Source organism: Deinococcus metallilatus (assembly GCF_004758605.1).
In the GTDB taxonomy this organism is placed as follows: Bacteria; Deinococcota; Deinococci; order Deinococcales; family Deinococcaceae; genus Deinococcus; species Deinococcus metallilatus.
In genome coordinates, this window is sequence record NZ_CP038512.1 from 947,501 (window position 1) to 992,500 (window position 45,000).

Here is a 45,000-nt window from a genome sequence, read left to right on the forward strand (position 1 = left end):
CGCGCGGGACATCGCCGTGGCCGCCAGCGCCCAGGCCCAGGCTCAGCGCCTCGCCGCGCAGCGCGACCGCGACCGCCTCGCCGCCGAGCGCACCCGCCTGCTCGCGGACCGTGACCGCCTGCGGGGCGAGCGCGACGCGGCCACCCAGGTGCGGGACGCCGCCACCCGTGACCGGGACGCCGCCCTGCACGAGCGCGACCGCGTGCAGGCGGACCTCGCCGCGCTGCGGACCCAGCAGACCGACCTGCGCGCCGCGAACGAGGCGCTGGCCCGCGACCTCGCCAGCACCCGCGCCAGCCTGGGCAAGTTGCAGGACGAATATTCCAGCGCCCGCGACGAACTCAGCGCCAGCCGCAACACCGACCTCGCCTTTCCCAAGAATGACCTGGTGTACGCGGGGGTGGTGCCCAGCGTCCGCAACCTCGACGGCTTCCTGCAAGATGCGTCGGCGGCCGCCAGCAGCCGGGGCGCGAAGGGCGACCCCGCCGCGCGCCTGAGCGCCCCCGCCCGCGCCGTCCTCGAAACCAAGCTGCGCGGTCTGAACGCCAGCACCTTCGTGCAGTGCCGCGCCGCGAGCAACACCGCCGTCGGCTTTCCGGTGGACCTCACCTGCGACGCCCGGCCCAACAGCGTCCTCTACCGGGGCGGCCAGCCGATCCGCCGCGCCACCGTCACGCTGGGCGGCGACACCCGCGCCCTCCAGGCCCAGATCCAGAATCTGGTGCAGGACGCCGTGGTGGACCTCACCACCAGCGGCGTGCCCAGCGAGTACATCACGAATCAGGGCCTCGACGTGAACGAGTTCGTGGACCTGCTGACCCGGCTGAGCAGCCGCAGCGGCTCCAGCGCCACCGTCGCCATCGCTGCTCGCGACGACGTGCGCCCGGGGGGGCGGGTGGACCTCTACCCGGTGCTGCCCTGAGTTCCGGGCGGGCCATCAGACGCGCGGAAGGTGGCCCCGCTATCCTTCCCCTATGCGCCGCCTGCTTCTCCCCCTGTCCCTGCTGCTGGGCACCCTCGCCCAGGCCGAACCGGTCCGCATCGAGTTCTGGCACGCGATGGACGGCGTGCAGGGGACCGTGGCCGGGTACGCCCAGGCCTTCAACCGTTCGCAGTCGCAGTATGAGGTGGTGCCCCGGTCACTGGGAAACTACCGGGACCTGCTGCCGCAACTTCAGGCCGCGCTGAAGGCCGGGAATGCCCCGGCCCTCGTGCAGGTGGAGTTCACCCAGTTTCCCCGGCTGGTCGCGGACGGGCAGCTCACGGACCTCTCCCGCCTCACGGACGCCCTCCCAGCGGACCTGCCACGCGACCTGTACGCCCCGGTCTGGCGCGCGGGCGAGGTTGGGGGCAAGCGCTACGGCCTCCCCTGGAACGTCAGCGTGCCGGTCCTGCTGTACAACGCGGGGGCGCTGCGCCGGGCGGGGGCCAGCGTGCCGCAGACCTGGGCGGAGCTGGAAGCCGTGAGCCGCAGCCTGGCAGTGAACGGCAGGCGTCCGCTGGTCGCCGCCGCCGACGCCTGGACCTTCGAGGCGAACGTCACCTCGCGCGGGGGCAGCCTGGTCGTGAACGGGCGGCCCAACCTGAACGGCCCCGAGGCGGTGGAGGCGCTCACCCAGCTCGCCCGCATGAGCGCCGCCGGGCTCGCACAGCCGCGCCGCCTCTCGGAAGCCACCCGCGCGGCCTTCGACTTCGCGCGGGGCCAGAACCTGTTCGTGCCCGCCAGCGTCGCCAACTGGACCGACGCGCGCAAGCTCCCGTTCTTCCAACTGGGGATCGCGCCTTTCCCCTGCGAGAAGGCCGGAGCCTGCACCGTTCCGCTGGGCGGCGCAAATCTCGCCGTGCCGCGCGGCGCGACGCCCGCCCAGCAGGCCGGGGCAGTCGCCTTCTGGCAATTCCTGATGGACCCGGCCCGCCTGGCCGACTGGGTGAAGACCACCGCCTACGCCCCACCCCGGCGCAGCGTCACGCCCCTGCTGAATGACTGGTACGCCAAGAACCCGCAACTGAAGGCCGCGCACGCGCAACTGGACCGCGCCGTCCCCCGCCCCACTGCGCCCGCTTATGGCGAGTGGACGGCGTACCTGGAAGACGCCATCGCGCAGGCCACCACCGGGAAGCTGAGCGCGAAGGCCGCACTGGACGAGGCGCAGCGCCGGGCCGAGGGACGGTAGGGGAGAAGCTCAGAGAAAAAGGGCCTCCCCAACCGGAGCGGCCCCTTCCCCTATCCGGTGGCGTTCAGCCCTTGACCGCCCCCGCCGTCAGGCCGGAGACGATGTTGCGCTGGAACACCAGCACCAGCACGATCAGCGGAATGGTCACGATCACGCTGGCGGCCATGATCTGCCCGAAGGGATTCTCGTAGATGGTCGCGCCGCTGAAGTTGCCGATGGCGACCGGCACGGTCTTGGCGGTGTTGTCGGACGTGAAGGTCAGCGCGAACAGGTACTCGTTCCAGGCGTTGATAAAGGCCAGCAGACCGGTCGTGACCAGCGCGGGCGTCATCACCGGCAGCAGCACCTGGAAGAGGGTCTGGAGCGGCGAGGCGCCGTCCACATAGGCGGCCTCCTCCAGTTCGGTGGGAATCTCGCGCACGAAGGCCGTCAGGGTCCAGACCGTGAAGGGCAGCGTGAAGATCATGTACGAGAGGATCAGGCCGCCCCAGGTGTTGTACAGCGAAAAGGTCTTGATCATGGTGTACAGGCCCGACAGCACCGCGATCTGCGGGAACACGCTGACCGCCAGGATGATGTACATCAGGACGCTCTTGCCCTGGAAGCGGAACTTGCCCAGCGCGTAGGCCGCCAGCGCCGACAGCAGCAGGCTGAGGAGCACGGTACCGGTCGCGACCACGACGCTGTTGAGCAGGTTGCGGCCAAAGGGCTGTCCGGCGAACACGTCGCGGAAGTTCTGCCAGGTGGGGTTGCTGGGGAACCATTGCAGCGCCTCGGCGGAGAGCTGCGCCGGGCCGGTGAAGCTGGTCTTCAGCGCCCAGTAGAAGGGAAACAGCACGTAGAAGAGGACGATCAGCACGACCAGCCAGAAGACGATCAGGGTGAGGGTGCGGACGGCGGGATTCTTGGAATTCATGGAGCGCCCCTCCTCAGTCGAACTTCACGCGCAGGCTGGTCACGTAGATCGCCGTGAACACCATGATGATGAGGAAGATCATCACGCTGATGGCGCTGCCGAACCCGAACTGCGAGTTCAGGATCAGTTGTTGCCGGGCGTAGATGCTCATGGTGATCGTCTCGGGCGCGTTCCCCTTCACGATGTACGGCATGTCAAAGACGCGCAGCGCGTCCAGCGTGCGGAAGATCAGCGCGACCAGGAGAGCGGGCGTGAGCAGCGGCAGCGTCAGCCGCCAGAACTGCGTCCAGGGCGAGGCCCCGTCCACGTCGGCGGCCTCGTACATGTCGCTGGGGATGGTCTGGAGGCCCGCCAGCAGCAGCAGCGCCATGAAGGGCGTGGTCTTCCACACGTCCACCGCGACCAGCGCGGCCAGAGCCGTGTCGGGGTTGCTGAGAAAGGACTCGCCGGTATGCAGGAAGCCCAGCTTCTGCCCCCACTGCGAGATGACCCCGAAAGAATCGTTGTACATCCAGTTCCACATCTGCGCGCTGACGACCGTGGGAATCGCCCAGGGCACCAGAATGGCCGTCCGCAGGAAGCCCCGGCCCTTGATCTTGGAGTTGATGATCAGCGCGAAGGCCAGGCCCAGCACGGTTTCGAGGATCACGCTGCCGACCGTGAACTTGACCGTGTTCCACACCGACTGCCACCACTCCGGCGTCTGGAGGACGCCCAGGCCCACGCCTTCCGGCGTGGTGAACCAGTAGTTGCCCAGGCCGATCCACTTCGGCGCCGGGTCTTGCAGGATGTTGTAGTCGGTAAAGGACAGGTAGATCGTCCGCAGCAGGGGATACCCGGCGACGGCGGCCAGCACCAGCAGCATCGGCACCAGCAGCAGCAGGGCGACGCGGGTGCGGCTGGCGTGCAGGCCACGTGTCCGGCGGACGGCAGGCCGGGTGGAGGTGGGGGTGGTGGTCATGCTTGGGAGCCTCCGGGGGAGAGAACAAAAAGTGCCCCACGGGTGGGGGCACTCAGGCACGGCGGGAACAGCGCCAGAAGAGCGTGGCAGACCCCGCGTTTACCAGCCGCGTCCCTTGATGCGCGAGAGCTGGCCTTCGAGCGACTTGAGGGCCGGGCCGGGCGCGCTCTTGTTGGTCAGCACGTTGTACACGGCGGTGCTGAAGGCGTTGCTGACTTCGTTGTACTTGCCGCCCGTCACGGTGGCGGGGCGCGCGACGGCGTTGATAAACACGTCGTACAGGCTGCCGAAGAAGGGCACCGCCTTCAGGACCTCCGGGTCCTTGTAGAGCGAGGCGATGGTGGGGTTGTAGCTGGCCTGGATGGCGCGGCGCTTCTGCTCCGGCGCGCTGGTCAGGTACTGCACCAGGCTGGCCGCTTCCTTGGGGTGCTTGCTGTAGGCGTTCACGGCGAGCTGCCAGCCGCCCAGCGTCGCGGCGGGCTTGCCACCGGGGCCAGCGGGCAGCGCGGCCACGCCGACCTTCCCCTTGATCGGGCTGCCGGAGGCTTCCGCCAGCGAGTAGGCGTAGGGCCAGTTCCGCATGAAGGCAGAGTTCCCGGCCTGCCACACGTTGCGCGCTTCCTCCTCGCCGTAGGTGGTCACGGCCTGGGGCGCCACCGGGCCGACCATCGCCTGAATGGCGCGCAGGGCCTCCACGGCCTTGTCGTTATTCACAGTGATCTTGCCGCTGTTGTCGATGATGGTGCCGCCGCCGAAGGAGTTGATCCATTCCAGCGCGTCGCAGGTCAGGCCCTCGTAGTTCTTGCCCTGGAAGACGAAGCCCACGAACTTGGGGTTGGTCTTGCGCTCGCCCGCCTGGATCTTCTGCGCCATCGTGGAGAGTTCGTTCCAGGTCTTGGGTGCCGCGTTGTAGCCGTACTTCTTCAGCAGGTCGGTACGGTAGTACAGCACGCCCGCGTCGGTGAACCAGGGGATGCCCACCAGCTTGCCGTTCACGGTGTTGTTCTGAACGATGGCCGGGAAGTACGAGTTGATCTGGCTCTGCGGGATGGACGACTTGAGGTCGAGGAGGTGCTGGCCGATCAATCCGGGCCACACCACGTCGATCATGTACACGTCCACATCCCCGGACTTGGCCCCGAGTTGCTGCTGGTACAGCGCCAGACGCTGGTCGGTTTCCTTGGGCACCTGAAGCAGCTTCACGGTGTTGCCCGTCTGCTTGGCCCAGGCGTTGGCCCCCTTCTGGCACTCATCGTAGCCCTGGCCCACGCTGTCGCAGGCGAAGGTGAGGGTCACGCCCTGCGCGTGCGCGGCGCTGAGCGAGAAGGCGGCGGTCAGGCTGGCGATGGCAATGGCTTTCTTCATGCATCCCCCTTGTTGGCCCCGGTGGGCCAGCACTCGCGTACTGCGGTCTTACGGAAGCGTTTCCACCACAGGCTAAAAACGGTGAGTGCAGGCTACACCCGGCCTTCGGGACTGTCAATCTGTTCACGTGGGCAGGCTTTTTCCGGAGACGGGCCGGGCAGAACCCGTCGCCCGGAATCCTGCCGCGCAACTTCCGTCAAGGCCTCGCCCTCTGGCACCCTCCGGGGACACCCGGCGCTCGGCCTTCCGCTGGGGGCCTTTTCTGCTGGAGTCCAGAACCTAATGCAGTTCGTAGGCGGCGTCGCGCGTCCCGGTGCCGCGCTTCACCAGGTGCCCCTCCAGCACCAGGCGGCGCAGCACCCGCCACGCCTGCTGCGTGTTCAGGCCGCAGGCTTCCCGCAGCTCGCGGTTGCGCACCCGCCCCTGCTCGCGCGCCAGGGCCAGCGCCACCGCCCGGACCTCGGCGGGGGTGGGGCCGCTGGCGTCCGGGGCAGGGCGGGGAGGCCGGGGTGCGCGGGCGGGAACCTCCGGAGTCCCCTGGGTGGGGGGAGGCGGGGTGACCTGCGGTCCGGGCCTTTCCCGCCCCAGTGCCCGCCGCACCTCGTCCGAGAGGGTGTAGGCGATGCCGCGCCCCACACCGGAGCGCGCGATCAGGCCGTGATCCTCCATGCCGCGCAGCAGTCTCGGCGTGCGGTCCTCGGGGAGTTGCAGGGCGCGGGCCAGATGCGTCCGGGTCGCCTCCCCCTCCCGCGCCAGCAGCGAGAGGACGATCAACATGTCCAGCGATAAGGTCTGCATTTCCTCCTGCTTGCGGGCCACGAAGCGCACGAACTCGGCGTCGAAGCCCGGCGAGTGCAGCGCGAGCGTGACCGCGTCGGGGTAGGTGGTGTATTCCGGCGGTTCCTTGCCGTGGCGCAGCATCAGGCCGTACATCTTGTCCACGCCCACGCCCGCCCGTTCCACCAGGCCCAGCCGCGCCAGCACCTCGGCCAGCAGCGGATTGCGGCGCTTGGGCTGGTGCCGCAGGATATTGCCCGGCGTGATGCCGCCCGGCAGCCCCCCCGGATTCATGATTTCCAGCCGGTCGGGGTAGTGGTGGACATGCACGGCGTCGCGCAGGGTGTAGTCGCGGTGCGTGAGGGCATTGAGCAGCGCCTCGCGGTAGACCGCCTCGTCCTGATCCCACACCTCGATGCGAAAGAGGCCCACCTGCACCGGCGTGAAGCGGTTGCGGGCCTGGATCAGTTCGGCCAGCCGGGTCAGCAGGGCCGGGATGGGCCGCAGCAGGTCCTCGCGGAACTGGAATTCCACGTCGGGCGTCTGGTGGTGGTAGAAGCAGACTTCCGCCTGCGGCACGTGCGCCTTGAGGGCCGCCGGGGTCCCGGCCAGCAGGATGCCCGCCAGCGTGGGCCTCAGCGCACCGCCGCTGGGCAGCAACAGCCCCAGTTCGCGCAGGAAATCGAGGTCGGGGAGGTGACCCAGGCCGCCCTTCTGCCCCAGCCCGCGCAGCCTCGCCACCTCGTGCGGGTCGAGGTCGGCCAGCGAGGCGTCGGGAGGCACCACCGCCGTGTAGTCCTGTTGCGCTATCGGCTCGCTCTCCGCCGGGGTGACCGGGACAAGGTGCGAGCCGTCCCAGGCCAGCACCGCCCCGTCGGGCGCGGCCAGCACGTAGGGGGCCTGCGGCACGAAGACCGCCAGCACCTTGCCGCCGCCCGGCTGACGCCAGTGCTGCACGTTCACGGTCAGCCGCCCGCCTGACAGCTCAAAAATCGCGTGGGTGACCATCAGGGGGTGCAGCTCGCCCGCGTCGCGCTCGCCGGTGCCCTGGGCTTTGGGCGCGTCCGCGCCGACCAGCACCGTGCCGCCCCGCGCGTTCGCCAGGCCCACCGCGTAGCGCGCCAATTCCTGCGGCGTCACGTCCAGCGGCAGATGCACGCACGACGGCCCGGGCGGGGGCAGCACGCCCAGCGGGGAAATCGCGTCAGCAGAGTCCGGCGTCACAAGGGGGCAGTATAAGGGCAGCGGTCAGCGTTGAGCGGTGCGCCTGGGACTGACGCGCAGGGCAAACACAACGTCTGTTTTTGGGTAGGTGCACCCTGGTCAACCCCTCAATCAGTTTCGTTCAAGGGGAGCCAGGGACGCCACTTGCCCTCAAGGCAGGCCCGAGATCGGTCATCCATTGGCCCCTGACGCCAAGCCCGTTCACCCCCTCTCCTGCGGAGCTTTACAAGTCCCAACCTCCCCCCTCAAGGGGGAGGGGTTTTTTATCGCCCCACACGTCGTTTCTTCTCTATGGGGGACTGGCCTGCTTCACTCAGCCCCTTGCGGGGTCTTGCACAGCTCCGCAGGAGGGGGTGGCGGTCGGAGCTCTCCCTCGTGCCAGACGAGAAAAACAGTTCTGCGCGCTCTGCCCGCCCGACCCGTAATGCACATCAAGCGTTTGAGGAGGAGGTTTTTTTGCCGTTCTACACGGTCTTCTCTCTAAATTGCGTCGGTCCTGGCGGTCAGCCCCAAAACCTACCGCCCGCATCCTGCGACTCTCCCCGCCCAGAAGCGTTCCACTCCGCTGACGTTCCCCTCGCCGTCCAGCCAGACCAGCGCGGCCCGCGCGCCCGTGCCCCACAGCACCGCCGCCTGCCCGAAGGTTCCGCCCCAGGCCGCCGCTTGCCCCAGCCGCGCACCGGGGACGATCAGCGCCTCCTCGCGCCACTCGCCCTCGCCGTTGTGGGCGGGGAGGGGGGAGAGGCCACTGGCCCGGACCCGGGCGAGCAACGCGGCTTCGGCCTGGGCGTTGATTTCATGGGGGAGCTGTACAGCACCCGGATTCCAGGCCGTGACGACTGCCCACGTTCTGCGTGCCCATGCGGGGGCCGGTCCCCGCTCCGCCGACAGCCGGAAGCGTTCGTGGGCCGTGCCGTAGGTCGTGCCGAGGAAGGCGGCGCGCAGGTCGCCTTTCAAGGGCGGTTGACGAGCGCGTCCACGTTCAGCACCTGCATGTTCTTGAACCGCAGGGTCAGCTTCACGTGCTGTCCGGGCCGGAACTCCCCGCCGACGGCCACCCGGTAGGGCGTTTCCGCGCTCATCAGCAGGGTGCCGGACACTGGAATGGCCTGGACCGCCTCGCAGCGCGGCGCGCACTTCAGCAGGCGCGCGCGGCCCTGGGCGCTCCAGACCCCCGTCAACTCATCGTCCGCCCCGGCCACGATGCGGCCTTCCAGCACCGCCCCGCCGAACGAGGGGCGCAGGCCCACCTGGGCCGCTGGCACCCGCGTGGCGAGGGCCGCGCCCAGCAGCGTGAGGAGGACCGCTGGCCCCGCCCGCCTCATTCGGTGTCCTCGTCGCCCTCGTCCGGGTCGCCCGCCGCCGTGTCCACGTCGGTCTTCATCACTTCGCGCAGGACGCTGGTGGCAAAACTGCCCTTGGGGAGGGTAAAGGCCACCGTGTAACCGTCCTCCTCGGGGCGGACCTCGGTCTGCTCGGGGAAGACGCGCGTGAGGCGGCGGTCCCCCCGGCGCGAGGCGAAGACCTCGGGCGTCAGGCCGAAGGCCGCCAGAGCCTCGCGTTCCAGTTCGCCCGCGTCCAGCGTCAGCGGCTTGACTTTCTTGCCGAAGAGGGTGCCGGTGGCGCTCACCTCGCCCCGCTCGGCGCGGGGGGACTCGGCCGCCGCGTCCTCCACCAGAAAGACGCCCCCGGTGTCGTGCTTTTTCGCCATGTCTCCCGCCAGGAGCCGGTCGAAGAGGCCGCGCTCCAATCGCAGGCTGAGAAAGCGGTTGAACACCAGACTTTGCACGCTGGTGGTCAGAAAGCGGCGCACGCGGGGGTCGCGCAGGCGGGACTCGCCGCGCAGCACCCGCAACCCCTCCTCGGCGTTCAGGCCCTTCAACCCGAAACGCTGCGGCCCGAAGTAGTTCGGGATGCCGTGCGCCGCGAGCAGGGCCAGCGTGGTCACCGCCCGGTCCGCCGTCCCCGCCGCGTCCCGCACCCGCACCACGAAGCGGTTGCCGCGCAGGTGCCCCAGCCCCAGCTTGTTGCCGTGCCGCCGCGTCTCCAGCACGCGCACGCCCGCCAGATCGAAGGCCGCCAGCCGCTCCTCGTACTTCGCGGGCAGGCTGATCCACTGCGTCGTGACCGCGTGGCGGTCCTTCAGCCCGGCCACCCCCACGTCCCGGTCCCGCACGCCGACCTGCGCGCCCAGTTCGCGCAGCACGTGCGCGGTGGTGTGTCCCGTCTTCTCCAGATGCACAAACAGATGCTCGCCCTCCCCGGAGAGGGGATAGGCGGGCACCTCCTCCACCCGGAAATCCTCCGGTGCCGCCCGCAGACGGCCCCCCGTTCCAGGCGTCTCCGTCAGCGCGGCCAGCGCCGACCACTCAAAAACCAGACTCACGATGCCGCCCACCATACGCCAGGGCACGGAGGGAGGTGTGAGAGGGCAGAGGGGGCATACTCCCTGCTGACCACTCTCTGCTGACCGCTGAAAGCTTAGGACTTACGCGAAACGAGTTCCTCACTGGGAGAGGTAAACAGAGATTCCTTGTGCCGGGACGGCTGCGCCGTCCACCCCCCTCCCAGCCTCCCCCGCAAGGGGGGAGGAGTAAAAAGCCGCTCTACACGCTCTCGTCTTTTGAATCGCATAAGTCCTAAGCTCTCAGTTCAACACCCGCTGATCCGCATACGCCTGCGGGGTCCAGTCCGCCCGGAAGAGGCGGGGCTGGGCCTGGCGGTGGCCCGGCACGTACCAGACGCGCACGCCGCCCATGCGGTCATTCAGCGGGAGAAAGGCGCTCTGCCCGACCTGGAGGGTGTTCAGGGGGGTGCCGCCCTCGGTCCGGACGCGCAGCCAGGCGTTCATGCCGGAAGGGGACCAGCCCGCGAGTCGCAGCGGGCCGTCCGAGACATTGACCAGCCGCGCGCCCCGTTCGGTCAGGGTGACGCTCAGGTCGGGCCACTCGGGGAGCTGCACCCGCGCGAAGCGGACCTCCAGGCCCAGGGTGCGGGACGTGGGGCGCTCGCGGTAGAGGGCCGCCGCCAGCAGGCCGCCCAGTCCGGCGAGCAGCGCGGCCAGGGCCAGCATGACCGACACGTCGGTCCCGCCCCGCGCGGCGATCCGCCCCAGCAGCGCCAGGCCGACCAGCACGCCCACCAGCGGCCAGGCCCAGCCGGGACGCTCCCGCGCGGGCCGGAAGGCGCCCGGCCAGAACTCGGCCAGCAGCAGCAGCGCCGCGCCCAGCCCGAACAGCGCGGGCACGTCGGCCAGGGGGGTCAGCCACAGCAGCATCAACCCCGGCACGGTCCACCACGAGGCGCGCGGCCCCCAGCTCTGCCGGGCCTCGCGCGCCACCCGCCACAGCCAGTACCCGGCGATCAGGGCCAGCGCCAGGGCGTACTGGGGCGTCATGTGGTTGCCGGGGGTCAGCCAGTCCTGCACCTTCAGCCCACCCCGCCCGCCTGCCCCGGTTGCGCTGTCCCCGGCTGGCCGTGCCGCGCCACCTCGAAGGCGAGGTGCCCCAGCTCGTCCCGCAGAAGGCCCTCCCAGGCAGTCCGCACGGCGTTCAGGCTACCGGGCAGGGCGAACAGCAGCGTGTGGCCCGCCAGCCCTCCCACCGCGCGTGACAGCATCGCCGCGCCGCCCACCTCGCGGTAACTCAGCATCCGGAACAGTTCCCCGAAGCCCGGCATCGGCTTGGTCAGGAGCGACTCCACCACCGGAATCGTCACGTCCCGCCCGGTGATGCCGGTGCCGCCGCTGGAAATCACCACCACCGCGTCCCGCATAAAGTCGGTCAGGGTGCTGCGGATGATCAGCGCGTCGTCCTTCACCACGCGGTAGCCCACGACCTCGTGGCCCCCGGCCCGCAGCTCGGCCAGCAGGTACTGGCCACTGGTGTCCGTTTCCTCGCTGCGGGTATCGCTGACGGTCAGGACCGCGGCGCGGACGGACCGGGGCGCGGCGGCGTGGTGCGCGGTGGTGGCAGGGGAGGGGGAGAGGTCCGTCATGTCCGGCACGATACGCCGGGGGAGGCGGGACGGGGCGTGTACGGCGTCACGGTGGGGGCTACGCGCCGGGGGCGTTCTGTGCGGGAGTTCACCGTTCGCCCCTATACTTGCCCTGTGAAGCCCATCGGCCCCTACGTGGCCGCACGTGACCTGACGGGCGACCGGCCCGCTGGCACCGTGCGGACGCTGCGCGCCACCGACCGCCTGACCGGCATCCCGGTGCTGCTGCACGTGCTGCCCCACGCGGTCCCCCTGCCCGATCTGCCCGCCGACCCGGCCCTGCTGCCCTCCAGCGAGGGCGGCATCGACGGCGACACGGCCTATGTGGTCACCGAGTTGCCGCCCCACGCGCTGCCCGCCTCCGACCCGCTGCTCACGGCGCGTGGGGGATTGGCCGGGCTGGCGGCCCTGCACGAGGCGGGGCTGACCCACGGCGGCGTGGATGCGGCGCAGCTCTGGAGTGTGGACGGGCGCGTCGCGCTCGCGGGCGCGGGCCTGCCCTGGGGCGGGGAGGCCACCCCCGCCAGGGACCTGCGTGACCTGCTGCGGGCCCTGGAAACGCTGGGAGGCGTGCCGCCCGCGCTGCGTGAGCTGCCCGGCGGCGCCACCGCCCGCGACCTCCTCGCCCGGCTGGACGCTCCCGCGCCGGTGCGGGAAGCACCCAGACGCGGCGCTCCGCCCATCGTCCCGGCCCAGGAACGGCCGGAGAAAGAGGAACCCCCACCCAGCCCGGCGGCCGCTCCGGCTTCGCCTGTCCCTGCGCCTCCTCCGCTGGAGGTGACGGCCGCCCCGCCCGGACCTGTTCCCCGCGCCTCTGAGAGCGAAGATGCAGCCAGTGTCCCGGCCGAGGTGGAGCCTGGCGGGGACGCCTCTCCGGGGGAGGCCGCGCCCGTCCCTTCCGCCGTCCCCAGGCCCGTGACCGGACGGGTTCCGGCGCGGCGTGTGGCGGACCAGCCGGTGCGGATCACCTGGGATGCCGACGGTACCCGGCGTGTGGTCAAACCCGGCCGCGAGACGCCCCCGGCCAGGCCCCGCTCCCCGGGCTGGCTGCTGCCCGTGCTGGCCCTGCTCCTCCTGCTGCTCCTGTTCGGCGCGTGGTGGGCCTGGCGGTCTGCCGCGGCCTCCGCTCCCGTGCCCATCCCGGCGGCCACGACGCCCCAACCGTGTTGTGACGTGCGCTTCACGGTGCGCGGCGCACAGGGTGTTCCCGTGCGCCTGAGCCTGGTGTCCGCCCCCCCAGGCGTGAAGGTGAATCCCGATCAGGAGGTGGGCCGTGCGCCCGGTGTGGTGCGCCTGCCCCGGCCCGGCACCTACACCCTGCGCGTGGCCGCCGAGGGCTACACGCCCGGCACGGTGACGGTGAAGGCCCCCAGCGCAGTGCCGGTCCAGATTGCCCTGACGCCGTGAGGTGGCGGCGCAGCCGTCTAACGGTCTAGAGGTCCGAGGGATACTCGTTCATCACGCCCTAGACGGTTTGACGGCTGGACGGGCGCGCCAGCGCCCCATGTGAGACAATCCCCTCCGTGAGTGTTGTCATTCTCGACTTCGGCAGCCAGTTCACGCGCCTGATCGCCCGGCGTTTCCGCGAACTCGGCGCGTACAGCGTGATCCTTCCGGGCAGCTCCAGCCTGGAACGCATCGCGCAGGAAAACCCCCAGGGCATCGTGCTGTCGGGTGGCCCCAGCAGCGTATACGACGCGAACGCCCCGCGTCCGGCCCCCGGCGTGCTCGACCTCGACGTGCCCCTCCTGGGCGTGTGTTATGGGATGCAGTTCCTCGCCCACGAGGCGGGCGGCGACGTGAAGCGGGCCGGGAAACGCGAGTACGGCAAGGCGGACCTGACCCGCTACGGCGGCCAGCTTTTCGCCGGGATTCAGGGCGAATTCGTGGCCTGGATGAGCCACAGCGACTCGGTGACGCAGCTCCCCCAGGGCTACGAGGTGATCGCGGAAACCGAGGACACGCCCGTCGCCGCCATCGAGAACCCCGTCACCCACCGCTACGGCGTCCAGTTCCACCCGGAGGTCGTCCACACGCCCAAGGGCGGGCAACTGCTGGCGAACTTCCTCGACATCTGCGGCGTGGCGCGCGACTGGAACGCCGAACACATCGTCGACGAGCTGATTGAAGGCGTGCGGGCGCAGGTCGGCGACGGCCGCGTCCTGCTCGCCATCAGCGGCGGAGTGGACTCCTCCACACTGGGATTGCTGCTCTCCCGCGCCATCGGTGACCGCCTGACCGCCGTCTTTATCGACCACGGCCTGCTCCGATTGGGCGAACGCGAACAGGTGGAGGCAGCGTTGCGGCCCCTGGGCGTGAACCTCGTCACCGTGGATGCCAGCGAGGAATTCCTGGGCGCACTAGAGGGCGTCTCCGACCCCGAGGAGAAGCGCAAGATCATCGGGCGCGAGTTCATCCGGGCCTTCGAGCGCGAGGCACGCAAGTACGGCCCCTTCGACTTCCTCGCGCAGGGCACGCTCTACCCCGACGTGATCGAGTCGGCGGGCGGCGAGGGCGCGGCCAACATCAAGAGCCACCACAACGTCGGCGGCCTGCCCGAAGACCTCCAGTTCAAACTGGTCGAACCCTTCCGCACCCTCTTCAAGGACGAGGTGCGCGAGATCGCCCGTCTGCTGGGCCTCCCCGACGCCATCCGCATGCGCCACCCCTTCCCCGGCCCCGGCCTGGCGATTCGCTGCCTCGGCGCGATCACCCGCCAAAAACTCGACATTCTCAAGCGGGTGGACGACATCTTCATCAGCGGCCTGCGCGAGTTCGGCCTCTATGACGGCTGCTCGCAGGCCCTCGCCGTCCTGACGCCGATCCAGTCCGTCGGCGTGATGGGCGACGAGCGCACCTACTCCTACACCGCCGCCCTGCGCGCCGTCACCACCGACGACTTCATGACCGCCGAGTGGGCACGGCTCCCCTACGACTTCCTGGCGACGATGAGCAACCGCATCGTCAATCAGGTCCACGAGATCAACCGCGTGGTGTACGACATCACCGGGAAGCCGCCCGCCACCATTGAGTGGGAGTGAATCACGGATCAAGGGGCCGGGGAGCGTGATCTTCCTGGCCCTCTCGCTTTCAGGGAAGCGAAGGCACGAAATGCTCGACCGTCGGGAACGGGTCGTAGAAATGGTGCAGCAGCGCCCGCCACTCCTGATATTCCGGGCTGCCGCGAAAGCCGACCGTGTGCGCTTCCAGCGTCTCCCACCAGACCAGCAGGGCGTACCGGTGGTCGTCCTCCAGGCACTTTTGCAATTCGTGGCGGATGTAGCCGGGCATCCCGGAAATGATGCGTTGCGCCTGGGCAAAGGCAGCCTCGAAGGCGGCGGTCTGCCCCGCGCGGATGTTGAGCATGGCGATTTCTAAAACCACTGGCCCTCCAGGAAGGAAGGGGGCCGAGCCGTCCACTCCGCCTCCCCGCTTTGTTTACCCCGTCGCCTGGCCCACCGGCTAACTCCGGGAAGATGCGTCTAGGGTCTGTCTGGCTGAAGAATCAAAGCCAAAGAAGGATGCAAGCGAGGTGGACACCGGCTAAAAACTGGTGTCCACGCTTCTCGTACCGGGTGGCAATCGCCCGAAAATCCTTGAGGCGATTGATCCCCCGTTCGACGACCTGGCGGCCTTTGTAGGCTTCTGCGTCAAATTTTGGGGGGCGTCCCCCCCGCTTGCCCTTCCGCAGCCGGGCCTTGCGCGCATCCTGGCGCTCGGGACAGACACACCTGATCTTGCGTGCCCGCAAAGCACGCCGGTATTTCCTCGCCCCATACGCCCGATCCATCCGAAGGGTCGGGGGACGCTTGCGCGGGCGTCCCGGTCCGGGACGCCCCACCCGCACGGCCTCCAGAAGCGGCACGAGGTAGGTCGGGTCGCTCGCCTGCCCAGCAGAGATCAGCACACTGAGGGGCCGACACTTCCCATCCATCAGGACGTGGATTTTGGTGGTGCGTCCCCCACGACTGATCCCGAGCCACTCGTCTTCGAGCGCCCCCTTTTTTCCAGCTTGGCTGGCTCTTTTCGTGCGCCCACCGCAGCGCGGTGGGCTTTGACGTGCGTGCTGTCCGCCGCCGCGCCTTCCCAATCAATCTTTCCCTCAGCATCCGCTTTCAGGTGCAGGGCGGCCAGAATCTCGGCCCAGACCCCGCTGCGCGACCAGCGGGTGAAGCGGTCATGACACGTCTTCCACGACCCATACCGCTCGGGAATGTCTCGCCACGTTGCCCCGGTCTTCTGACGCCAGATAATGCCGTTCAGCACCGGCTTATGGTCCTTGTAGGCGTGTCCCTTCTTGGGGTTTTTGGGGAGCAGTGGGGCCAGAATGGCCCACTGCTGCTCCGTCAAATCCGTCCGTCCCATCCCCCTATCCTGCCAAATTCAGCCAGACAGACCCTAGGCCGTGAGCCAGGATGAGCTGGCCTGCCGCCCTCTGCTGTCGCAAGGGGCGAAGGCGCGTGTACCCCTCGGACTCGTACCAGGCGCGGGCCTGCTCGGCCGAGGGAAAGGCGATCACCACCACCCGGCCGGGCGCCGCGCCCTCCAGCGCTTCGGGCTGGCCCCCCCGCACGAGAAACTGGCCGCCGTAAGGTTCGAGGGTGGCGGGCACCTGCCCCGAATAGGTGGAGTAGCCCTCGGGGTCGTGGACATCCAGCAGGCCGATCACATAGGCGCTCATGCTTCCTCCTGAACTCCCCGAGCGGGAGCCAACGCTCGTTCCCGCCGGAATGTCGGCTCCAAGAGCAAGAAGGCGGAGTTTCCCCCACCCTCTCTGCGGTTCACCCGATTACACCGTCGTCTGGCTCACCGCCCGGCTCTTGCCCATCCCCGCCACCACCTGGTTCACGATGCGAATCCAGGCGCGGGCAGAAGCTTCAACCACGTCGGTCGCCACGCCGGTCCCGTGCAGCGTCGTCTCGCCGTAGCGGGCGCCGATGCTGACTTCGCCCAGCGCGTCCCCACCGCCCGTGACGGCCTGGATGCGGTAACTCTCCAGCACGGGGGTGATGCCGGTGATCTTGTTGATGGCCTGGAAGGCGGCCTCGACCGGGCCGTCGCCGTGGGCGGTGGCGTCCACCTGGCCGTCGGGGGTGTGCAGGCGCACGAAGGCGACCGGCGTCATGTTCATGCCGGAGGTGATCTGGAAGCCCTCCAGCGTGAAGGTCTGCGGCACGTCGCTGCGGCTCTCCACCAGGGCGCGCAGGTCGTCGCTGTAAATCTGGCCCTTGCGGTCGGCCATGTCCTTGAAGCGGGCGAACAGGTGCTTGATGCGCTCCTCGTCCACCTCGTAGCCCAGGTCGGTCAGCGCCTTGCGGAAGGCGGCGCGGCCCGAGTGCTTGCCCATCACCAGCACGGCGGCCTCACGCCCGACCAGTTCGGCGTTCATGATCTCGTACGTCTCGCGGGCCTTGATAACCCCGTCCTGGTGAATGCCGGACTCGTGCGCGAAGGCGTTGTCGCCCACCACGCCCTTGTTCGGCTGCACGGGCATCCCCGACAGGCGGCTGACCATCCGGCTGGCGCGGTAAATCTCGCGGGTGCGGATGCCTGTCTCGAAGCCATAGTGGTCCTTGCGGGTATGAAAGGCCATCACGATCTCTTCCAGCGCCGCGTTCCCCGCCCGCTCCCCGATGCCGTTGACCGTGCATTCGATCTGCCGCGCGCCCCCCTCCGCCGCCGCGATGGAGTTGGCGACGGCCATCCCCAGGTCGTCGTGGCAGTGGGCGGACAGGATGACGTGGGCGGGCAGTTCGCCGCGCAGGTACGCGAATAGATCGCGGATTTCCTCGGGCGTGGTGTACCCCACCGTATCGGGGACGTTGATGGTCGTCGCGCCCGCCTCCACCGCCGCCTGGAAAATACGGGCCAGGAATTCGCGCTCGCTGCGGGTGGCATCCTCCGCGCTGAATTCCACGTCATCCACGAAGGAGCGGGCCAGGCGCACCGCCTCCACCGCCCGCTCGATCACGGCGTCCGGCTCCAATTGCAGCTTCTTCGCCATGTGAATCGGGCTGGTGGCGATAAAGGTGTGGATGCGAGGCTTCTCGGCCAGCTCCACCCCCTTCGCTGCTGCCTCGATGTCGGCTCGGTTGGCGCGGGCCAGCCCGGCGATGATCGGCCCCCGGACCTCGCGGGCGATGCGGCTCACGCCTTCCAGGTCACCGGGGGAGGCGATGGGAAAGCCCGCCTCGATCACGTCCACGCCCAGGCGGGCCAGTTGGTGCGCGATTTCCAGCTTCTGCGTGTGGTTCAGCGCCACGCCCGGCGACTGCTCGCCGTCGCGCAGGGTGGTGTCGAAGATGCGGATGCGCTGGCCTGCTGCCTGGGGCTGGGTCATGGGGAGTCTCCTGAAGGGTGAGAGGGCGGGGAATCAAAGAAAACCCCGGAGGGGGTTCCTCCGGGGGTAAGGCGGGTCTTCGCCGTTCACTCCACCGGAGGAAGGCTAAGAAGAAGGCCGCCGAACGCTGTCATGGGGTGCATGGTAACGGGAGGGGAGAGCGGGGGGGAGGGAGTCGTCTACACGGGTTACAGCAACCCGGCCTGCCGCAGTTCGTCCCTGAGCGCGGGCAGCCGGGGCTGGCGTTCCACCACGGCGCAGATTTCCCAGTCCGTGGCCTGTTTGCCGATCAAGGCCGGGAGCCTTGCCAGCACCTGCGCAGCCTCGTGGTAGCTGCCCCGTGTCCGCCTGTCGATGTGCCGCTGCGCTGCGCGCAAGATCAGCGGGACGGCCCGCGCGGGGTCGAGTTGTTCGGAGAGGGCGAGCAGTTGCCGGTTCGGGATATTCCTCTCCCGCTCGCCCACCAGCCGCAGCGCCTCTTCCGTCAGCCCCTCGCGCAGCAGCAGGTCCAGCAGGAGGTCTGTTTCGTCGGGCCGCTTCCAGAGCCGCTTCACGATCTCCGCGCGCTCGCCCGGCCAGTCAGGGCTGACCTCCTTCAGCGCGAGGAGCCATTCGCGGCTAGGGGACCGCAAGGCGGCGCGGGCCAGGGCGTGGGCTTAAGAGGGGAGGAGCAAAACCGCCCTCTTTTGCTCAAAGCTCTTCTCTCAGAGTTGACCCCTGACGGCTAAAAGCTGGCCGCTCCTCAGACCTCCAGCTCCTGCTTGCTGATGAAGGGCATCTTGTCCCGCAACTCCTTGCCCACCACCTCAAGCGTGTGGTCGCGCATCTTCTTGCGCTGCTCCTTCATGTACGGGAAGCCGCTCTCAGCGTCACCTATGAAGCTCTGCGCGAACTTCCCGCTCTGGATGTCGCCCAGCACGTCCTTCATGGTGGCCTTTGTCTCGTCGGTGATGATGCGCGGGCCGGTCACGTAGTCGCCGTACTCGGCAGTGTTGGAGATGGAGTGGCGCATGCCCTCGAAGCCCTTCTCGTAGATCAGGTCCACGATCAGCTTGACCTCGTGCAGCGTCTCGAAGTAGGCGATTTCGGGCTGATACCCCGCCTCCACCAGCGTCTCGAAGCCCGCCTGGATCAAGTGCGTGACGCCGCCGCAGAGAACGCTCTGCTCCCCGAAGAGGTCCGTTTCCGTCTCCTCCTTGAAGGTGGTTTCCAGCACGCCCGCGCGGGTGCCGCCGATACCGCGCGCGTAGGCCAGGGCGATGTCACGGGCATTGCCGGTCGCGTCCTGCTGCACGGCGAAGATGCTGGGCATCCCCGCGCCATCCACGTACACGCGGCGCAGCATGTGGCCCGGCCCCTTGGGCGCGACCAGGAACACGTCCACGTCGGCAGGCGGCTTGATGCGCCCGAAGTGGACGTTGAAGCCGTGGCCGAACGCCAGCGCCTTGCCCGCCGTCAGATTGGGGGCGATGCTCTCCTCGTACACCTTCGGCTGGTTCTCGTCGGGGATCAGCAGCATGATGACGTCCGCTTCCTTCACGGCATCCTCGATGCTCGCCACCCGCAGGCCCGCCTGCTCGGCCTTGGCGCGGCTGGGGCTGCCTTCGCGCAGGCCGACCACCACGTTCAGGCCGCTATCCCGCAGATTCTGCGCGTGCGCGTGTGCCTGGCTGCCGTAGCCGATGATGGCGATCAGCTTGTCCTCGATAGGGGCGAGGCTCACGTCGCGGTCGTAATACATTTTTGCAGCCATTGGGGGATTCTCCTACAGAAAGTGAGGTGGGGGGGAATGTGAGCTAGGGGAGGAGGTCTTCTCTTTCGGGAGTAGAGTCCTGGATGTGAATCATGCTGACGCATCGGCAGTCAGGCTGCGTGTCATTCTGGAAGTAGACGAGCCGTCACAGCGCCGTGCTTTTGTGACCTGGGCAGAGAGCAGTGGGGTGGACGTTGCAGCGTTGGAGAACGAAGGCTGTGGATGTTGCGTTGACATCTACACGTTCTCTTCCGCACCTGCCTCCGCGCTCGCACTGGAGGACCAACTCAGAGCGGTGGGTGCCGGAGTCGAATACCTCACCGACCGGGCTTGACGCTCTCTAAAACAGATTCGGCACCCCCCGCGCCCTCTCCTCGCGCGGTTCGATGCCCTCCACGGCGGGCCGGAGCGTCTCGGTTTCGCCCCCGTGGTAGACGTGGCTGGGAATGTCGGCGTTGGAACCGCGTGTGAGGGCGATGCGGCCCGTCCGCATGGTTTCCAGAATTCCGAAGGAGCGCATCTGCTCGATAAAGGCGGTGATCTTGCCCTCGTCGCCGGTGACCTCAAAGGTGAGGGCGTGGCGGCCCACGTCCACGATGCGGGCGCGGAAGTCCTCCGCGATCTGGCGGACCTCGACGCGGCTCTCGGGCGTGATCGCCACCTTGACCAGCACCAGTTCACGGTCCACGTACTTTTCGAGGCTGTGGTCGATGATCTTGATGACATCGTGCAGCTTTTCCAGTTGCCGCATCGCCTGTTCGACCACGCCGCGGTCGCCGGTCACGACAAAGGTCATGCGGCTCACGCCGGGATGCTCCGTGGAGCCGACCGAGAGGCTCCTGATGTTGTACCCGCGCCGCCCGAAGAGGGACGTGATGCGGGTCAGCACGCGCGGCTCGTCGCGGACCAGGGCGGAAACGAGGTGGTCACGTTGGGGGTGATCCTGTGAGGTGGGGGCGGTCATGCGTCCTTCGCCTCCTTCCGTGGGGCGCGGGGGGGTTCGGCCTCGATCATCTCATTGAGCGCCGCCCCGGCGGGGACCATCGGGAAGACGGCGTGTTCGTGCGGCACCACGACTTCCAGCAGGGAGGAGCGGGGGTCGGCCAGCCAGGCGTCGATGGCGGCGGGCAGTTCCTCCGCGCTGCTGGCGCGGTAGCCGGGCACGTCGTAAGCGTCCGCCAGCTTCAGGAAATCTGGGTTGGAGTCGCCCAACCACACTTCCGAGTAGCGGCGCTCGTGGAACATCTCCTGCCACTGGCGCACCATGCCCAGATAGGAGTTGTTGATGATGCAGATCTTGACGTTGCGGATGTCGTACATCTTCAGCGTGGCGAGTTCCTGCGCGGTCATCTGGAAGCCGCCGTCCCCCGCGATCACCACCGAGCGCACGCCCGGCTCGGCCATCCCCGCGCCAATCGCGGCGGGAAAGCCGAAGCCCATCGTGCCCAGCCCGCCCGAGTTGATCCAGCGCCGGGGCCGCTCGAAGCGCGCGAGCTGCGCGGCGAGCATCTGGTGCTGCCCCACGTCCGAAGAGAGGATGTCGTCGGGACCGAGGCGCCCCACGACCGCCTGCACCGCATGGGCCGCGCCCCAGTGGTCGGGCTGCCGGGTGCGCGACTTCCATTCCCCGATCTGCGCCTTCCACTCGGGCAGGTCCAGCTTTTGCGCGCCCTCGGTCAGCAGCCGGGCGGCCACCCGCGCGTCACCGCGCACCGGGACGTGCGTCCGCACGATCTTGCCGATCTCGGCGGCGTCGAGTTCGACGTGGATGATGGCGGCGTTCGGCGCGAAGCCACTCACGCGGCCCGTCACCCGGTCGTCGAATCTCAACCCGATGCCCAGCAGCACGTCCGCCTCGCTGATCGCGCGGTTGGCGGCCACCGAGCCGTGCATGCCCGGCATGCCCAGCCACAGCGGGTCACTCGCCGGAAAGGCCCCCAGCCCCATCAGCGTGGTGATGACCGGGATGTCCCAGGCGCGGGCCAGCGCGGTGATTTCCGCCGCCGCGTCGAGCGAGCCGCCGCCCACCAGGATCACCGGCTTCTTGGCGCCGCGCAGCAGTTCACGGGCGCGTTCAGTGGCTTCCGGCGCAGGTGCGGGCGCTTCCGGGCGCGCGTGCGGTGCAGTGATCTCGCCGTGATAGGGCGCGAGCTGAATATCCTTGGGGATGTCCACCAGCACCGGGCCGGGCCTTCCGCTGCGCGCGATGCGGATCGCCTCCGCGATCACCTGCGGCAGCTCCTCCACGTCGCGCACCACGTAGTTGTGCTTGGTGATCGGCAGCGTGATCCCGGTGATGTCCGCCTCCTGAAAGGCGTCGGTGCCCATCAGGTGCCGCGCCACGTTCCCGGTGATCGCCAGCAGCGGCACCGAGTCCATCATCGCGTCCGCCAGGCCTGTCACCAGATTGGTCGCGCCCGGCCCCGAGGTCGCCAGGCAGACGCCGATCTCGCCGGTCGCCTTGGCCCAGCCTTCCGCCGCGTGAATGGCGCCCTGCTCGTGCCTCGCCAGCACATGCCGCACCTCGGGGTAGAAGGTCAGCGCGTCGTATACGGGCATGATCGCCCCGCCCGGATAGCCGAACACGGTGCTGATGCCGTGCCGGACCAGCGTCGCCCACAGTGCTTTTGCACCCGTCATGTCCTGCTGCGTCATGCGTTCCTCCTGTCGGCCAGATGCTCCAAACGGCGCGCGCCACGCTTACCCGAAGGCGGCGCGGCGCACCCTGCGGCCCGTGGGGTCATCCCCCGACAGGCGGCTTTCCAGTGTTGTTGTCCCCGGCTTCCCATGCTGAACCTCTCCTTCTCCCGCACTGAAAAACCCCCGCCCGGGTGGTGGGCGGGGGTGTGGCACGCGCTCGCGCTTAGCCGCCAGAACCCCCGGTGCTAAGAATTACGATCACGAGAATCGCGTGCGGCGCGTTCATGGCCTCACCCTAAACGCTGGGGAGAGGCCCGGAGGAGAGGGCGTCTAGACGCCCCGGCGGTACGGGCGGGGGAACAAACGGACGTTTGGAAGTCGCCCGCGTAAAAGACCCCTCACCCCCTCGCTGCGCGAGGTCCCTCTCCTGGGAAAGAGGGGGCATAAAAAAGCCCTCTCCCGGGGGAGAGGGTTGGGTGAGGGGTCTCTTACCGCCCACCGGGCACGAACTCGCGGTCCGCGAAGTCCTCGCGGCGGCGCTCGCCGCCCTGCCGGTCGTCGCGGTCACGGCTCCAGCGACCCTGACCGCCCCGGTTGCCGCCGCCCTGGGAGCCGCCCTCGCGGTTGCCGTAGCCGCCGCGTCCGCCCTGGGAGCCGCCGCGATTGCCACGGTAGCCGCCCTCGTCGCGGTAGCTGCTGCCCCGGTTGCCGGAGCCGCCCTGACGGCCCTCGCGGGTGGGGGCTTCGAACAGCTCGGGGAGTTCTTGGGCGACTTCGACGCCCACTTCGCCTTCGAGGGGCGAGGCGGCGAGCAGCTTCTCGACGTACTCGCTGGGCACGTCGGCCACGGTGCCGCCGCGCCACTGGCGCACCTTGCCCAGACGGCGGGTGTCCACGTCGCTGTTGCGGGCCAGCAGCGCGACGGTGCGCGGCACGCTGAGGCGCTCGCCGTGCAGGATGATGGTGGTCAGCCCTTCCTCACCGCTCAGCAGGCTGGCCGCCTTGACGGGTTCGGTCACGCCGCTGATCTTGGCGAGAGCGCGGGAGAGGGCTTCCAGGCCCAGTTCGCTGAAGAGACGCTCGGCTTCCGCCTGGAAGCTCGCGGCCACGCCACTCTCCACCTTGCGGACGGTGTCGGCGCTGGAGCGGGCGCTGGCGGCCTGCACTTCCTTGGGGGTCGGCAGGGCGCGTTCCTTGAACTGCACGCCGGTGCGGTACTCCAGGTTGCGCAGTTCGCGGTTCTCGCGGTCGCCGTACATCACGATGGCGGTGCCGGTGCGTCCGGCGCGGCCCGTGCGGCCCGAACGGTGGATGTAGCTCTCGTGGTCCTGGGGCAGGTGGTACTGCACCACCAGATCCACTTCGGGAATGTCGAGGCCGCGCGCCGCCACGTCGGTGGCGACCAGCACGCCCACCCGCCCGCTGCGGAAGGCCCCCAGCGCACGCTCACGCTGGCTCTGCGCCAGGTCGCCGTGCAGGGCTTCGGACTCGATGCCGCGGTGGATCAGTTCGTTCGCCAGTTCGTCGGCCTCGCGCTTGGTGCGCGTAAAGACGATGGCCTTTTCGGGGTTGTAGACGGTCAGCAGGTCGGCCAGCACGCGGGTGCGGGTGCGGCCCACCTTCACCTTGAGGTGCTCGACGCTCTGGGCGGCCTGGCTCTTGCCCTCGCCGACCATGTCCACCACGACCGGCTCGCGCAGGTACTTGCGCGCGATGCGGCGGATGTCGTCGTTCAGCGTGGCGCTGAAGAGCATGGTCTGCCGCTCCTCGGGCGTCTTCTGGAGGATGGTTTCGATGGCGTCCGCGAAGCCCACGCTGAGCATCTCGTCCGCCTCGTCCAGCACCGCGTACTCGATGTTGCTGAGGTCGAGGTTGCCGCGCTCCAGGTGGTCGATCAGGCGGCCGGGCGTCCCGACCACCACGTCCACACCCCGGCGCAGCGCGTTCTCCTGCGGGCCGTAGGCGGCGCCGCCGTACACCGTGACGGTGCTGAGCTGCGGGGCGCTCTTGCTGAATTCTTCCGCCACCTGCTTGGCGAGTTCGCGGGTCGGCGCGATCACGATGGCGCGCGGCAGGCGGCCCCGTTCACGGCTGGGTTCGAGGTTCTGGATGATGGGCAGCGCGAAGGCCAGCGTCTTGCCCGTGCCGGTGCGGGCGCGGCCGATCAGATCCTTCCCGGCGAGGGTGTGGGGCAGGCTTTCCGCCTGAATGGGGCTGGCTTCGGTGATGCCGCGCTCGGCGAGACGCGCCGCGAGTTCGGGCGCGATCAGTTGATCAAAGTTCATTTGTGGTCCTTTCCGGGAAAGCACGACCCCGTTGACCAGCAAATGCTTGACCTGAAAGTGGGGGCACTTTCCAGCCGCCGGGAACATCCCGGGCAGCGCACGAAGGAAAAGTGTACACCACAGGCGGGAAAAAGGCAAGGGGGACAACGTTTTTCGCGTCGCCCTCAGCGCACGTCGCTTTTCCGCAGGCTGAAGAGCAGACCGAGGGCCGCCAGCGCGACGATGAGGGTCACGAGGCCCCACGCCTGCCCCCGCGTGACCGCGTAGGCGGTGGCACTCAGCCCGCCCTGAAACACCAGGCTGGAAACGACATTGACCAGTGGGCGCGATTCCCGCTTGCGGAAGGCGTCGGCCCGGCGCAGCGGGAGGGGCTGCCACAGCACCATCAGGGCCGCGCCCCCCGTGCCGAGCAGCACCAGCGGAAAGAGCATCAGGCTGGAAGGAACGCCCGGCCCGAGTGCCCCCCGCGCGGCCAGCAGGAGGAGCCCGACCACCCCCAGGAGGGTCGTCGGCAGGACGGCGGCCAGCCACTTCTCGCGCTGGAGGGCGGCGGGACTGCGCGGCGCAGTGATCAGGAGGTCGGGCGCATCCTCGGCATCCAGGGTCAGGCGGGCCAGATTGGAGGCGAGGTTCGCCGTCAGCAGGACCAGCGCCGCGCCCACCGCGCCGCTCACGCTTCCGCGCGCGATGGACAGGAACAGCGGGAGCAGGTACACCAGTTGCAGGAGCGTGCGCGACAGCACTTCCGGGTCGCGCAGGATCAGCCGCCATTCCTTGAGCAGGGTGGCCTGGCCGCCGGACGCGAAGCGCAGGGGCCGCGTTCCCCCTCGCGCCGTGGCCGCCCGCCTGCCGCCCGATTCGCCCGCCTCCTGCACCCCCTGCGTGAAGCGCCGGGTCAGGGCGCTGATCGTCCCCGCCAGAATCAGGGCCGCGCCGACCAGCAGGGCGAGCAGCGGCCCGGGTTCCAGCCACGCCGCCCGCACCGGCCACCACAGGAGGCTCCCCCGGCCCGGCCAGTTCCCGGTCCCCGGACTGATCTGCGCCAGGGCGCTGAACAGGGCGATCCGGTCACGCCCGGCACCGCCCATCATGTTCGGCCACTGGGAAACCAGAAACACGCTGGCCCCAAAGAGGGCGCCGATGACCGAGGCGACCGTGCGGGTGCGGCGCACGCCGATCCAGCCCACCAGCCCCAGCGTCAGCCACAGGCCCAGACTGGCCGCCAGAGCGGACGCGGCCACCCACCAGCCCAGCAGCCCCAGCCCCCGCCACACCCCCAGCACCAGCAGGATCAGCAGCAGCGGGACGAGGAACAACGCCGCCGTCAGCGCGGTGGACAGCATGACGCCCAGCGCCCGCGACGCCAGCACCGTGCGCGGCGGGGTGGGCGAATGCAGCAGCAAATCCAGGTCGCCGCGCGTGAACAGCGCCTCCAGCGCCGCCGTCACCGCCGCCGAAACCATCAGCGTGAAGAAGAAGACCTCGGCGAGCAGGACTGGGCCGAACACCTGATCCGGCAGGGGCGCGTTCAGATTCACGTCCCTGAGCAGGGCGCGCAGGGCCATATACAGGAACAGCGTGATGAGGAGGATGGCGACCAGAAGGGCGATCAATCCGGTGCGTTGCCCCCCCGTCAGGCCGCGCCACTGCCAGCCCAGTTGCTTCCCGACCAGCCACCCCAGGCTGCCGGGCGCGGCCCTCACCGCACCTCCTGAAGCGGTCCGGCGGGGGTGGCTTCCAGCCCGGTGAGGTGCAGAAAGGCGTCCTCCAGGCTGGTCGTCCCGGTGCGGGCCAGGAGTTCCGCCGGAGTCCCCTCCGCGACCAGCCGCCCCGCCGCGATGATGCCGATGCGGTCCGAGAGCCGCTCGGCCACCTCCAGGATGTGCGTGGTCAGCACCACCGCGCCCCCTCCCTCCACAAAGGCCCGCAGCGCGTCCTTGACCTGGCGGGCGGCGGCAGCGTCCAGTCCGGTGAGGGGTTCATCCAGCAGCATCAGGCGCGGCTCGTGGACCAGCGCCCCGGCCAGCGCCAGCTTCTGCTTCATGCCGCGCGAGAAGCCCTCCACGCGCTCGGTGCGGTGCGGCCACAGATTCAGCCAGTGCAGCAGCTCCTCGGCCCTGGGGGCGGCACGGGCGGCATCGATGCCCCACAGGCCCGCGACGAATTCCAGGTACTCGGGCGGCGTGAGCTTGCCGTACAGCAGCGGATCGTCCGGCAGGTATGCCAGGCGCTGCTTGGCCTCTCTGGCCTGCCGCTGCATGTTGAAGCCGTAGATCAGCACCTCCCCCCGGTCCGGCCGGGTCAGGCCCGAGATCATGCGGAGGGTCGTGGTTTTCCCGGCCCCGTTCGGCCCCAGCAGGGCGTACAGCTCGCCCGCCGGAACGCTGAGGCTCACCCCCGCCACCACCTCCCGCCCCCCGAAGTGCTTGCCCAGGTCACGCAGCTCCAGAGCGGGAGGGCCAGGCGGCAGCGCGGTCATGGAATCACTATAGGTGCCGGACAGGAGCGGCGAACCGGCAGATGAGGCGGCGCGCCGGAGGCCAGACTGCGTGCCGCGCACCGCGTACTGCTCCTTTATTCCGGCGCCACTTCCAACTCCGCCGGAACCGTTCCCCCCAGTGCCACCCAGGCGTTCAGCAGGTCGTCCGGCACCGGCGCGTGCAGATGGAGGGGTTCGCCGGTGACGGGGTGGGGGAGGGTCAGGAAGTGCGCGTGCAGGGCGTGGCGCGGCATGACGGCACTCTCGCGCCCATACACCGGGTCGCCGAGAATCGGGCTGCCCAGGTGCGCGAGATGGACCCGGATCTGATGCGTGCGGCCCGTGCGCGGCTGGGCACGCACCAGCGCCAGCGTGCGCCCGTGTCCGTCCGGGTGCGCCTCCAGCGGCGTGAAGAGGGTCTGGGCCTCGCGGGGACTCGCACCGCCGACCGTCATCCGCTGCCGGGCAGTGGGATGGCGGCCGATGGGGGCGTTCACGTGGACGGGGCCGGGCGCCTTCCACGTTCCGGCGGCAATCGCCAGGTACGTCTTGCGCGTGTCGCGGTCCTTGAAGGCGGCGGCGAGGCGGGCGTGGGCCTCCACCGTCTTGGCGACCACGATCACGCCGCTGGTGTCCTTGTCCAGCCGGTGAACGATGCCGGGGCGGTAGCCGTCGGGGCCTTCGGCGCCGGGTTGTTCGGGCAGCGTCATCCGGCCCAGCAGCGCGTTCACCAGCGTGCCGGAGGTGACGCTGGGCGCGGGGTGCGTGACCATGCCCGGGGGCTTGTTCACGGCGATCAGGTGGTCGTCCTCGTACAGCACGTCGAGGGGCACCGCTTCGGGGGCGACGGTGGCATCGGGGGGCGGGGGAACCTGCACCGTCAGCGCCTCGCCGCCCCTGAGCTTCAGGCTGGCCTTCTGCACCACCACGCCGCCGACCTGCACCTGCCCGCCCGCGATCCACCCGGCGACCTGTGAACGGCTCACGCCCGCGAGGTCGGCCAGTACGGCGTCCAGGCGGCCCGGGGTGGCGGTCAGGTCGAGGATGGGGGGCCGGTCGGTCACGGCGGGCAGTGTACCGTTCCCTCCGGTTGCGGTTGAGGCGGCCTTCACCATCCCCCTCCGGTGATCCAATCCGGCGCGGGCGGCATACAGCCAGGTGAGTGCGGGAAGCTTCGGCCCTCACTGCACGGTTTCCGTCCCCTTTCTCGCCTCTCCCTTCCGGCCCCGCCGGTCGTGCTCCCAGGAGGTCCTCCCATGCCCAACATCGGTGCCCCGGAACTCATCGTCATTCTGCTCGTCGCGCTGATCGTGTTCGGACCGCGCAAGCTGCCGGAACTCGGCAAGAGCCTGGGCCAGGGCCTGCGCGAATTCCGCCGCAGCACCAGCGCCGTGACGGACGAACTGCGCCAGGGCCTGGACAGCCCGGCCCCCGCGCCCGCGGACAGCGCGCCCAGCGTGATCGTTGCCGCTCCTGTGCCTGCCACCCAGGTGACCGTTCCGCCTGCGGCCACCTCCCGTCCCGAGGGCCTGCAAGGTTAAGGTGTCCCCAGGCACCCCCACACGCGCCCACCGCGCCCGGCCTGTTAGGCTGCGCGCGACCCATGACGCCCGACGCCCTGCCCCACAATGAGCCGACCGATGAAGCCCTTCTTCAGGCGATGGCGGCCGGGCAGGAGGAGGCGCTCCGGGAACTGCACCGCCGCCACGCCCGGCTGCTGTACGCGCTCGGCCACCGGATGCTGCGCCAGCGCGACGACGTGGAAGCCTGCGTGCAGGACGCCTTCATGAATGCCTGGCGGCACGCCGCCCGGTTCGACCCCTCGCGCGCCAGCGTCAAGACCTGGCTGGTCAGCATCGCGCACCACCGCTTCCTGCAAGAACTGCGCGACCGCCCCCAGCCCGCCCTGGAACTGGAGGAATGGGACGCGCCGACGCAGGCCCCCGACCCCACCGACCGCGCCCTGGCAAACCGCGCCGTCCAGGCTCTGGACGCTGCCCAGCGCCAGTTGGTTGAACTCGCCTACTATCGCGGGTACTCTCACTCGGAGCTGGCGACCCTGACTGGCCTGCCCATCGGTACCGTGAAGTCCCGCCTGCGCGCCGCCCTGGAACGGATGCGGGTCCATCTGACCGGTCCCGCGGCCCGTGGGGAAGGGCGGGACGCTCTGGAAGGAGGTGAGCACGCGTGACCATCGACCCGGATCAACTGACCGCCTATGCCCTGGGCATCCTCCCCCCGGAGGAAGAGGCCCGCGTGCAAGCCGCCCTGGAGAGCAGTCCCGAACTTCGCGCCCAGCTCCGCGCCGACCGCGAAGCCCTAACCGCCCTGGCCGAGTCCCTCCCCGCGGTAGACCCCCCGGCTGGAGCCGAGGACCGCCTGCTGGTCCGTGTGGCCGCCGAGCGGCGGGCCGAGCCCACACCGCTCCCCCCGGCTCGCCCCACCTCCTGGCTGCTTCCAGCCGCCCTGGGTCTGGCCGCCGCGCTGGCCCTCGCCTTTGTGCTGCGGCCTCCCACCGATCCGCTCCAGCGGTATGCGAGCATTCCCGGGGCCACCACACGGGCGGTCACGGTCAGCGGCGGCACCGTCGGGCAGCTCGTGCGGATGCCGGACGGCCGGGCCTACCTGTATCTCAACCGGCCTGCCGAGGCCGGGCGCGTCTATCAGATGTGGCGGATGCAGGCGGGTGTTCCGGTTTCGCTGGGCGTCTTCGACGGGCAGGGCTTCCTGCTGCCCGGTCTGCCGCCCGGAGCCACCATCGCCGTGAGCGTCGAGCCGCCAGGCGGGAGCCCCCAGCCCACGACCGCCCCGATTCTCGTGCAGCAGCTCTGACAGAACTGCTGACCGCCTCACGGAAACGCCAGGCCACCAGAGCCTCCGCGCAGGGCTGTCATGGAACCGGCCCTGCGCGGAGGCTCTGAAGGAAGAAAACGCCTATCGCGACGAGGACTCGGTCTTCAGCGGCGGTACCCGCAGCCCGCCGCGCCCGTCCCAGCCCTTGAAGGCGTAGAAGCGGCCCGGCTCGCCCGTCTTCAGGTAGTCGCTGAGCGGCTCGCGCATCGGGGGCGATTCCAGCAGCTCGACGGCCTCGTCCGGGGGGCAGAAGCGCGCCTCGACGATGAACCCGTCGGGATCGGCGGGATTGAGCAGGCCTTCCCAGGTGGCCTCGAAGGCGACCGCAATCGCGCGCTCGCCCCGGCGTTCGTCCTCGATATGCACCGTGTAGGCCATGTGCTTGATGCCGGTGAGCTTGAGGCCCGTCTCCTCCGCGATCTCGCGGTAGAGGGCTTCCAGCAGCGTCTCACCGGGTTCGACCACGCCGCCGGGCAGGGTGTGGCGCACGCGCCCGAGGCCCTGCCAGTCGTTCCCGACCAGCAGCACCCGCCCGAACCTGTCCCGCAGCACGCCCGCCGCCACCAGCAGGTCACGCCGCGCCATAGGTTCCCCGTCCGCCCTCGTCCCCCTGCATCTCCAGGAGTTGCCGCTCCCGCTCGTCGCGGGCCAGGGCCGCCACAATCGGCGCGAGGCCGCCCGCCATCACGCTGTCGAGCGCGAAGTTCTTGACCTCGCCTTCCAGCCGGTGATCCGTCACGCGGTTTTGCGGATAGTTGTAGGTGCGAATCTTCTCGCTGCGCTCGCCGGTGCCGACCTGCGAGGCCCGCGTCTCGCGTTCGCGTTCCTCCCGCGCGGCCCGTTCCCGCTCGGCCAGGCGCGAGGCCAGCACGACCAGCGCCTTCTCGCGGTTCTTGATCTGCGAGCGGCCGTCCTGGCAGACCACGACAATCTCGTCCGGGGTGCCGGGCCGGTACACCGCGCGCACCGCCGAGTCGGTGGTGTTCACGCCCTGCCCGCCCGCGCCCTGCGAGCGGAACACGTCGATCCGCACCTCCGAGGGGTCGAGCGGCACCTCGCCCTGTTCGGCTTCGGGCAGCACCGCCACCGTCACCGTGCTGGTGTGGATGCGGCCCTGCGACTCGGTGGCGGGCACCCGCTGAACCCGGTGAACACCGCGCTCCCACTTGAAGGCGCGGAAGGCGAAGTCGCCCGTCACCTCCGCCACCACCTTGCTCGCGCCGCCCAGATCGCTCTCGGAGGCGTCCAGCACGTTCAGCTTCAGGCCCGCGCCCTCGGCGTAGCGGGTGTACATGCGCAGCAGGTCCACCGCGAAGAGTGCGGCCTCCGCCCCCCCGGCCCCGGCGCGCAGTTCCAGGATCACGTCCTTCGCGTCGTCGGGGTCGGTGGGGAGCAGCAGCACCTCCAGCTCGGCCTCGATCTGGGCGAGGCGGGCGGTGAGGCTTTCGACCTCGCCCTGCGCCAGGTCGCGCATGTCGGGGTCGGCCAGCAGTTCGCGCGCGCCCTCCAGATCGCCCAGCCGCGCCGCGTGTTCGCGGTACAGCGTCACGAGGGGCGTCAGCTCGCGGTGACGGCGGGTCAGGCGGGCATATTCGCGGGGGTCCGCCAGCATCGCCGGGTCGCCCAGCGCCCGCTCCACCAGGCCGAATTCGGAAGCCAGTTCCTCCAGACGGCCCAATCTCAGACCAGCACCTACCACGGCGGACACAACCCGGAGACGTTCAGGACACTTGACACAGGCATCATGGACCCAGTCTACCGTCCCCCTCCCTAGACGACCGGAAGGCAGGCAACAGGGGCGTGCGCGGGGCCTGGCGCTACAGTCACCCGCATGAGAACCGTCACGGTGGGCCTGCTGGGCTGCGGCACGGTGGGCCAGAACATCCTGCACCTTTTGGAGCGGCGCAAAGCCATTTTCGACAGCCTGGGCGTCCAGATTGAAGTCACCGGCGTCCTCGTCCGTGACGCCAGCAAGCCGCGCGACGTTCCGCCCGGCACGCCGCTGACCCGCGACCCCACCTTCCTCCAGGAAAGCAGTGTGGTGATCGAGGTCCTGGGCGGGATCGAGCAGCCGCTCGCCCTGCTGCTGCCCTACCTCCGCAGCGGGCGGCCCGTGATCACCGCCAACAAGGCGCTGCTGGCCGAATGCTGGGACGAGTTGCGCGAGCATGCCCTGGCCGGGCGCCTCTACTACGAGGCCAGCGTGATGGCCGGGACGCCGGTGATCGGCCCGATGAGTACCGTGCTGCGGGCCAGCACCTTCACCCGCTTGCAAGCCGTGCTGAACGGCACCTGCAACTACATCCTCACCCAGATGGAAGGCGGCAAGACCTACGCGCAGGCCCTCGCGGAAGCGCAGGCCCTCGGGTACGCCGAAGACCCCCCCACCCTGGATGTCGGCGGCTTCGACACCGCGCACAAGCTGACCGTGCTGGCCCGCTTCTGCGCCGACGGGGACTTTCCCTATTCGGCGGTGGAGGTGCAGGGCATCGAGGACGTGACGCTGGAGGACGTGGCGGCGGCGCGGGCGGCGGGCGAACGCATCAAGCTGGTGGCCGAGCTGTGCTGTGCAGGCGAGGGCTGGCGGGCCACCGTCTCCCCGCAGCGCCTCCCCGCCACGCATCCTCTGTGCAACGAGGGAGCCAGCCGCAACGCCCTGCTGTACGAGGGGGAGGAGTGCGGCTCACTGATCTTCGCGGGAGGCGGCGCGGGGGGGATGGTCACGGCCTCCGCGATGGTGGGCGACTTGCTGGACTGGCTGATCGGGTTTCCGGGGCACGTGCCGCTGCATTAGGCAGAAGGGCGGGGAGGGGGATGGCCACCGCCAGGCTGACCTCAAACCAGGCATTCGGGCATCCAGTGGCCTCTCTCCGCCCGGCCCGTTCACCCCCACCCGGCCTCCCCCTCAAGGGGGAGGAGTTTTTTTGTCGCTCCACACGTCGTTTCTTCTTTATGGGAGACTGACATTCATCACTCAGCCTGCAAGGGGAGAGGGAGAAAAAGACCCTCTGGACAACGAGTTTGCTATTGCACATCAAGCGTCTCAAGGGGGAGGAGCTTGTTCGCCTTTCTGCGTGTCGTTGCCCCTACTCCCGCACCAGCACCACCGCGCCGCGCCCCGCGACCTCCACCTCCGCCTCACCGCTCAACTCGTAAACCTGCCCGGTCAGGGCGTCGCGGTACTGGCCGGGTTGCACCTCGCAAAGGGGCAGGCGGGTGGCGTTCTGCGCGGCATTGATGGCGACATACGCATTCCCGCTCGCGTGTTCGCGGGCGTAGACCAGGCCCTCGCCTTCCGCGTGGGTGACGCGGAACTCGCCCCGGCGCAGGGCGGGGGTGGCGTGGCGGACGGCCGTGAGCTTTTGCAGCAGGCTCAACGTCCCTTTGTCCCAGCCCGCCTCGTCGTGCCAGGGGAAGGCGCGGCGGCAGTCGGGGTCGGGGCCGCCGGGGAGGCCGATCTCGTCGCCGTAGTAGATGCAGGGGGCGCCGACGTAGGTCATCTGGAAGACGCTGGCGAGGCGAAAGGCGGTCGCGTCACCCCCTGCCGCCGTCAGGAAGCGGGCCGTATCGTGCGAGTCGAGCAGGTTGAGCTGTGCCCGGACGATCTCGGGGTGATACAGATGTGTCACCTCGGTCATCCGGTGGGCGAAGGCGGCGGCGTCCATCGGCTCCACGCGGCCCAACCCGGTGTACTCGTTCAGCGCCTGCGTGAGGGTCTGCGCGGCGAAAAAGGCCAGGCAGGGCCGGGTGAAGTGGTAATTCATCACCGCGTCGAACTGGTCGCCTTGCAGCCAGCGGTGCGCGTCGCCCCACAGTTCCCCCACGATGTAGGCGTCCGGGTTGACCGCCTTCACGCGGCGGCGGAACTCGCGCCAGAACTCGTCGTCGTCGATCTCATTGGGCACGTCGAGCCGCCAGCCGTCTATTCCGAACTGCATCCAGTAGGTGCCCACCGAGAGCAGGAACTCGCGCACGGCGGGATTGTTCGTGTTGAACTTGGGCAGCGCGCGGATGCCCCACCACGCCTGGTAGTTGGCGGGTCGGGCGTCGTCGTAGGCCTGTAGCGGCCAGCCGTCCACATGGAACCAGTCGCGGTAGGCGCTCGCCTCGCCCTGTTCCAGCAGATCGTTGAACTGAAAGAAGCCCCGGCTGGCGTGGTTGAAGACGCCATCCAACACCACCCGGATGCCGCGCGCATGGGCCGCCTCAATCAGCGCCCGCAGTGCCTCGTTGCCCCCCAGCATCGGGTCCACCTGAAAGTAGTCGTGGGTGTGGTAGCGGTGGTTGCTGGCCGACTGGAACACTGGACAGAAGTAGATGGCGTTCACGCCGAGCGCCTGAAGGTGGTCGAGATGCTGGGTGACGCCCCACAGGTCGCCGCCCATGTACCCGTGAATCTGCGGCGGGCTGCCCCAGGGCTGGAGGTTCAGGCCGGTGATGCGCCCGCTGCGCGCGAAGCGGTCGGGGAAAATCTGGTAGAAGACGGCGTCCTTGACCCATTCGGGGGTGAGGGGGTGCGGTTCGGGCGACATGCGCGGCAAGGATAGCGGAAGCGTTTCACGGCAACCTTACAGGCCACCTTCCTGCCCCAACAAAAAGGCCCGCGCCTCCTCCGCGTCCCGAACCTCCCCCAGGGCCTGCGCCTCCGCGACGGCCCGCAGCGCCTCCCCGATGGCGGGACCGGGCGGCACGCCCAGCAGCGCCATCACGTCCCGCCCGGTCAGCAGCGGGGGAGGGGGCGCAGGCTGCTCCTCCAGCGCGGCCAGCACGCGCTCCAGACCGAGGGCGTAGGCGTGGCGGGTGGCGGGCGTGCTCTGCGGCCCCCGCGCGGCCTCGCGGTCGGCCAGCATCAGCCGGAGGAGATCGGGCAGCAGCTCGCGGCGGCGGTGGACGAAGCGCCGCGCTTCCCGCTCGCTGATCGGCAGGTGCGCCATGTGGGCACGCACCAGGGCTGTCACGCGGTCCACCTCCGCCGCAGGCAGGCGCAGCCGGGTGAGGGCCTGTCTCGCCAGTTCCGCCCCCACCCGCTCGTGACCGTAGAAGGTGGTGCGGTCGGGGCGCATCTCCGTGTCGCGCGTGCGCGGCTTGCCGACGTCGTGCAGCAGCGTGGCCCAGCGCAGCGGCAGGTCCGCGTCCGGAAAGCGGGCCAGGAGCTGATGCAGTGCCTCCAGTTCGTGCCCGAACACGTCCAGATGGTGAAAGCCGCCCTGCTGCACGCCCACCCCCTCACGCAGCTCGGGGAGGGTGAGGGCCAGCAGGCCGAGGTCCTCCAGTCTCCTCACGCCGCGTGCCGCGTCCGGGTGCGCGAGGAGGGCCTGAACTTCATCCCGCACCCGCTCCAGCGCGGGCATCGGCAAGCGGACTGCGGCAAGGTCGGCGGCGACCTGCCGTACCGCCGCCTCCGTGGCCGCGTCCATCCGCAGGCCCAGCGTGACCTCAAAACGCACCGCCCGCCAGGCCCGCAGGGGATCGTCCCGCAGATTGGCCTCCGACACCATCCGCAGGCGCCGCGCACGGAGGTCGGCCTGCCCGCCCGCCGGGTCGAGCAGCTTCCCGCCTGCTGTGAGGGCGAGCGCATTCACGGTGAAGTCCCGCCGCCGCAGGTCATCCGCAACATCGTCCGGCTGCGGCACAAAGTCGTGCTGGACGCCTTCAGGGACGTGAACGCGCCAGTAGTCACGCGCCTCGTCCAGCGGGAAGGCTGAACCGCCCACCTGTGCGGCCAGCTCGCGCGCCGCCTGCGCCGGGTCAGGCACCGCCCAGTCGAAATCCTTGGGGGCTACGCCGCGCAGCCAGTCGCGTACTGCACCGCCGACCAGCAGCGCGCCCACCGGGAAGAGGGGCAGGGGAGGACGGCGGCGGAACATGCGGACATGCTAGCGGCTGGGCGTGGCCCGGCTTGCCAGGAGCCTGGCAAGCCTTGCCTCGGCCCCTTCCCTCTGCTAGCCTGTGCCCGCTGAGGGGGCTTAGCTCAGCGGGAGAGCATCCGCTTTGCAAGCGGAGGGTCAAGAGTTCGAATCTCTTAGCCTCCACCAAGAAAAACCGCGCCTGGTGCGCGGTTTTCTTTTTGCCTGGCGAGGTGCTTTCGGGCCATTTTGGGGGTCGTGACCAACCGCCCGAATTCCTGGAACGCGTCCCGGAGGAGGTTCTCGGGAAAATTCCCCGTCGTCCCAAAGAGTCTTTCTACAGCTGTAGGTGTCCGTGGTCCCTTGGGGCGCTGCCGCGCTGGGGGAACAGCTGTAAGGAGACGTGCCCACGTCGTTGAGGAGCGGGCGGAAGGTCGCCTGGTCCAAATACGGACGACGCGCGAACGCGGCCTGGGATCAGCGGCTGTAGCTGCTAGGAAGGCGAAGGTTGCCGTCGACGAAGACAACCGCGATACGTGTGGGAAACGCCGCTGGTTGATCCTCAAAGCCATGTAGGACGGGTGCCTCAAGCGTGAGGTTACTCATTGCATTGGCTGGGGGCGTTTTCTTCTCAGTCAGGTCAAGGATGCAGAGCACGCCGAGCTGGCCGCCGCCTGCAGATGTGTACTGCGTTGGCTGCCGCACGAACCGCTCAACCAGCTTCCGGCGGTCCTTCACACTCTTCTCGACCTTGAGTTCGACGGTGATGCTGCGGTACTGGATGTCCGTCTCGCCGTTGCCCTGCCAAGGCGCTTCTTTCACGTCCTCGCCGAGGAGCATCCGCAGGTGATTGAGTAGCGTTTCCTGGAACTCGGCCTCCGTGACGGTCTGGCCGCGCTTGTCGTCGTACAGGCCCTGCTGGAGATTGAGCGACTGGAAATTACACACGGCTCCCAGGATCTCTGCGAAGTCGCGCTGATGGGCAAGGTCGACTTTGGGGAGCTCCGACTGGACCTGCCCCATGATGTCCATCATGCGACGATCGACCGATCGGTAGCGGGAGTACAGGGGTGCAAGCCGTTCATCGAGTACGTGGGCGTGCAGCTCGTGGTAGCCAACGATCGTGGCGGGCGTGACGACTGAGGGTTCATCATGCTCGAAGGTCGCACGCAGACGCAGCACCAGCGGCTCCGATGCCATGCTCTGCGCGTACATGAACGTGACGCTGCCTGTTAACTGAGCCTCGGCCGCCTGGCCGGACGGGGGACGCTCCATGGGCGGCAGGTGCAGATGGTACTGCTCGGGCGCGAGTGTCGTAACGTGCTCGAGCCGCAGACATCGCGCACCTGCAGGCCAGTCGGGCACAGTCAAACGCGCGTGAACGGCGTACACGACTTCTTTCTGAAAGACGTGGGGCGAATTCCACGGACGCTGGTCAACGTCGAACAGCGCCTTCACGACGTACGGCCCCACTGGTGTGTGGGTTGTTGCGGAGCGTGAAGGCCAGGGGGCCGGACGACGGGCCGGGCCAGGTCGGTAGTGCGGGATAGGTACGGCCTGCAGGGCGTGGACGGCCTCGGGGACATCCTTGAGCTTCTGCACGTTCTCGATCGCCTGGAACGCGCAGCGCGCCGTGTCTCTGAACAGCGGGAAGGGGCACCCATCGAGTTCCTCCGCTGCGGCATATGCCCGTGCATGCGCAGCGTGTAGCCGCGCCGTGGCAGTCGGATCAGCCTTCTGGAGGGCATCTACCCACTCCATCACGAACGCGGCGCTCTCTGCGAGGGCGCGAACCACAACCGTCGTGACATCCTCCGCACCCTCGGGCACCTCGTCATGCTCAGCGTCAAGGTCGTCGTCCTGCTGGAATCTGGCGGGAAGCAACGTGAGGGTGGCGCGCAGGTCGTACGCACACATCCCGGCGCGACTGACCTTAAAGTTGGTCAGCGCGGTCAAGAATGCTGCCCGCCAGCGCACGTGCGTCGTCATGGTCGAGGTAGTACTCATCGTCCTCCTGTTCAGCGAGTCGGGCTGCGTCGTTCGCCGCGTCCAGCGCGAGACTTGGGCGGTCTTGAAGGGTGAAGGCTTCGGTTTGGCACGTGGCACAGATCATCAGGGCGCGCCGCGCGAGCCACGCGTGACGTCGGGTAGGCGGTTGCGCATGGGCAACGCCGCTGGCGACACGCGCAGCGTCACCGTACAGTTCGAAGTACACAAGCAGATCGGTGACCTCGAGCGCAAAACGGACGTGCTCGAATACCTTCGCGTAGCTCACGGCCAGCTTCTGAATTGCGGCTACATGGGCGGCGATGACATCTCTTGGCAACTGAAAGAACGACCTGAACAACTCGTCATCATGCAGGGATTGTGCGTTGAAGACGTCTGGCGGTTTCCGCTCAAGGTGTGACAGGGCCGTCTTGAGGTACTGAGGTGCCCATGCAGGCGTTACGTGCCAGGCGAAGTCCCGGAGGGCGTCGCGCGCAACGTACTGATCCTTATGCTGGCTGTGCAGCACGAGAATCTGGCCGATCACGTCGTCGGTGTCGTTGCCCAGTTGCCGGGCTATACGGAATAGCGGCTGCCTGAGATCGCGCAGGGTGTACGGGTCCTGCTGGACGAATGCGGTGTTGAGGACCAACAGCCCCTTGAAGATGTCAACCAGTTGCGCCTCGTCACGCGGCTCCAAGACCAGCATCGCGGCGGCCGCTCGCTGACAGACCAGGACATACTGATCGTTCAGATACGTGACAAGGAGGTCTGTCATGTTGGGCGGAACGCTATCGGGATGTTTATGGAGCATCCGGCTGACGCTGGAAATGGCGTTTGCACGAACCAGCACTGAGTCGAAGTCCGTGAGAAGTCGGTACAGCGACGGAATGACTTGAGGCGCCAGATGACGCTGCTCGCCGACAGTGCCGTACAGCGTTGCCAGTTCAGCCTTGACGGCCGACTCGGCAGCATCAAGGCTGCGCAGGTTGGGCGTGATGTCATCGAGCCGTTCGAGTACAGCCCCAGGTGCGAGATGGGTCACCGAGTCCAAAGCGCTGGCCAGGCCCTGCTGGATCAGGCGGCGCGCTGAGGCGTCTGCCTGACGCTGAATACCCTCCAATAGCGTCGCGGGCGCGCCCTGGTCAGTCTTCCGTTCCTGCACACACAGGACGAGGGCAGCAAGCAACGCATCGAGGTGGGGGAGGAGCACGCTGCCCCAGGCCGCGCTGGCGTCGCGGAGCGTCAGCGCGGCCTTCGAGCGCGCCTCCAGCGGCACCTGCGGGTCACCGAGGACGTGCAACAGGAACTGGATAGCGAGCGCGACGGGCGCTTCGGGGGCCGTCTCAGCGTCCTGGTCGCGTGCGGCACGCCGCAAGACACGCTCGTGTACGCCGAGCAGCTCAACGTACGCCTCATCACTAAGCACGGGAATGGCGGCGTCGATCAGGCCCTGCAGGCGCGCGGGATCCTGACAGTACAGGCTCGCGAGCCGCGTACAGGCCATTGCGTCGGCTGGCTCCTCGTACCCGTCGTCGTCAAGCTCGAGCGAGTCGATCATCGCTTGTGCCAGCGTCCAACCCAGTTCGTGCCGTCCGGGCAGCAATTTCGCGAGCGCGTGGAATGTATCCACCCGGACCTGTTTATCGTTGGTACACAGGCGCCGCTCGAAAGCGAGCGCAACGGCATCTGGGGTAACCGCGTAGACCTGCTCGAGCGCGAAGGTGCAGCCCGCGTAGTCGTGGCCTCCATCATGGTTACGCCAGTGGAACCGGTACATCTGCGCTGCAAGGAGCGCGTCGAGGTCATCGTCGACCAGCTGGCCGCCGGTCTGGACGTGCAGGCCAAGCAGACGGGCCGCGGCGTCGGCGTTGCGCTGATTTTGCACACACCATCGTGCTGCCTCCAAGGCGACATCGTGGACGCTTCGCGCTGATGTGTACTCCGTGAGATTCGTTACCGTCTGGATGCAGGCCACACCATGCACCTTGTCGGGAAAGTGACTACACAGCACCTCGACCGCGACTTCGATGAAGAGTTCCGGCGCGACGCGGCTCGCAGCGATAAGCTTCGACGCGGCGTCCTCGTGACGGGTCTCATCGTCGAGCAGCAGGACGAACTGGAGAACAGACTGCACGGTGACATGCTCCGTGTGAAACGCGTTGGTGACGTCACCGCGCACAAGTTCACGCAGGTGTCGCTTCGCGTCTTCAACATGGGGCGGCGGAGCCTTGGCTGAGGCACGGTGCTGCTCAAGGATGACGTGTCCGGCGCTCGGAGAGCCGACCGGGGCGTGATGCGGGCAGCCGTCGCAGGATCTCACGACGAAGTCTTGAGCGACGAAGTGCAAGTCGTGCCCCATCATGCCGCCGGGTGGGGCATGGACGCACTCGATGCCCATCATGCCGATCGGCAGGCCGGTCACCTCAGCGAGGAGTCCACGGCTGTGCTGCTTGATGGTGAGGTGGGCGCACCAGTTGGTCAGCTGGGGAAGCAGTTCGGCGTTCTGCGCGCCCTGCTGGATCATCTTCTCCTCAAGTGCATTTCGGCGACGGTTCTTGGCCACTATATAGGATTGTACACTAGACATTACGCTGGTAGCAGAACGTGGGGGCAGGCTGGCTATCCAGACGGACCGTTCTTCACCAGCACGTCCAGTGCGCGGCGCGTCGGCACATGGGGTTGCACCAGGTGGGGTGCGAAGACTTTGCGATACAGGGCCGATGCGGTGGAACGGCAGGAACGATCTCCCTCCATCCGCTTCAACTGCCGGAGGTCACCTCACGGGGAGCCTTCCTGGCGTTCACGAGGTCGCTGAGGTTGAGGGACCACTCGTCCTGCTCGCTCTCGTAGACCGTGCGGTACACGTCCGCAGTGAAGGAGGGTCTCGCGTGCCCCAGCTTGCGGCTGACGACCTCGAGGGGCGCGCCGCGGCGCAGCATCAGGCTCGCGTAGGTGTGCCGCAGCCCGTGGACGGTGATCGGGGCGATCTCCGCCTGCTCGCAAAACTGCGTCAGGTAACGCCCAAGATTTTCCGGGTTGAGCGCCACCTCGGTCAGGCCGGTGAACACGTAGCCGGTATCAACCCAGAGGTTCTTGCGGACGTAGGTTTTCGGGTGTCCTTTGACCGGGCTGGGGGAGAGGGCCTCCCGTTCGAACCGCTGCTGTGCCTGCTGACGGCGCAGGCAGTCGAGCGCCTCGCCCGAGAGCTTCACCTTCCGGGCACTCTTCGCGGTCTTGGGCGTGCTGACCTGGGTCTTGCCATTGATGGACACCAGGTTCTCACGGATGTGTACGGTGCCCTTCTCCAGGTCCACGTGGTCCCACTTCAGGCCGCAGGCCTCACCGCGCCTCAGCCCGGTGTGCAGCATGAATTCCAGCACCAGCCCCCAGCGGTCGCCCCGCAGGACGGGGAGGAGCTTCAGGACCTCCTCTGCCGTCAGGGCCTTGCGGGGTTCCGCGACCACCTCGCGCCTGACCTTGCCGGGCCTCACGGCGGCGGTCGGGTCGCTCATGATCAGCTCGAGGCGCAGGGCTTCCTGAAAGGCGCCGTGCAGCACGTTGTGGACCTGCCGCAGCATTGAGTCCCCGAGGCCCTTGGCCTTCAGGGTGTCGTACAGGCCCCGGAGATCGGCGGGACGGATCTTCTGGAGCGGCTTCCTGCCGATGTGGGGCGTGATGTGCAGCGCGTCCAGCTGCTGATAGTTGTGCGCGGTCTTCGCCGCGACGCTGTTCTCCTTGGCCTTCCGCCAGCGTTCGAGCCACTGGGAGGTGGTGATGTTGTCGGGCAGGGCGGCCTGGCCCCGGAGGTGGTCGGCGAGCGCCTGGGTCATCCCCTGGAACGCGGCGTCGCGGTCGGGTGCCGTGCCACTGCGGCGGATGGGCGTCCCGTCCGGGGTCAGCCCCACCGTGATGCGCCAGCGGTAGCGTCCGCTGGACAGCGTGTCGATGGTACCGCGCCCGTTCTCGGTCTTCTTGTCCTTGACCTTCTCGTCATGGTGAACTCCCCGGTGTGACCTCCCGAACTGTGAGCCTCAGCTCCAGGTGGGCGAGCAAGTCACGCAAGATGGGAGGGACCGTGCCGCCTCGACTGCCCCCGTTTAGGGCCCGGGAGACTTCCTGGGGTGTCCTCCCGGACGTGGTCGGCGGCGACGCCCTTGGCGTCCAGCAACGCGTGCCCGGCGTGGACGACGGTGATACCTCGCCGATCTCCGTCTGATAGCCTCGATGAGGTGCCAGGTGCGCAGGGCACCCGCCTTAGCGACAGTGTCGAGGATCGCGCGGCGGGCCGGGGACATGTGGGGGAGAGGGGGGCGCGGCATGATCCGAGCCTACGGACCCCCCCCCGGGTCATCAGATTGTGGACACGGGGGCAACGCGCGTCCCCGTCCGGGTTGGACACAGGGGGGGTTCAGAGGAGGGGCAGAGAGGTGACGGATGAGGGCCTGCGGTGAGAGGGGAGGATGTTCACCCCCCACCTGGAGAGGCTCGAAATGGACCAGAAAAGACAGCGACGACACGTGCTGCGGGTTGATCGCCGCAGTTACGCACAGTTGCAGGCGGCGGTGCAACAGGGCCTGCTGTTGCCCTGTGACACCGTGGTCGGCAGCATGCGCAACGGGACCGTGTACAGACCTGCACCCTGGTCGCTGCAACACCAACAACTGCTGGACGACGACCGATTGCAACTCGGCGACCTGGTGATTCAGGGGGCGATGACCCATGTTCCCGCTCCGGAGTTTCGGGCCTTGGTGCAGGCATCGCCGACATACATGACGTACCCGGGGCTGGCGCCGCTGGTCCAGCAACTGCGCGACCAGACCCCCGCATTCAAGGACGATCTCTGGCAGGCCGGGCTGCGGGCAGCGGTGGCCGCAGGGCGGGTCACGGTGGGCGTGAACGGCACCGTCGTGGGACCCGGACCGGCCTACAGATGGTTGCCGCAGGAGACCCGCCTCACCCAGCATCTCGGCCACTGGTTCGTGTTGCTGGCGTTCGAAGCGGAGGCAACGCCCCGAACGACCTCGACGTTGGTCGCCGGGGTGGACGTGGGCCTCAACCCCCTGGCGACAGCCGTCTGCCGAGACGTAGCCGTGGCGGGGATCAGGCGGGCAGACCTGCGGGGGCTACGGATTGAGGAGCGCCTCCTGGGGGAGCACCTCCTGTATGCCGCTGCCCGCGGTGCGCTATGCGACCTGACCAAATGGCTCGCCGAACGGGCGGGCGTGGTCGTGGTCGAGCACCTCGACCTCACGACGTTCGCCTCGCGTTACCCCCAGCGGTCGAGGGAACATGCCCTCACCGACTGGCAGATGTCGTGGCTCCCCCAGGAACTCCACGCGCGCGGTATCCGCCTCGCCCGGGTGGACCCGGCCCGCACCAGTCAGATGTGCTCCGTTTGCCCCTCGTTCACCCTCGGCACCCGCGTCGGGCGTGTGTTCGAGTGCCCAAACGGTCACCAGATCGACGCCCACATCAACGCGGCCCAAAACATCATCCGCCGCTGGTGGGCCACCCGCCGCCGCGCCCACCAGGCCTGATCACGCCCCCTGGCCCCTCTTCCAGTTGCAATGGAGGCCCCACCATGCCCACACTGACCCACCGCCTGCGTCTCCACCCTGTACAACCTGCCGATCTCGCGGAGGCTGTCGCCCGGGGCGACCTCGTGCAACTGTGCGACGCCCCGCTCACCTACGCGCCCGCCCGTGGCCAGGTCACCCTGTTGACCGACGTCGAGTTGCAGTTCGGCCCGATGCTGCTGCCCGACTGGTACGCCATGTTGCACGAGCGGGCGTACATGGCCGTGATCGTCGGCAGTCCCGGCTACCAGCAGTACCCGGGCATGGGCGACCTGCTCGCCGCCGCGCTGAGGTGTGACCTGGTCGCGGTGCATGCGGGCATCCGCGCCGCTGTGGCGGCTGGCCGACAGCCGGAACGGGTGGCGTCCCTGGTGGACGATACCCACCGCGCGATGACGTGGTGTCCCGACCGGACCACGGTCATGGTGGAGGACGGAGACGTGTTCATCCAGTTCCTGTTCAGCGAGCCGAGTGCCCCGCCCGGCACCGACGGCGGGGACGAACCCCTGGCGCGGCCGGTCACCATCTGCGTGCCTGAGGCTGGAGCCGTGACGTGCGCCGGGGCCAGCATGGTGATGCCGCTCCCCGGAAATCTCCCGGACCTGACCCCGGCGGGCGCCAGCCCCGCCGAGATCATCGTCGCCCAGTGCCTTGAGTTTGCTGTGGCCCGTGCGGACGTCGGCATCGTCAGCGCGATGACCCTGCTGGACGCCACATCGGTCGTGGTGCTGCTGCCCTCCCAGTTTGTCCCGGTGTCGGGCCGGGCCGAGCTGCTCTATACCTGGGCCAGCGAGTGGGTGCTGGCCCGCTGCGCGGCGCAGGGCATTCCCTGCCGGGTGGTCAGGGTCCAGGCGGCCCGGGCCTGAGTTGAAGCAACTCCAGCAACGGCCCGGGGAGGTCGGGCTCCGGGTTCACCTGGCGGCTCACCCCAGGCGTGTGTCTCTGTCCGAACACCAAGGCTGTGCGCGGTGCGCCGCGTGCAACAGATGTGAGCGGGGTCGAGTGGAGCCGTCCATCCGCACCCGCCGCTCGACGCCCCGGCAGGTACGTACCGGCAGGCGGTCAAGCTGTTGGGGGTGTGGCGCCGAAGGCGCGGTGTCCTGCGAGTGACGGTATCCGCTACGATTGACAGTCATCCGGCCACAGCTTCTCGTGAGGCCGCTCGTTCACCGACAGGTACCGTTCTGAAAATCAGGCTGCTCCGGGCTGGCAGGGAATCAAATGGAAGAGAGTTCCTCACGACCCTGACCTGCCTCCCGTCAAGGATGTTGACAAGAGTCAGGCCCTCGGGCAGGTGAGCGGGAATGGTGACCTGGCGAGGCACGTAGGTATTGTTCAGAACGACCAGCGTTGTCCCCTCCTCGCTCGACCGCTCGAACATCACCAGGCGGTCCTCGGCGTACCGGACACGGAAGGTGCCCCGGCGCAGCTCGGGATGCTCGCGGCGCAGGGCGATGAGACGCCGCACATGGTCCCGCAGTTCAATGTTCCACCGCGCCTCGTCCCACTCCATCGGCGCGCGGCAGCCTGGGTCGTTCGCGCCCGTCATGCCGTTCTCGTCCCCGTAGTAGATCATCGGCACGCCTGGGTAGGTCAGCAGCAGCGTGTACAGCAACTTCGCGCTCTCCACGTTCCCCCCGCACTCGGTGAGGAGGCGGGCCGTGTCGTGGCTGCCCAGCAGCGTGAGCATGCCGCTCTCGATCTCTTCCGGGATCCGTTCCCTCATTGTCCCCAGGGCCCGGGCGAACGCGTCCGCCGTAAGCGCGTTTTTCAGGATGAAGTCGAAGGCGAGGTCACGCAGCCGGTAGTGCATCGCCCCATCGAAG

Annotated in this window: 39 protein-coding genes and 1 tRNA gene (2 of these 40 only partly in view); 11 read left to right on the forward strand and 29 right to left on the reverse strand. The window is 68.7% G+C overall.

What is annotated here, in order from left to right; all coding sequences use genetic code 11:
• On the forward strand, nt 1-922 hold the 3' portion of the coding sequence (locus E5F05_RS10530) for a DUF3084 domain-containing protein (protein WP_146719926.1). The gene continues 809 nt to the left of window position 1, outside the view; only the last 922 of its 1,731 coding nucleotides appear in the window; its start codon lies off the left edge, out of view; its stop codon occupies nt 920-922.
• Between the two features lie 52 nt (nt 923-974).
• Nucleotides 975-2,174 carry an ABC transporter substrate-binding protein gene (locus E5F05_RS10535; protein WP_129118588.1) on the forward strand — a complete coding sequence of 400 codons (1,200 nt, stop codon included), beginning with the start codon at nt 975-977 and terminating at the stop codon, nt 2,172-2,174.
• A 64-nt stretch (nt 2,175-2,238) separates the two neighbouring features.
• Here the strand turns inward: E5F05_RS10535 and E5F05_RS10540 are convergent, their stop codons facing one another.
• From E5F05_RS10540 to E5F05_RS10580, 9 genes are all read right to left on the reverse strand, one after another.
• Nucleotides 2,239-3,090 carry a carbohydrate ABC transporter permease gene (locus tag E5F05_RS10540; RefSeq protein ID WP_129118589.1) on the reverse strand — a complete coding sequence of 284 codons (852 nt, stop codon included), beginning with the start codon at nt 3,088-3,090 and terminating at the stop codon, nt 2,239-2,241.
• Nucleotides 3,091-3,103: 13 nt separating this feature from the next.
• The gene (locus tag E5F05_RS10545) at nt 3,104-4,051 is read right to left on the reverse strand and encodes a carbohydrate ABC transporter permease (RefSeq protein ID WP_129118590.1); all 948 of its coding nucleotides are present in this window, start codon (nt 4,049-4,051) and stop codon (nt 3,104-3,106) included.
• Between the two features lie 99 nt (nt 4,052-4,150).
• Nucleotides 4,151-5,416, reverse strand: a complete 1,266-nt coding sequence (locus E5F05_RS10550) for an ABC transporter substrate-binding protein (RefSeq protein WP_129118591.1) — start codon at nt 5,414-5,416, stop codon at nt 4,151-4,153.
• 279 nt (nt 5,417-5,695) lie between these two features.
• Nucleotides 5,696-7,417, reverse strand: a complete 1,722-nt coding sequence (locus tag E5F05_RS10555) for an AlbA family DNA-binding domain-containing protein (RefSeq protein WP_129118592.1) — start codon at nt 7,415-7,417, stop codon at nt 5,696-5,698.
• 516 nt (nt 7,418-7,933) lie between these two features.
• Nucleotides 7,934-8,374 carry a DUF3293 domain-containing protein gene (locus E5F05_RS10560; protein WP_129118593.1) on the reverse strand — a complete coding sequence of 147 codons (441 nt, stop codon included), beginning with the start codon at nt 8,372-8,374 and terminating at the stop codon, nt 7,934-7,936.
• Complete coding sequence (locus E5F05_RS10565; RefSeq protein ID WP_129118594.1) at nt 8,371-8,742, reverse strand: hypothetical protein; 372 nt, start codon at nt 8,740-8,742, stop codon at nt 8,371-8,373. Before E5F05_RS10565 ends, E5F05_RS10560 begins: the two co-directional genes overlap by 4 nt.
• Nucleotides 8,739-9,818: a tRNA pseudouridine(13) synthase TruD gene (truD, locus tag E5F05_RS10570; protein ID WP_129118599.1), complete on the reverse strand. Its 1,080-nt coding sequence runs from the start codon at nt 9,816-9,818 to the stop codon at nt 8,739-8,741. Before truD ends, E5F05_RS10565 begins: the two co-directional genes overlap by 4 nt.
• 246 nt (nt 9,819-10,064) lie before the next feature.
• Nucleotides 10,065-10,844, reverse strand: a complete 780-nt coding sequence (locus E5F05_RS10575) for a hypothetical protein (protein ID WP_129118595.1) — start codon at nt 10,842-10,844, stop codon at nt 10,065-10,067.
• Between the two features lie 2 nt (nt 10,845-10,846).
• A complete protein-coding gene (locus E5F05_RS10580) occupies nt 10,847-11,413 on the reverse strand; it encodes a MogA/MoaB family molybdenum cofactor biosynthesis protein (RefSeq protein WP_129118596.1) in 567 nt (188 codons plus the stop codon).
• A gap of 114 nt (nt 11,414-11,527) precedes the next feature.
• On the opposite strand from E5F05_RS10580, the gene E5F05_RS10585 reads away from it, so the two are divergent.
• The gene (locus tag E5F05_RS10585; protein WP_129118597.1) at nt 11,528-12,820 is read left to right on the forward strand and encodes a PEGA domain-containing protein; all 1,293 of its coding nucleotides are present in this window, start codon (nt 11,528-11,530) and stop codon (nt 12,818-12,820) included.
• 116 nt (nt 12,821-12,936) lie between these two features.
• Nucleotides 12,937-14,454: a glutamine-hydrolyzing GMP synthase gene (guaA, locus tag E5F05_RS10590; protein WP_129118598.1), complete on the forward strand. Its 1,518-nt coding sequence runs from the start codon at nt 12,937-12,939 to the stop codon at nt 14,452-14,454.
• Between the two features lie 49 nt (nt 14,455-14,503).
• Here the strand turns inward: guaA and E5F05_RS10595 are convergent, their stop codons facing one another.
• The 12 genes from E5F05_RS10595 to E5F05_RS10650 all read right to left on the reverse strand — a co-directional run bounded on the left by E5F05_RS10595 (nt 14,504) and on the right by E5F05_RS10650 (nt 28,025).
• Nucleotides 14,504-14,779, reverse strand: coding sequence for an antibiotic biosynthesis monooxygenase family protein (locus E5F05_RS10595; RefSeq protein ID WP_129118600.1), 276 nt, complete (start codon nt 14,777-14,779; stop codon nt 14,504-14,506).
• Nucleotides 14,780-14,918: 139 nt separating this feature from the next.
• Nucleotides 14,919-15,778 (reverse strand): IS5 family transposase gene (locus E5F05_RS10600; protein WP_146719922.1). Its coding sequence is split into 2 segments (ribosomal slippage): nt 14,919-15,421 and nt 15,421-15,778, totalling 861 coding nucleotides; the frame shifts between segments, so codons are not numbered across the junction.
• A gap of 4 nt (nt 15,779-15,782) precedes the next feature.
• Nucleotides 15,783-16,094 carry a DUF1330 domain-containing protein gene (locus E5F05_RS10605; protein WP_129118601.1) on the reverse strand — a complete coding sequence of 104 codons (312 nt, stop codon included), beginning with the start codon at nt 16,092-16,094 and terminating at the stop codon, nt 15,783-15,785.
• A 108-nt stretch (nt 16,095-16,202) separates the two neighbouring features.
• The gene (locus E5F05_RS10610) at nt 16,203-17,753 is read right to left on the reverse strand and encodes a 2-isopropylmalate synthase (RefSeq protein ID WP_129118602.1); all 1,551 of its coding nucleotides are present in this window, start codon (nt 17,751-17,753) and stop codon (nt 16,203-16,205) included.
• Between the two features lie 188 nt (nt 17,754-17,941).
• Nucleotides 17,942-18,385 (reverse strand): hypothetical protein, encoded by a 444-nt coding sequence (locus E5F05_RS10615; protein WP_129118603.1) that lies wholly within the window; start codon nt 18,383-18,385, stop codon nt 17,942-17,944.
• 110 nt (nt 18,386-18,495) lie between these two features.
• On the reverse strand, nt 18,496-19,506 hold the full coding sequence (gene ilvC, locus E5F05_RS10620) for a ketol-acid reductoisomerase (RefSeq protein ID WP_129118604.1): 1,011 nt from the start codon (nt 19,504-19,506) through the stop codon (nt 18,496-18,498).
• Nucleotides 19,507-19,846: 340 nt separating this feature from the next.
• On the reverse strand, nt 19,847-20,470 hold the full coding sequence (ilvN, locus tag E5F05_RS10625; protein WP_164973438.1) for an acetolactate synthase small subunit: 624 nt from the start codon (nt 20,468-20,470) through the stop codon (nt 19,847-19,849).
• Entirely contained in the window at nt 20,467-22,161 is a 1,695-nt protein-coding gene (gene ilvB / locus E5F05_RS10630) for a biosynthetic-type acetolactate synthase large subunit (protein WP_129118605.1), read from the reverse strand. Before ilvB ends, ilvN begins: the two co-directional genes overlap by 4 nt.
• Nucleotides 22,162-22,634: 473 nt before the next feature.
• Entirely contained in the window at nt 22,635-24,431 is a 1,797-nt protein-coding gene (locus E5F05_RS10635) for a DEAD/DEAH box helicase (protein WP_129118606.1), read from the reverse strand.
• 164 nt (nt 24,432-24,595) lie between these two features.
• Nucleotides 24,596-26,134, reverse strand: a complete 1,539-nt coding sequence (locus tag E5F05_RS10640) for a hypothetical protein (protein WP_129118607.1) — start codon at nt 26,132-26,134, stop codon at nt 24,596-24,598.
• Nucleotides 26,131-26,910, reverse strand: a complete 780-nt coding sequence (locus tag E5F05_RS10645; RefSeq protein WP_129118608.1) for an ABC transporter ATP-binding protein — start codon at nt 26,908-26,910, stop codon at nt 26,131-26,133. Before E5F05_RS10645 ends, E5F05_RS10640 begins: the two co-directional genes overlap by 4 nt.
• Before the next feature lie 95 nt (nt 26,911-27,005).
• A complete protein-coding gene (locus E5F05_RS10650; protein ID WP_129118609.1) occupies nt 27,006-28,025 on the reverse strand; it encodes an RluA family pseudouridine synthase in 1,020 nt (339 codons plus the stop codon).
• Between the two features lie 141 nt (nt 28,026-28,166).
• Here E5F05_RS10650 and E5F05_RS10655 point away from each other — a divergent pair, with 141 nt between their 5' ends.
• The 3 genes from E5F05_RS10655 (at nt 28,167) to E5F05_RS10665 (ending at nt 29,742) form a co-directional block, all read left to right on the forward strand.
• Entirely contained in the window at nt 28,167-28,451 is a 285-nt protein-coding gene (locus E5F05_RS10655) for a twin-arginine translocase TatA/TatE family subunit (RefSeq protein ID WP_129118610.1), read from the forward strand.
• A 62-nt stretch (nt 28,452-28,513) separates the two neighbouring features.
• The gene (locus E5F05_RS10660; protein ID WP_129118611.1) at nt 28,514-29,101 is read left to right on the forward strand and encodes an RNA polymerase sigma factor; all 588 of its coding nucleotides are present in this window, start codon (nt 28,514-28,516) and stop codon (nt 29,099-29,101) included.
• Nucleotides 29,098-29,742, forward strand: coding sequence for an anti-sigma factor (locus E5F05_RS10665; RefSeq protein ID WP_129118612.1), 645 nt, complete (start codon nt 29,098-29,100; stop codon nt 29,740-29,742). The genes E5F05_RS10660 and E5F05_RS10665 overlap by 4 nt, the downstream gene beginning before the upstream one ends.
• Before the next feature lie 102 nt (nt 29,743-29,844).
• Here the strand turns inward: E5F05_RS10665 and E5F05_RS10670 are convergent, their stop codons facing one another.
• Complete coding sequence (locus tag E5F05_RS10670; RefSeq protein ID WP_129118613.1) at nt 29,845-30,348, reverse strand: NUDIX hydrolase; 504 nt, start codon at nt 30,346-30,348, stop codon at nt 29,845-29,847.
• On the reverse strand, nt 30,335-31,447 hold the full coding sequence (gene prfA, locus E5F05_RS10675) for a peptide chain release factor 1 (RefSeq protein WP_129118759.1): 1,113 nt from the start codon (nt 31,445-31,447) through the stop codon (nt 30,335-30,337). Before prfA ends, E5F05_RS10670 begins: the two co-directional genes overlap by 14 nt.
• Before the next feature lie 147 nt (nt 31,448-31,594).
• Here prfA and E5F05_RS10680 point away from each other — a divergent pair, with 147 nt between their 5' ends.
• A complete protein-coding gene (locus E5F05_RS10680) occupies nt 31,595-32,557 on the forward strand; it encodes a homoserine dehydrogenase (RefSeq protein ID WP_129118614.1) in 963 nt (320 codons plus the stop codon).
• A gap of 292 nt (nt 32,558-32,849) precedes the next feature.
• On the opposite strand, the gene E5F05_RS10685 is transcribed toward E5F05_RS10680, so the two are convergent.
• Both E5F05_RS10685 and E5F05_RS10690 read right to left on the reverse strand, forming a co-directional pair.
• Nucleotides 32,850-34,295 carry a glycoside hydrolase family 13 protein gene (locus E5F05_RS10685; RefSeq protein ID WP_129118615.1) on the reverse strand — a complete coding sequence of 482 codons (1,446 nt, stop codon included), beginning with the start codon at nt 34,293-34,295 and terminating at the stop codon, nt 32,850-32,852.
• 36 nt (nt 34,296-34,331) lie between these two features.
• On the reverse strand, nt 34,332-35,630 hold the full coding sequence (locus tag E5F05_RS10690; protein ID WP_129118616.1) for a CCA tRNA nucleotidyltransferase: 1,299 nt from the start codon (nt 35,628-35,630) through the stop codon (nt 34,332-34,334).
• 93 nt (nt 35,631-35,723) lie between these two features.
• On the opposite strand from E5F05_RS10690, the gene E5F05_RS10695 reads away from it, so the two are divergent.
• Nucleotides 35,724-35,798: transfer RNA gene (locus tag E5F05_RS10695), tRNA-Ala, on the forward strand.
• A 288-nt stretch (nt 35,799-36,086) separates the two neighbouring features.
• Here E5F05_RS10695 and E5F05_RS10700 read toward each other — a convergent pair.
• The 3 genes from E5F05_RS10700 to E5F05_RS10710 form a co-directional block, all read right to left on the reverse strand.
• On the reverse strand, nt 36,087-37,598 hold the full coding sequence (locus E5F05_RS10700) for a hypothetical protein (protein ID WP_129118617.1): 1,512 nt from the start codon (nt 37,596-37,598) through the stop codon (nt 36,087-36,089).
• Nucleotides 37,543-40,161 carry a hypothetical protein gene (locus tag E5F05_RS10705; RefSeq protein WP_129118618.1) on the reverse strand — a complete coding sequence of 873 codons (2,619 nt, stop codon included), beginning with the start codon at nt 40,159-40,161 and terminating at the stop codon, nt 37,543-37,545. The genes E5F05_RS10700 and E5F05_RS10705 overlap by 56 nt, the downstream gene beginning before the upstream one ends.
• A gap of 196 nt (nt 40,162-40,357) precedes the next feature.
• Entirely contained in the window at nt 40,358-41,503 is a 1,146-nt protein-coding gene (locus tag E5F05_RS10710) for a tyrosine-type recombinase/integrase (RefSeq protein WP_129118619.1), read from the reverse strand.
• 585 nt (nt 41,504-42,088) lie between these two features.
• Between E5F05_RS10710 and E5F05_RS10715 the strand changes: the two genes are divergently transcribed.
• On the forward strand, nt 42,089-43,135 hold the full coding sequence (locus E5F05_RS10715) for a zinc ribbon domain-containing protein (protein WP_164973439.1): 1,047 nt from the start codon (nt 42,089-42,091) through the stop codon (nt 43,133-43,135).
• Nucleotides 43,136-43,179: 44 nt separating this feature from the next.
• Nucleotides 43,180-44,040, forward strand: coding sequence for a hypothetical protein (locus E5F05_RS10720; RefSeq protein ID WP_129118621.1), 861 nt, complete (start codon nt 43,180-43,182; stop codon nt 44,038-44,040).
• A gap of 266 nt (nt 44,041-44,306) precedes the next feature.
• Here the strand turns inward: E5F05_RS10720 and E5F05_RS10725 are convergent, their stop codons facing one another.
• Nucleotides 44,307-45,000, reverse strand: partial view of a glycoside hydrolase family 13 protein gene (locus E5F05_RS10725; protein WP_129118622.1) — the final stretch only. 725 nt of this gene lie beyond the right edge of the window; only the last 694 of its 1,419 coding nucleotides appear in the window; its start codon lies off the right edge, out of view — the gene reads right to left on this strand; the stop codon is at nt 44,307-44,309.

Coding starts and splice junctions, on each gene's coding strand:
- E5F05_RS10535 (WP_129118588.1), top strand. CDS start 975: ATGCGCCGCCTGCTTCTCCCCCTGTCCCTGCTGCTGGGCACCCTCGCC.
- E5F05_RS10540 (WP_129118589.1), bottom strand. CDS start 3,090: ATGAATTCCAAGAATCCCGCCGTCCGCACCCTCACCCTGATCGTCTTC.
- E5F05_RS10545 (WP_129118590.1), bottom strand. CDS start 4,051: ATGACCACCACCCCCACCTCCACCCGGCCTGCCGTCCGCCGGACACGT.
- E5F05_RS10550 (WP_129118591.1), bottom strand. CDS start 5,416: ATGAAGAAAGCCATTGCCATCGCCAGCCTGACCGCCGCCTTCTCGCTC.
- E5F05_RS10565 (WP_129118594.1), bottom strand. CDS start 8,742: ATGAGGCGGGCGGGGCCAGCGGTCCTCCTCACGCTGCTGGGCGCGGCC.
- truD (WP_129118599.1), bottom strand. CDS start 9,818: ATGGTGGGCGGCATCGTGAGTCTGGTTTTTGAGTGGTCGGCGCTGGCC.
- E5F05_RS10580 (WP_129118596.1), bottom strand. CDS start 11,413: ATGACGGACCTCTCCCCCTCCCCTGCCACCACCGCGCACCACGCCGCC.
- E5F05_RS10595 (WP_129118600.1), bottom strand. CDS start 14,779: ATGCTCAACATCCGCGCGGGGCAGACCGCCGCCTTCGAGGCTGCCTTT.
- E5F05_RS10605 (WP_129118601.1), bottom strand. CDS start 16,094: ATGAGCGCCTATGTGATCGGCCTGCTGGATGTCCACGACCCCGAGGGC.
- E5F05_RS10610 (WP_129118602.1), bottom strand. CDS start 17,753: ATGACCCAGCCCCAGGCAGCAGGCCAGCGCATCCGCATCTTCGACACC.
- ilvC (WP_129118604.1), bottom strand. CDS start 19,506: ATGGCTGCAAAAATGTATTACGACCGCGACGTGAGCCTCGCCCCTATC.
- ilvN (WP_164973438.1), bottom strand. CDS start 20,470: ATGACCGCCCCCACCTCACAGGATCACCCCCAACGTGACCACCTCGTT.
- ilvB (WP_129118605.1), bottom strand. CDS start 22,161: ATGACGCAGCAGGACATGACGGGTGCAAAAGCACTGTGGGCGACGCTG.
- E5F05_RS10635 (WP_129118606.1), bottom strand. CDS start 24,431: ATGAACTTTGATCAACTGATCGCGCCCGAACTCGCGGCGCGTCTCGCC.
- E5F05_RS10645 (WP_129118608.1), bottom strand. CDS start 26,910: ATGACCGCGCTGCCGCCTGGCCCTCCCGCTCTGGAGCTGCGTGACCTG.
- E5F05_RS10650 (WP_129118609.1), bottom strand. CDS start 28,025: ATGGTGAAGGCCGCCTCAACCGCAACCGGAGGGAACGGTACACTGCCC.
- E5F05_RS10655 (WP_129118610.1), top strand. CDS start 28,167: ATGCCCAACATCGGTGCCCCGGAACTCATCGTCATTCTGCTCGTCGCG.
- E5F05_RS10660 (WP_129118611.1), top strand. CDS start 28,514: ATGACGCCCGACGCCCTGCCCCACAATGAGCCGACCGATGAAGCCCTT.
- E5F05_RS10670 (WP_129118613.1), bottom strand. CDS start 30,348: ATGGCGCGGCGTGACCTGCTGGTGGCGGCGGGCGTGCTGCGGGACAGG.
- E5F05_RS10680 (WP_129118614.1), top strand. CDS start 31,595: ATGAGAACCGTCACGGTGGGCCTGCTGGGCTGCGGCACGGTGGGCCAG.
- E5F05_RS10685 (WP_129118615.1), bottom strand. CDS start 34,295: ATGTCGCCCGAACCGCACCCCCTCACCCCCGAATGGGTCAAGGACGCC.
- E5F05_RS10690 (WP_129118616.1), bottom strand. CDS start 35,630: ATGTTCCGCCGCCGTCCTCCCCTGCCCCTCTTCCCGGTGGGCGCGCTG.
- E5F05_RS10700 (WP_129118617.1), bottom strand. CDS start 37,598: ATGACGACGCACGTGCGCTGGCGGGCAGCATTCTTGACCGCGCTGACC.
- E5F05_RS10715 (WP_164973439.1), top strand. CDS start 42,089: ATGGACCAGAAAAGACAGCGACGACACGTGCTGCGGGTTGATCGCCGC.
- E5F05_RS10720 (WP_129118621.1), top strand. CDS start 43,180: ATGCCCACACTGACCCACCGCCTGCGTCTCCACCCTGTACAACCTGCC.